The following is a 57,671-nucleotide window of genomic DNA, read 5'->3' on the forward strand; positions in this document are numbered from 1 at the left end:
CCATCGAGTTCCAGGCGTTGGAGCGGGCTTTGGAGGGAGGCTCGTGCACGGTGGGCTCGGTCAAGGGGAACGTCGGCCACCTCGACGCCGCCGCGGGCATGGCCGGCCTGCTCAAAACCGTCCTCGCCCTCCAACACGAAACACTCCCCGCCACACTCAACCACCACCAGCCCAACCCCGACATCAACCTCACCACCAGCCCCCTGCGCATACAAAACCAGACCACCCCCTGGCCCCGCACCCACCGCCCCCGCCGCGCCGGCATCAGCGCCTTCGGCTTCGGCGGAACCAACGCCCACCTCATCCTCGAAGAAGCACCCACCCCACCACCCCCCACACCCAGCCCCCGCCAAACCGAAACACTCATCCTCTCAGCCCGCACCCAACACGCCCTCGAACAAGCCACCGACCAACTCGCCCACCACCTGCAAACCCACCGCCCCCACCTCGCCGACACCGCCTACACCCTCGCCCACGGCAGACACGCCTTCCCCCACCGACGCATCGTCACCGGCACCGACCTCGACACCATCACCCACGCCCTCCACACCCGCGACCCCGCCCACCTCACCACCACCCACACCCCCCACGACACCCCCACCACCGTCTTCCTCTTCAGCGGCCAAGGCACCCAATACCCCGGAATGGCCCACGACCTCTACCACACACACAAAACATTCCGGGAAACCGTCGACGAATGCGCCACCCACCTCACCCCCCACCTCAACGCCGACATCCGAACAATCCTCTGGAACACCAACCACACCCCCCACCCCCTCACCCAAACCCAATACGCCCAACCCGCCCTCTTCACCATCGAATACGCCCTCGCCCGCCAATGGCAAAACTGGGGAATCCACCCCACCACCCTCATCGGACACAGCCTCGGCGAATGGGTCGCCGCCTGCCTCGCCGGCATATTCACCCTCCCCGACGCCCTCGCCCTCGTCACCCTCCGCGGCCGACTCATGCAAAACCAACCCCCCGGAACCATGCTCAACGTCATGACCGACCGCGCAACCATCGAAAAAAACCTCCCCCCACAACTCGCCCTCGCCGCCCATAACGGCCCACGCGACTGCGTCATCTCCGGACCCCACCACGCCATCCAAGAATTCACCCACCACGCCCAACAACACGGCTGGCCCACCCAAACCCTCACCACCGACCACGCCTTCCACTCCGCCCTCATGGACCCCATCCTCGACACCTTCGCCACCGCAATAGAACGCGTCGAACGCAACACCCCCCACACCACCATCATCTCCAACACCACCGGCCAACCCCTCACCCACCACCAAGCCCAAGACCCCCACTACTGGGCCCAACACATCCGCTCAACCGTCGAATTCACCACCTCCATCACCACAGCCAACCAACACCCCACCACCCACTACCTCGAAATCGGCCCCGGCCACACCCTCACCGCTCTCACCCGACGCATCCCCACCACCCACACCAAAAAACCCACCACCCACACCACCCTCCCCCACCCCCACAACCCCACCACCCCCACCCAACACATCCACAACACACTCCACCACCTCTGGCTCACCGGACACACCCCCAACTGGAACACCTACTACCAACACGAAAACCGCCACCGCATACCCCTCCCCACCCACCCCCTCAACCCCAAACACCACTGGCTCCACAAACCCACACCACAACAAACCCCCACCACCCATACCCTCACCCCACATCCTCTGCTGGAACAGCTTCTGGCCCAGTCGATGGGGCTGTGCATATTCAGTACCGAATTCTCTTCGGAACGGCACTGGGTGCTCTCGGAACACAGGTTCCTCGACGAAGCCATCGTCCCCGGAACGACGTATCTGGAGATGGGTCGCGCTGCTGCCGAACTTCTGCTGGAACGTTCCGCGACCGAAATCCGGGACGTCACCTTCCTCACGCCACTTCTGGTACAGGAAGGCGCCACCCGAACCGTACATACGACGGTGCGGGAAACGGGCGACGGACTCGTCGAGTTCACCGTCGCCAGCCTCGAATCCGCGCACAACGACTGGACCGTGCACGCGCGGGGAACGGTCAGCGTGCGGCCGCTTCCCCAGCCGCCGCGGGGGGATATCACCGTGCTGCGCGCACAGTGCGGTCTGGAGACAGTCGACGCCGGCCGGTTCCAGGCCGAGCACCGGGTGATGACCTTCGGCCGCCGTTGGCGGGACAGTCTCCGAACGGTCCATGTCGGGGTGCGCTGTGCCCTCGGTGAGCTGGCGCTTCCCGAGGAGCATTCCACCGAGTGCCAGGACTACGGTCTGCATCCAGCCCTGCTGGACCTGGCCACCGGATTCGGGGGTTTCGCCGCTCTGGACGACGCCGACGCCGGCCAGCGGTCCCATGCCGAGCGTGGATTCTTCCTGCCCGTCGCCTACGACGCGCTGCGCCTTCACTCCCCCCTGCCCGCGCACGGGACGAGCTTCATCCGGCTGCACGCGGACTACGAGGCCGGCGCCGAGGTCCGCAAGGCAGACATCGTCATCTACGACGAGAAGGGGGCCGCCGCCGTCGAGATCCGTGGATTCACCGTCAAGCGGGTCGGCGACGCCCGCCGTACGCTGGCCCGGCTGCGCCCCCACTCCCGCCACCACGCCATTCGCTGGGCCCCGGCGCCCCGCGGGCACCGGGAGCCGTTGTCCTGCCGCAGGATGCTGCTCCTGGGCGCGGCGGACAGCATGGCCGTGGCGCTGAGTGCCGCCCTGCGAGGGCGCGGGCACAGGGTCACGGAAGTCGCCCTTGCCGGTACCTGGGAGCGGCTGAGCGATGACCGGTACCGCGTACCGCCGACTGGCGAGGGCATGGCCCGTCTCCTGGACGCGCTCGGTGGCGTTCCGTTCGAGGACATCGTTCACGTCGCGGCGCCGACCGATGAGCGCATCCACACGGACACGGCGGAACTTGAGAGACAGCTGCTCCTAGGGGTCCACTGTCTGGCCGACCTGGTCCGACGTCTCTCGCAACGCGGACCGCTGCCCGCCCGGCTCAGCGTCGTCGCGCCGTCCGTCAACCGCGTCACGGGACGGGAGGACACGACGGACGCGGTGCACGCGACGCTGTTCGGCCTTGCCAAAGTGGTCGGGCTGGAGAACGAGGGCGTCGATGTGGGGTGCCTCGACATCGCGGCGGACACCAGTCCCGAGGCGGTGTGCGACGAGCTACTCGACAGCCGTCGTCCCGCCGCCCTCGCCCTCCGGGGCGGGGCGCGGTATGTACCGGAGCTGGTGCCCGTCGATGTCACACGGGAGCCACGGACATCACCCGTTCGTCCGGGCGAGGTGTGTCTCATCACGGGCGGGCTGGGCGGCCTCGGTCTGGCCGTGGCTAGGCATCTGAGCCGCACAGTGCCAAGCGTCCGCCTTGCCCTGGTAGGACGTATGGCAGTGCCGCCACGGGAGCAGTGGGACCGGGCGGCGGAGCGCGACGCCGGACTCCGGCGGCGGATCAAGGCACTGCGCGAGCTGACGGCTGCCGGGGCCGAGGTGCGCACCTATCGCGGCGACGTGACCGATGCGGCGCAGATGACGCGGACGGTCCGGCAGATCCGGACCGAGCTGGGTCCGATCGGCTGCGTCGTGCACGCCGCCGGCATCGCCGGGGACGGCTTCCTGTTCCGGAAGGACCCGGAGACCTTCCGGCTCACTCTGGCCCCGAAGGTCGTGGGCGCGCAGGTGCTGGACATCGTCACGCAGGACGCACCCCCGCGCCTGATGGTGAATTTCGGCTCGACGGTCTCCGTCTTCGGAGCTGCCGGGCAGAGCGATTACACGGCGGCCAACAGCTACCTGGACAGTTTCGCGGACACGCGAACGGCACGTGGCCGGCAGACGGTCACGATCAACTGGAGCGACTGGCTCGACGTGGGCATGGCCGCCGATCACGGTGTCCGGCACGACCAGGGCTTCTTTCGCTCCCTCTCCGTCGAGGACGCGGTGAGCAGCTTCGAGGAGATCCTGACCTCCTCGTGCACATCGGTGATCGTGGGTGAGGTGAACTACCCCAAGCTCGGCAGGGACGAGAGCCTCACCCGGCTGGTCCAGCGCGGTCCGCTCGTCCTGTCCGAGTCGATCCGGGAAGCCATCGACTCCGCCCGGCGACGCGCGCAGCCGAAGGAGACGGGCCCCACCGCGGTCCTTGACCGACGGCTACGGCTCCTGGGCAGGGAAGACGGCGCCTACAGCGCCGCGGAACAGGTACTGGCCGCCATATGGGCCGAGGAACTCGGCCTGACAGAGCTGAACGTGTACGACAGTTCCCTCGCGCTCGGCGTCGACTCGTTGATGGCACTGCGACTGGCGCAGAGGATCCAGAAGGTCACGGGCATCGCCCTGTCGATCGCCGACCTGTATCGCCACGACACGATCGCGGGGCTGGCACAGCGTCTCGACTCCGCCACCGCGTGACCCGACATCCGTTCCACGACGGCTCCCTGGAGAAAGGTGGTATCGCATGAACATCGGTACGGTGGGGGTGATCGGTGCGGGCACGATCGGCCGCGGCGTTGCCCAGTCCCTGGCCCACGCGGGCACGGGCGTCGTACTCGTCGACGTATCGCAAGCTCAACTGGACGACGCGCTCGACCAGGTGAGGCGGGACCTTCTGGTGCACAGCATGCTGTCCGGGCAGCCGCTGAAGGAGGATGTCGACACCGTCCTCGCGCGGATCCACCCGCATGTCGGACTGGCTCACCTGGCCGAGGTCGACTTCGTGGTCGAGAACGTCACCGAGAACTGGTCGGTGAAGCGCGAGGTGTACGAGGAGATCGACGAGATCTGCCGCCCCGGGGTGATCTTCGGTGTCAACACCTCGGCGGTTCCGATCACCCGAGTGGGCTCCGTGACCCGGCGTCCCACGGGGGTCATCGGGCTCCACTTCATGAACCCGGTTCCGCTGGTGGACACCGTGGAAGTCGTCCGGGGCCATTTCACCTCGGACGGCACGTTAGACGCCTCGCTCCGGCTGCTCACGGGACTCGGCAAGGAAGGCATCGTCGTCCAGGACGCCCCGGGCTTCGTGACCAACCGGGTGCTCATGCCGACCATCAACGAGGCGATCTTCTGCGTTCAGGACGGGGTCGCCTCAGCCGAGAGCGTCGACAAGATGTTCCGAGGCTGTTTCGGTCACAGAATGGGCCCGCTGGAGACCGCCGACCTCATCGGGCTCGACACGATCCTGAACTCGACCATCGTCCTCTACGAGAGCTTCCGGGACAGCAAGTACCGCCCCGCTCCGCTCCTCCAGCGGATGGTCGACGCCGGCCTGCTCGGCCGGAAGACAGGGCGCGGGTTCTTCACCTATTGATCGCACGGCCCAGCCCCGCTTCCACCTCGCCTCCGGGCCCAATCACATCCGTCACCACCCGAAGGGCACCAGCATGAAGCAGAACGACGCGCGAAGCCTCATCCGAGAATTCATCAGCCCTCATGTCAACGGCCATTCCCTGGCCGACGACGATGACTTCTTCGCCCTCGGCTATGTCAACTCACTCTTCGCCATGCAGCTCATGATGTTCCTGCAGAACGAGTTCAAGTTGGTCCTGACCCCTGCCGACATGCACTTCGACAACTTCCGGTCCGTGAACGGGCTGGTGCGTCTGGTCACCTCCAAAGCAACGGCCTGACGGCTCACCGCGTCGTCGGCCTTCCGTTTCCCCAGGGCTAGGAGCTTCCCGTCATGAACGAGACCCCGCGAGTACAGCAGCAGGCCGGCCTCGGGCGCGCTCGTGGCATTCGTGTCCCCGTCGGTCTGAACGCCCCGGTACCCGAAGCCCTCGCACCGGAGATCGAACGGCGTCTGCTCTTCGTGTCGCCGGAGATCACCGAGTACGACCTGATCGTGACCGACGGTGAGGTGCGCGGTGTGTCGCTGACCGTGGACACCCCTGTCCCTGACGATGTGCTGACCCAGAAGGTCAACCACATGGTGGACACGGACATTCGCACCCAGTGGGTGACCCCCGGCAAAACCGTCTGGGCGTCGCCGTACCGGCCAGGCGCGGAGGCCGGCGTGTTCGAGCGGCTGCTGGAGACGGGCGCGGTGAGCGTTGCCGGTGAGGGCCAGGTGGCCATCGGGGAACCGCTGCTGTCCCTCTTCGCCTACTTCGACCGCTCCGTACGGGAGATTCTGGCCAGGGACTTCACGGCGACGGAGTACCGGTACCCGACGCTCATCAGTACGCGGGCGCTGGAGACGTCGGGCTACATCACGTCGTTTCCGCACCATCTCATGCTGGTGAGCCGGCTCCACAACGACATCGACGTCTATCGCGCCTTCCAGGAGAAGTACACCGATGCCGGTGTCGACTCCACTGTTCTGGGCTACTGCGGCAATGTGGACTACTGTCTCCCGCCCACCATGTGCTACCACACGTTCCACCAGTTCCAGGGCAGGACCCTGGAGTCCGGCCGACTCCATGTCGTCACTTCCCGCGGCAAGTCCTTCCGTTTCGAGGCCGCCTACGCGGCCACCCTGGAGAGACTGTGGGACTTCACGATTCGGGAGGTCGTGTTCCTGGGCTCACGCGAGGACGTCCTCGACGCCCGGGGCCGGTTCATGCAGCAAGTCCTCGACTACGTCGACGGCCTCGGACTCAGTGGGTCGTGCGAGGTCGGCAACGATCCGTTCTTCTCGGGCGCGGACACCGGCGCACGCATCTGGTCGCAGCGCCTCATGGAACTCAAGTACGAGCTGCGGCTCCACGTCGGCGCCGACCGAAGCATCGCCGTGGCCTCGTTCAACTTCCACGACGATCTGTTCGGAAAGGCCTTCGGCATCAACCAGGGCGTCGACGGGCCGATCAGGAGTGGATGTGTCGGGTTCGGCCTGGAACGGCTCGTCTACGCCTTCCTGTGCCAGTACGGCGTGGATCCCGAGCGCTGGCCGGACGCCGTGCGTTCCGGCGTCGCGGCGTGAGCAGGCCTTGATATGAACGAGGCCGACTCCGCCGTCGTGCGCACGGTTTCCGAGGGACGGGCTCCCCGTACACCCGAGGAAGAAGTCCTCTGTGCCATCTTCTGCGACGTGCTCAAGGTGGACCGCGTCAGCATCGACGACTCGTTCTTCCAGCTCGGCGGCCACTCACTGCTCGCCGGAAGGCTGTCCGCACGTGTACGTGCGGTGCTGGACGTCGAGATACCGCTGCGCACCGTATTCGAGTCGCCGACCGTCGCGTCGCTCGCCGCGCATCTCGCGCACGCCGGCGGTCGTCGGCGCCCGCGCCTGCGCCGGATGGAGCGAGGGCCGGAGATCCCGCTGTCCCACACCCAACGGCGCCTGTGGTTCCTGAACCGGTTGCACGGTGCGGCGGCCACCTACAACATGCCCATCGCGTACCGGCTGCGCGGGCCGCTGAACGTCCGAGCCGTTGAGCGGGCGCTCGACGACCTGATACACCGGCACGAGAGTCTGCGCACGGCCTATCCGGACTGGGACGGCCGGCCCCAGCAGGTTGTGCTCGATCCCGACGAGGCTCCCGTCCCACTGCCGGTCGTCGCCGTCACCGAGGAAGAGTTACCGCGACGCCTGACGACCGCCGTTCGCTATCCCTTCGACCTCACCGCTGAGACGGCGCTGCGTGCGACGCTGTTCCGGCTGGCCGACGAGGTGCACGTCCTGCTGCTGGTCGTGCACCACATCGCCTGCGACGGCTGGTCGATGGCGCCACTGGTCCGGGACCTGGCGTGCGCCTACGAGGCACGGCGTCGTGGCAAAGCTCCCGCCTGGCGTGAACTACCCGTGCAGTACGTGGACTTCACCCTCTGGCAGCACAACGTACTGGGCGACCCTCGCGACGCGGACAGCCTCATCGGCCGTCAGGCCCGCTTCTGGCAAAAGGAACTGGCCAGCATGCCCCACCGGTTGCGGACCGACGTGACGGCGGAGCGCACGGACGTCCCCACGTACCGGGGCAGCACGGTCAGAGCCGGCATCGCGCCGGAAACGCATGGCGCTCTTCAGGAACTCGCCCGGGCGACGGGAGCCAGCGTCTTCATGACGGTGCACGCGGCGTTGGCAGCCATGCTCACCCTTCGAGGCGCGGGCACCGACATCGCCATCGGCACTCCGACGGCCGGGCGCGCGGACCCCGACCTGGACGATCTCGTGGGGTTCTTCGTCAACACGCTCGTGTTGCGGACAAACACCGACGGCGATCCGACGTTCCGGGAACTGCTGGGCCGGGTCCGCAGCACCGATCTCGCGGCTTTCGCGCACCAGGACGTGCCCTTCGATCACTTGGTGCAGCTGCTCAATCCTCCTCGATCCGCAACCTCGCATCCCCTCATCCAGGTCATGCTCGCCTTCCAGAGCAATGAGGAAGCCCGACTGAGCCTGGACGGGGTGGAGGTGCGACCGCAGCCGGTCGATGAAGGTGTCACGCGGTTCGATCTCCGGTTCGAGCTGTTCGAACGGACCACGGAAGACCAGCAGCCGGCCGGTATGGACGTGAGCCTCACCTTCGCCCGTGACCTGTACGGCAGCGAGGACGCGGAGCGGCTGCTGCGGGACTTCTTGGCCGTACTGGGTGCCGCCCGCGACCCGGACCGGCGGCTGAGCGAGTTGACCGGAGCGCGGCGTCCGGATTTCGTGGAGGGCGGTGCGGGGGAACGACGGAGCGCCGGCCCCGCGGTCGGTCCCCGCCGCCTCGGAGGAAGGCGGCCTCGGATCGCCTTCGTCTGCTCCCCTTACGGGCAGCAGTGGGTGGGGATGGGACGAACGCTTTTCCGCACAGAACCAGTGTTCCGCGCCGTCCTGGAGGAATGCGACAGCCTTCTCGCGCCCTATACCGGGTGGTCGCTCGTCCAAGAGATCTTCCTCGACGAGCCGGACGCCAGGAACGATGACGTCGGAGTCGTGCAGCCGATCGTCTTCGCCATCCAGGTCGGCATCGCCCGGTGGCTCGAGGCGGCTGGAGTGGTCCCCGGCGCGGTGGCCGGACACAGTGTCGGGGAGATCGCGGCCTGTGTCATCGCCGGCATCCTGGACCTGCCGCAGGCCGTGCGGCTGGTCCATCACTACAGCGATCAGCAGCGCCGTGTGGCGGGGCCGGGCGCCGGTATGGCGGCGATCGAACTCGGCACGGACGAGCTGGCACAGCTGCTGCGCGCCTACGAGGGCAAGGTGTCCGTCGCCGCGAAGAACGGACCGCGGATGACCGTGCTGGCCGGTGAGCGAACCGCCCTGGAAGCAGTCGTTGCCCGATGCCAGGCCCAAGATGTGCTGGCGGCCATGGTGCAGGTCGACCTCGCGGCACACAGCGCCGCCATCGACCCCATCGCGGCCGACCTGGAGAACGCCATCGGGACACTCAGGCCGAGGCCCGGCCGCATCATGATGGCTTCCTCCGTAACGGGTGACGTCCTGGACTGGCGTCAGGTCGATGCCCGCTATTTCGTGCGCAACCTCCGCTCCCCCGTTCTCCTCCTCGACGCCGCCGATTGTCTGCTGGCGGAGCATGACGTGCTGATCGAGATCAGCACCCACCCGGTCCTCGCCCCGGCCCTCCAGCAGAGCGTGGACGCGAGCGGCACCGGAGCGAGCGTGCTCACGACGATGCGCCGCGGCCAGGACGATCGTGCCGGTCTGCTCCAGACCCTCGCCGCCCTTGAAGAGAAATTTCCAGGTCAGTCCCCGACTCACTGAAAGGATGCAGAAGAATGCAACCTTCATTCGAAACAGAAGACTTCGCCGTGTTCGACGACTTCCTGCCCGTCGAGAGCCTCAGGCAGATTCAGACCTACTTCACGACCGAACCATTCACGTACGTCAAGAGTCAGCGCTCCCGGTCCTATGTGTTCCGGCACCTGGACGGCGACCCACTGGTGGGTACCTCGGTCTTCCACCACTATCCCGACCCGCCCAAAAACGCGAAAAAGTTTCCGTCGGGTAATTCTGTGGACCTGCTGGTGCATGAAATCGATCAGGCCGCCGAATTCCTGTCGCCGTGGACCGGGAAGCAGGGTGAGTCCTGGGACTTCTTCACGTGCACTCCCTACGTCTATCCCCTGGGCGCCGGACTCTCCTGGCACGACGATGTCAGAGGGGGCAAGAGCGCTTCGTACACCTTCTACGCCCATGCCGAGTGGTCGGCCTCGTGGGGTGCGGAGCTTCTAATAGAGAGCCGTGGTCGGCAGGGAGCCGCCGGCACCGCCGAGAGGAAAGCGGGAGGTTTCGGGAATTACATAACTCCCTTGCCGAACCGGCTGGTGGTCATCAAGGCGGGAACCCCGCACATGGTGAAGCGTGTGGAAATGAACGCCGGCGAACACGTCAGGGCCTCACTCACCGGATTCTTCTACACCAACACCGAGTGACGGCGACGGAGGTGGTGAGCGCGAGGTGAATGGCTTCGGACGCTACCCATCGGCCACGGGGTAGAATTCCAGGGCTATGCCGCCGAATGCGCTCGCCACCGTTTCCGCGTCGAGACGACGCCGTCCGGAGGCCGGATCGACGATCAGCACTTTCCGGCCCCGTACGCCTTCCAGCACCACGTAGTGGTCCGGGTTCCAGTGGAGAATGCTTCCTGGCGGCAGACGGGCCAGTCCCCTGGCAGAAACCCGTAGCCCGCGGCCCTGCAATCCCAGCTTCCGGCCCGTCTCCAGCAGCGCCCGAGCGGATACACCGGCCCCATCCACGTCCATCGCGTCACGGATTCGGTGAAGGCTCGCATCGATTCCGTGATATCTCAGGGTCATGTACAGGCAGGCGGGTCCGCAGTCCCATGTCTGCTCTTGCAGGCGAACAGGCACCCGATGCCCGCGCAGCCGGTCGATCAGTCCCCTCACAGCGATGAACTCTCCCGTTCCACCATCTCGATGGTGATGGATCGCGGCACGGCGAGGAACCGGTTCTCCCGTGCACCGCGGATCAGGTGATCCCGGATCGCCTCGACCGAGACGTCCTCCTGGGCCACGACATGCGCCCGGAGCATGTCCGTTGCGGCCTCGTACCTGCGCACCTCGACTTCGGCGCTGATCACTCCTTCGACGTCCCGGATCGCACGCTCCAGATCCCGCGTGCTCACGGCGAGGACGGCCCGCCCCTGCGGATCCGTGATGCGTGAGAGCCCCTGCCGCCTGCTCGCCCTCCCGTCGGCGAGCGCCTCCGCGACGGCAGCAGCACCGACCGGGAGCGCCGCTCCGAAAGCTGTCAGGAATCGACGCTGCACCGAGAACGGCATGACCTTCTCATCGGCGATGAACGAGTACGTCAGGCACTCGGGCCGGCTCGACACCTGGAAGTCCAGACCTGCGGGATCGAACCGGGCGCCCTCGGGCACACTGGCCTCGGACACCTCGATTCCCGCACCACGCCGTGTGGCGGCGCTGTGCTCCGTCTTCATGTAATTGATCGAGAGATCATCCACGAGGGATCTCCCCATCTCGCCTGCCTTGCGCTCCAGGGCCTCATGCAACTTCAGCGGATCCGCACGCCGACAGGCGCGGATCGACTGGAGGAGCTGCCTCTGCACATGCGGCAGGAGGTCCTCCGCGGCAGGCTGCCGATCGATGATGAGCGGGACACGCATCGCGAACATCCCAGCCATGTCCCGCTCGGAAGCCCCCCGCATGTCGACCACGACGGACACTTTGATCCGGTCGAGCGGTGAAAGCGCGAAAATACACGCTGCGAAAACCGTGAGAACCCACTGGAATTCTGTGCATGCCGCATCGGCGACCGCCTCGCGCAGCGCCGACAGCTCCTGCCCGGCCAGCCTCAACGGTTCATAGGTCACCTGGGCTTTTGCATCCGGCATCGGCTGCTCGCCATCACCCCAGAACTGAATGACCGGAGGTATGCTGGCCGCCCTGTTCGCCCAGTGTTGCTCAGCGCTTGCCTGCCGACCCGCTCTCCGCCCCGCGTGATTGGCTACGACTGCGAGATAGCGCTCGTCGGCTTGCTCGGCATCCCGCCGCTCCGCACGTGCCTCCCATATGTCACTCATGATGAGATTGCAGGCGGTCCCGTCCACGGCCAGGTGGGAAAATCCGGCGAGGAGAACATGACAGGCCGAGGAGTACCGCACCAGGAAAAACCTGAACGGGTAGTCCTGTGCCAAGTCCCACGAGCGGCCCATCTCGGTGCGCCACAGGCGCTGCACATACCGGTTGAACTGATCCGGCGATGCCGCCCTCACAGCCCTCGCGGTGACGAGTCGGTGCGCCGGCGGATGCGGGCGCAGAAACTGCCGCGGCACGCCGTCACGTACACTCATCCCGATCCGCAGGGCCGCGTTCCTCTGCACTGCGTAGTCGATCCCCGACAGGAGGGAATCCGGGTCCAGTTCCCCGGCTATTGTTTGTAGCCGCCAGACACCCGTGACCCACCCAGGGTTCTGTGACAGTGCCCGCCAATGGAGTTCCTGCCCAGCGGTCAACGGGCTGTACGCCGATACCCTCGCGTCACTCACTGCCGGTCCGTTCTCGTTGGGCAAGCCACGTGACAGCCGCCTGCCGGGCCATTTTGCGGCACATCCTCTCGGTATTTCTGTCCAAGCCCAGGAGGCGGTTGCAATGCATATGCAGGAGCGACTCCAGCACCACGTCGAGGGAAAGCTCATCGGGCCGCTGCGCGTGGTAGTGCCGCAAGGCCGCGGACCGCTGCCGGCGGGCCTCGGCGACCTCGCCCGACAGGGCGTCCAGCCTGGCCGCTCCGGGGCCCGATATCCAGCGGATCAGGTTCCGCAGTCCGTTCCGTTCCACGGGTGGTCCAGCAGGCGCGGAACCGCCCGCCAGCCATGACATGGCCTCGGTGAGGCTTCCCAGCAGGCCCTGCGCGATGTCGATCAGGTTGAGCGCCGCCCACGCGACCTGCTCACCGGGAGATGTGACGTGCCCCAACAAGCCCGCCACCAGGGCGCTGTCGGCTGCGAAGACCGACTCGGCGGCCTCCATGGCCGGCCCAGGCCCATATCGGCCGACCTCGGGACGGTACACGTCGAACGACACGGACGTGACCAGCCCGTCGTCACGCAGCCGCTCCGCCCACTGTCCGACCACTGCCGCGTGCACGCCGAACTGACCGGCGTCGGTTCTGATGCGTAGCCTCAGATGGTCCGTCTCGCCCGGGCTTCGGTAGCGAACGAACCACCACGGAGGAGAGGCGTCGAGCCGGCCCAGAAGCCGAGGCATCCGCTCGGCCAGGATGTGGGCGTGCCGTTCTCCGCGCGCGAAGATCTTCACGAACAGCCAGTGGGCCCCAGGAGCACCGGGCAGTTGTCCGTGCCGCCTGTCGAGCAGCACCGGCTGTGGCGCGATCATGGGCGTCGGCACCGGCTCGTCCCGGGTGAACAGCGGCAGGACGACCTCATGGGCGTAGCCTCCGATCCAGCCGAAGTCCTGTGGCCCCTCGGTCTCGGTCAGCACCGCCCGCGGGTGGGCGAGCAGATGATCACGAACGACAGCCGCGTGAGCGGGCTCGTCCAGGTTCAACCGCATCGTCCGGTCGCCGTGGCGCAGTTCCGTGGCGGCCGGGCATTTCCACCGGGACCGCCATTGAGTGAGGGCTCGGTGCCACTGCGCGGGATCCGCCCCCGCAGCCGGCAGGTCAGCAGGGGTCAGGTGCCAGCGCGCCGGTGACAGTACGCTGCGACCGTGGCGTACCCGGGGCAGGTACGGCAGGCGCGCGGCGTGCGGTCCCCAGTCGAATTCGCCCCACACCGTGTCGAACGCGCGAGGGAGTTCCACGAGGAAGCGTACGAGGGGCGGGAGCTGTGCCTCCAGTGCCAAGGCATGGAATACCTGGGGTTCAACCACCTGACGGCGCTTGACGCTCACCAGGAACAGCCGTTCGTACGACGCGAGCACGGCCAAGTCGTCGAGCGTGAGGACGTCGGCCCCGTCGGCCTGCTCGTCGCTCTCTTCGAGAGACATGTCCCGCTCGGGCACCGGCCGCCGCGCTTCGCACTGGCCGAGCGGGAGCACGAGGGGGAGGTACGCGGGCACGCGGCAGACGTTCTCCAGCTCCGTGTCAGCGGGGGGGCATGTCACCTGGACGGGTACGGCTCCCGCGGTGGTGGTCGGTACGGACCGGTACACCTGCGAAAGGCCCGCGCCTACGACGTTCGGGGCGAACCGCCCGGTGAGCACCCCGGCGGACCGTGCGGGAGCAACGGCCAGTGTGAACTCACCGTCGGCCAAGGCGCCGAGGTCGGTGGCACGGATCCGCGCGGACAGTTCCACATGCGGTGGATCGCAGGACTCCGCCGGCCTGTCACCGGCCAGTGCCTGGATGATTTCCTCGGTCAGGGCGATCTCGCGGCTGTCGTGGAGAGCCGCTGACCAAGCGAGGGCGAGCAACCTCTGGTCGCGTTCGTTCGCACGGTCGCCGGGGCCCGGACCGGGCCAAGTGCTGGTCCGGTATCCGGCGGGATATCCCAGTCCGGAATCCCGGTTGACGACGTCGCGCAACGGCACCAGCACGTCCGTGCCGTACCGCTCGCAGAAAGCGCTGTGGTATTCCCGCCAGTTCTCTGCGCCGGTGGGTCGACGGCTGAGGCGCGCCAGTGTGCTCGCGGCCTTCTCCAACTCCCGCACGACGGCAGGGGGCATCCGTACTCTCCGGTCGACAAACAGATCCACGGCCAGGGGTGAACGGCCTGCTGGGGAGATTCCTCGCATGCGGCGGCTGAGGGACTCGCGCCGGCGAAGCTGATCGTCGTGGCTGACGGCAGGCCGATTGTGCGCCGCCAGCTGCATGTGCACGGCCTCGATCTCGTGCAGCAGCGTTCTCGTGGTCTCGATCGCGGCTGCTCCGGCGGCGCGGAGCCGGTCGATTAGATACGTGAGCGGGTCGGGGACGGTGAGCGGTGCGTGAAGAGAGGAGACAAGAAATCCATGCCTCACGAGCCCCGAAAGAAGGAGTCTGATGTCCCGCTGTCCGGCATCAGGAAATTCTTCAGCCATCCGGCCGATGAGTTCCGAGAACAGCAGCGGGGCGGCGGCGGCGCTGCGCAATACGCGAACGGCACTGGTATGGCGCATCGTCACCCCGCCCGGACCGCGAGCCAGTTCCATGCGTTCGCCGCTACGCACGGCGAGGTCGCTGAAAACTACGTGCAGGCGTTCCAGGAGTTCGGGGCATGCCTCGAAACGGCTGATGACGTCGGCGAGCCAGGCAGCGTCGACCTTGGCGACGGAAAAGTGACCGGTCCCGTGGAGAACACTGGGCGTCGACCCGAATTCCAGCGGCGCGACTCCGGCGAAGAGACCGAAGGGAGTGGGACGTCCGGTAGCTCGTAGCACATAGCGCATGAGGGCCATGGCGGCGCGACGCACACGGCGCTCAGCGACGGGTGAACCGCCGAGGATCTGCTCTGTACGGGCAGCCAGAAGAGGGCTGGCCAGCTTGACGGCGTCGGCGACCCCGGGCACGGCCCATGCCTGCTCCATCCATGCCCGGCACCCGGTCACGTCGTCCGGAGACGGCCAAGGCCGAGGAACTTGGTCGGTCGCCAGCGCTGCCGATCGCAGCAACCCGCCCCCGGCGTGCCGATATGGCGGCATGATTTCCCACCACCCCCGAACAAGGCAAGGAATCGCGTGCACAGTGGGTGCCGACCGCGATTTCCTTCGGCCGACACCCACTGCCTTGCTCCGTCAAGCCGATTTTTCCGGGCTATCAGGTGGGCTTGGTACCCAGAACAACTGCTTCGGATCCACCCTCGGTGTCATCCAGCTCTTCATCGTCCAAAGAACGGATGTCCAGGTCCTCAAACTCCATGACTCACCCCCAATGGTTGATAAGTCTCGAACGAAGGAACCTCTCGATCTTCCCTGCCGTCACAGAAGATCGTCAATAGCGCCCTTCAACCGAATCAGGGACGAATTTCGGCCACGCCGCGGCTTCTCCTTGACCGGGTCCGAGCGCTCGACGCCTGGATGTCACAAAAGGTGTGCGTTTGGGGCGTGGTGACGCGCCTGCATCGCTCGTGACCAGCGATAACGGACGGCTCAACCGTCTCGGAGATAGGGGAATCCCCTCGACCGGCAACAGAAAAAGCATGACGCCCTCCACGCCTCTGACAAGCAGTTTCCTCCCGACGCAGGTTGCCTTTCGCCGTCGCGCTGAAGTCGCGTCATGCGGATCGATTGGTATGACCGTGAGCCATCTTGACTTTGATTGGAAGCGCCGGTAAGAACTAGCGGTCACTCATCAGCCTTCCCGTCGGCGCGATCGGCGGCCCCTCGGGGAGCACGGCACGGCCCGGATGCTGACGGTTTACGTCACTTCGAGAACGTTCAAGATCCCGAGGGCAACGCCATTCAGCAGCGAGTGGCCTCGACGCTGGTGTACTGTGCGGGAGCCTGACAACATCTACCGCGCCGAATTGCGCATGTGGCGCTGTGCTCACCGGCGGATCGCATCCAGGTCCCGGCCCGGAGCAGAGAACGTAATTCACCTGTTGCTCCACTGCGCTTCGAAGTGCCGCCACGGGGTCACGCGTTGCCGTCGAACAGCGGCTGACCTCACGCCGCATCGGCACCGGCATCGCCCGGTGGCATCCGCCGACCGTGAAGGAGTACGAGCTGCTCAGTCATCTGATACCGGGCCGGACGGCCGGAACCCGCCATCAGTGCGGCGTGACGCCGTACCAGGGGCTCTGCCGGCGGCAGTCCGAGGAGCACGGTACTCCCTGCCGGACCTGCTCGCGCGACGGCGCCCGCGGGTATGAGCTCGCCGGGGACCGGTTCCCCGAGCCGCCCAGACGCCCCGTCACCTACCAGGAGCTGAGCGCGTCCACCTCGGACGGCCGTCCGGCCGATGGCGGCGCCATACTCGTCGCCCGCCGGAGGGTCCGTATTCGCCGCTCCACGCGCCTCCTCCGGCCCGGCCGGGGCCCCGTGGGGGCTGCTACCGAACCGCGCCCCGCTGTCCGCGTTCCGCGGACCGGGCTTCCGGCGCACCGCTGTCACCGGCCGACCCGGCCGGCTGGCGCATCCGGCACGTCGAGGCGATCGCGGACCGGCTGACGCGGAATGCCGCGGTGCTGCTCGGCAGAACCCTGCCCCGTCGGCCGGACGACGCTGAGCCGCGCGGCACCGCGCGTTTCACCCGTGGATCCACATCCGGCAGAACCATGTCTGGAGGACACCGTTGTGACGTCGTCAAGTACATGCCTGCACCACCGGTTCGAAGAGGTGGTGCGCCAGGGCCCGGACCGGGTCGCGGTGACGGCCCCGGACGGCAGCTTGAGTTATGCCCAGCTGAACGCCCGCGCCGGCGAGCTGGCTGCGCGGCTGCGGACTCTCGGGGTCGGCCCCGACGTACCGGTCGTGCTGTTCGCGGACCGGTCCACGGAGTTGCTCATCGGCCTGCTGGGCATTCTCAAGGCCGACGGGGGCTATGTGCCGGTCGACCCGGACTACCCGGCGGAGCGCGTCGCCCTGCTGCTGAGGGAGAGCGGCGCCCGGGCCGTGGTCACGGCCGCCAAGACGGCGGACCTGCTGCCTCCCGTCGACTGTCCCGTGGTGGTGGCTGGGGCACCGGGCGACGAGAGCGACCGCGCCCCGGCCGCCGCGCCGGCCACCACCTCCTCCGGCGGCGGCGATCTCGCCTATGTCATCCATACCTCCGGCTCGACGGGTGTCCCCAAGGGCGTGGCGGTCGAGCACCGCAATGTGCTCCGGCTCTTCGAACAGACGGCCGGCACTTACGGCTTCGGACCCGACGACGTCTGGACGCTCTTTCACTCGGCGAGCTTCGACTTCTCCGTCTGGGAGATGTGGGGGGCACTGCTGCACGGCGGTCGGCTGGTCGTCGTGCCGTCCGAAGTGGCCCGCTCGCCCACGGAGTTCCGGGCTCTCCTGGCCGACGAGGGGGTGACCGTCCTCAACCAGACGCCGTCCGCGTTCCGTCAACTGGCCCTTGTGGACGAGGAGGAGGACGGCCTCGACAACCTGCGCCTGGTCGTGTTCGGGGGTGAGCGGCTGGACCCGGCGCTGCTGCGGCCGTGGTTCGCCCGGTACGGGCAGCGTGGGCCGCGTCTGGTCAACATGTACGGAATCACAGAGACGACCGTCCATGTCACCCACCACACGCTCACCGAGGCCGACCTGGAGCTGAACGCCAGCCCCATCGGCGTACCGCTGGACGACCTGATCGTCCGGCTGCTCGACTCCTCGGGCGCGCCGGTGCTCGACGGAGAGCCTGGTGAGGTCCATGTCTTCGGGCCCGGGGTGGCCCGCGGCTACGTCAACCGCCCGGACCTGACAGCAGAGCGCTTTCTGGAGATCAACGGCGAGCGCTGTTACCGCAGCGGCGACCTGGCCCTCCGGACAGCCGGCGGGGAGCTGCTGTATCTGGGCCGGATCGACGCGCAGCTGAAGGTGCGCGGCTTCCGCATCGAGCCGGGCGAGGTGGAAGCGGCCCTGGCCGTCCATCCGAAGGTGGCTCAGGCCGTCGTCGTGGCGGAGGACCATGGTGACGGCGATGCGCGGCTCACCGCCTATCTGCTCGCTGCGGGTGACGCTCCGCGCGGGTTCGGCCCCCGGGCCGCGGCCGCGCTCACGGAGGAGGTCGCAGAGCTGGCCCGCCGGACGCTCCCGGCGCATCTGCGGCCGTCCGCCTACCGGCTGGTGCCGTCTCTCCCCCTGACGCCGGAAGGCAAAACGGATCGCTCCGCGGTGGCCGCGCTCGCCCTGCCCTGGCACGCGCCCGCCGAAGAGCCGGACGACACGGCGCCACGCGTGCCGGAGCGGGTCGTGCGGGACATCGCCCAGGAGGTGCTGGGCCGCGAAGTGCCCGACTCCGACACTGACCTGTTCGACATAGGGGCCACCTCGCTGGCCTTCGTCCGCATCCTGCACGCCGTCAACCAGCACTTCGGCATCACCGTCAACGTCACCGACCTGGGGGGTGTCGCCAGCGTGCGGCAGCTCGCCATCTGTGTCGACTCCGCCACCACGCAGAGCATGGGAGCCTGAGCCTGATGACCACGGAACCGATCACGCCGGGCGCGGACCGCACGTTCGCGCTGAGCCCCGAGGAACTGGCCCGCTTCCGCGAGCAGGGCTTCCTCGGCCCGTTCAAGGTGTACGAGATCGAGGAGATGAAGGACGCCTGGCGCAAGGAGCGGTTGGCGCTGATGGACCGTTCGATGGCGGTCTACGGCGACGAGGCGGCCGAATCGGGGAACACTAACATCTCCAACTACGACCGCCACCTGGACTCCACGTTCCTCGCCGACCACATATGCCGGCAGGAGATCGTGGACCGGGTGCGCAGCGTCCTGGGCCCGGACGTGCTGAACTGGCGCACCGAGTTCTTCCCCAAGTACCCGGGCGACGAGGGCACCGACTGGCACCAGGCCGACACTTTCGCCAACGCCTCCGGCCAGCCGCAGATCCTGTGGCCGGGCGACGCGGTCCACTTCGGTGGCACGATCACCGTGTGGACAGCGTTCACCGAGGCCAACGAGGAGAACGGCTGCCTTCAGTTCATGCCGGGCACCCAGCAGTCGATGTTCTACGACGAGACCAAGCGGATGCACTACTTCCCCGAGCGGATCAACCGGGAGAGAAAGGGCGATGTCAAACGGGGCTTCTTCGGCTACGACTACCGCGAGCTCCAGATCGACCCGGAATGGAGCCCGGACGAGTCCAAGGCGGTGTCGATGGTGATGCGCCCGGGCGAGGCCATCATGTTCTGGTCGACACTGATGCACGCCTCGCACCCGCACAGCGGGAACACCGACGAGATGCGCCTGGGCTTCGCAGCCCGGTACGTACCCACCTCGGTGCGCGTCTACCCCGACACAGAGGAGATCGAGGAGTACGGCGGCCGGGTGAGTCTGGAGAAGTACGGTGCCGTACTCGTCGCCGGTGAGAACACCTACACCCACAACCGGCTCGTCACCCGTACCACCCGCGGCCACGCGTTCACCGTCCGGTGACCGGCACCGCCGAGCGCGAGCGGGAGTGAGCCGAGCGAGCTGATCGAAGTGGCGGCCGGCCCGTCCACGCGGGCCATGCCGATCCTCGTCCGCCCGATGCGGAACACCGTTGCGGTACCGGCGAGGGCTCCGCCTCCGCGGAGTTGATCCGCGTCGCGGGCGGCCGATGGGCGATCGAGGAATGCTTCCAGACGGTCCACACCCGTCGAGCCCATCCTGCACTGGTCGACCTGGCACCGCCGGCGACGACGCCAGGTCCGCACCAGCCACTACCCTTGGGTGTTGCGGGCATCAGGCCACGGACCCGGGGCCTCGGCGGGTGTGGCTGATCGTCAGCCGCTGGTCCTGTGTGCCGTGGCCAGCGGCTCGCTGTTGAGGCCTGTCGTGTCGTCCCGGACGAAGACGCCGAGCCTCGGACGGTTTCAGTTCGAACTCCACGCAACCGGCCGACGCAGCGGCTGGTAGCCGGCCGGTGCGCTGATCTCCATTCGCGCATTTCTGTGACTGGCCCGCCAGCGACATGCTAGTGACCTGAGTCAGAGATTCGGTGGCAGTAGGCGGCGGCTTTGTCGAGGATCTCGTCTGCTGTCTTGGTCCAGATGAACGGTCTGGGGTGCTCGTTCCAGTCGGCGAGCCAGGATCGGATGTCGCGTTCGAGGGCTTGGACGGAGCGGTGGACGCCGCGCTTGAGCTTCTTCTGCGTGAGTTCGGCGAACCACCGCTCGACCAGGTTCAGCCATGATGCGCTGGTGGGCGTGAAGTGCAGGTGGAACCGCGGCTGCGCCAGCAGCCAGATGTCCTGTCTGCGCCACCCGGCCGGTGCCCACCTCCACCAAGGAAGGCACCATCAGCATGACATTGGCGGCGGCACAGGACACAGCGGACCAGGAGGTGTTCGGCGGTCGACTCCCATGCCGACACCCTCCCCGTCGCGGTCATCAGCGGCAACGGCGGCCACCTGGCGGACGCCGAGTTCACCACCACCACCGCCGGATATGCCGCGGCCCTGGCCTTCCTGAACGCACACGGCCACGTGATCGCGATCGGCGTGGAAGGCACCTCCTCCTACGGAGCCGGCTTCACCCGCGTCGCGGTGTCACACGGGCAGCACGTCGTCGAGGTCAACCGGCCCGACCGGGCCGAACGCCGCCGCATCGGCAAGTCCGACCCCATCGACGCCTACGCCGCCGCCCGCGCGGCCCTGTCCGGACGCGCCTCCAGCGCCCCCAAGGACGACACCGTCGCCGGCATACGCGCCCTGCACAACGGCGCCCGTTCCGCGGTGAAGCCCCGCACCGCCGCCCTGAACCAGATCGGCAGCATCCTCATCACCGCTCCCGAGACCGACCGGGCGAAGTACGGCCACCTCAAAGGAACGGACCGCACCGACGCCCTGGCCCGGCTGCGGCCGGCCGGTGGCGCGGTCCACACCGCTGTCCTCACCGCGCTGAAAAGCCTTGCCCGACGGGTCAAGGAGCTGACCGCCGAGCACCAGGCCCTGGTCAAGGCCCTGGACAGCGTGGTGAGCGTCCACAACCCCGGCTTGCGAGCCGCCCGCTGCTCCCCTTGGGCCTGCCGCAGTGAGGGCCAGCCTGTGCAGGACGACTCCAGGCTGGCCTCGGGAGCCACATCAGGAGACGCTAGACTTTGCGACAGCAAACGGACGTGACTTGGTTGATCGCACCAAGTCCCTGGGGCGCGTGTTGCGCATCGGCCGTATAACGCGTGCCGTCGCTGTGCCCTGGCTTCGGGTGGCTCCCAAGAGGACAACCGAGTGCAAAGCCGCCCGCACCAGCGTTGTAACCCTCCTGTTCGGAAGCCCCGCCAGGCCGCACCCGCGGGGCTTCTCGTCGCACTCCGCTCGCACACCCCTATCACCGACTGCGTCGACTCCCCCGGACCAGAATGCCCTGACCTGGTAGTACGCGGTCGTCTTGGACTGGCTGGACGCCCACGGACGGTCTCTACAACCTGTGCCAGGTGGTGCCCAGTGAGGGACCCAGGATCAGGACCGGAGCGTCTTCTGGCCCGTCGAAGCGGTATTGCAGGGTGTTCGGGATGCGACTGTGCGGGTCTGACCAGGCGGAAGACCGCGCTCGGCCCGGCCGTGACGGACGGGCTCCGCCAGGCCCGACGCACCGGTGTGGGGACCCCACGCAGCGCGGCGGAGCACGCCTCACCACGGTGGGCGGGTGCGGGGCGTGGCGTCCCGGTGTCCGCCGGCCCGGCGCAACCCCGGCCGGTGCACGGCCGGGGTTCCCCGGGGGGTGAGCACCCCATCGCGCTCACCGTGGGTCAGGCGGGTCAGCGCTGCAGGGTGAGGACACCCGGCCGCCACGGCAGTTGGTCGTAGGGGCCGCTCGCGGTGGGGGACTTGCCCTGGTAGAGGAACTGCAGGTTGCAGGGGTCGATGGTCATGGTCTGGTCGGGGTTGTTGCGGACCAGGTCACCGTGGCTGATGTCGTTGGTCCAGGTGGCACCGCTGTTGGCCTTGCCCGCGAAGGGGTTGCTCTCGCCGGCCGCCTGCGGGGTCCACGAACCGCTCAGGCTGGACGCCGTGAACGAGCGGAAGTAGCGCTGCTCATTCGCACCCCGCGCCTCGACGATCATGAGGTACTGGTTCTGGCCCTGGACCTTGTAGACCTGCGGCGCCTCGAACAGGTTCTTCACCGTGTCGCTCATGACCGTCGTGTACGACGAGCCGAAGTTGCCCGGGAAGTTCCCGATCGGCATGCTCGCCCGGTAGATCTTGCCGTTGTCACCGGCGAAGAACAGGTACATGTTCTGGCCGTCGGCGATCAGGGTCTGGTCGATCGGGGCGGCGTCTGGGATGCCGCCGGTGAACAGCGGCTGCGGTGCGGACCAGCCGTTGGGGTTGGTGGGGTCGCTCGACGTGCGGTAGATGAAGGGCCACGCACCCCACTGGTACGCCAGCACCCAGATGTTCTTGGGCGCGAAGTAGAACAGCGTGGGCGCCACCGCGGACTGGCTCATCCCGGCCTGCCCGGCCGAGGCCATGTCCGACCAGTTGGTGAAGGGGCGGAACATCATCGAGCCGTACGACGATCCCGACACGTTCGACGCGTAGACCAGGTGCTTGCCGTTGTACGTCACGTTGGTGAAGTCCTTCAGCGCGACCCACCCGTTCGCCGGCTGCGCCAACGCACCCGTCGACGACCACCGGTACGTCGACGGAAGAGAACACGTGCCGCCTCCCGGCGGGGTCGCGGACAGGCCGGACCACTTCTGGTTGCTGCTGCCGGTGCACGTCCAGATCTCCACCGCCGTGCCGTTGGCCGTACCGGAGCCGGTGACGTCCAGGCACAGCCCGGACTCCACGCCGACGATCGTCCCGTCGGAGTTCACTCGCCACTGCTGGTTCGCGCCGCCGCTGCAGGACCAGATCTGTACCCGGGTGCCAGCCGCGGTGGCGTGGCCCGGAACATCCAGGCACTTGTTGCCGTACACGGTCAGCTGGTTGCCGTCCGTCAGCGTCCACTGCTGGTTGGTCCCGCCCGAGCAGTCCCAGATCTGCAGGTACGTGCCGTCGGTCTGGCCGGCGTTCGGCACATCGAGACACCGGCCGGAACCGACGCCGCGCAAGGCCCCGCTGGTGGCCGCCTGAGCCGGGCCGGCGACGAGCATCGCCGCCAACGCCACCAGGGCCGCGACCGCAGCGGTGAACACCACGGACACATGCCTGCGGCTGAAACTTCGTCTGCGCATGAGAACCTCGTCATCCTTGAGTGAGCGGTTTCACCGGGCTTCGGGCTGCTGCGACAGGCACCGGCCTGTCCGGCTTCAGGGCGTGGCCAGTTCGAACCGCGTGACGCGGACCGAGCCGCCGAGCGCCTGGGTGGCGTGGTTGAAGAGGGCGAACCGGTAGCCCATGAAGAACCGCCAGTCGTTGCCCAGGGAGAACTCGGGTCCGAGGCGGGTGAAGGTGGTGCCGTCGGTGCTGTAGGAGAACGTCCCCGGGCGTGCCGCGCCTGGGCGGATGTCCGCGCCGGCGCGCAGCCGGATACGGCTGCCGGCAACGGCCGCGCTCGCGAGCTCGTAGCCGGTGCCGGTGGTGTTCCAGTTGCCGTCCATGGTCAGCCCGCCGACCATCACGACCCGAGTGGCTCCCCCGTCGCGTTTGAGGCCGATCCAGGCGGAGGAGTCACGCAGCAGTGCGAGTCCGGCCCGGTCGCCGTCCCGCATCCCGGAGTGGTCGAGCTCGACCGTGGCGGTGGAGGAAGGGCCTTGGATGCGATGCGTGAGGGTGTTGCGGGCCCCGTACAGGTCGTCGGTGACCGTCGCGGTCCGCAGGGTCAGACCGCTGCCGGCCGACCACTTGGTGTCGTCCGGGTTGTGGTTCCACTCCCACCTCGGTGCGAGGGATGCGCCGTCGAAGGTGTCGACGCCGGTCATGGGGGTGACCTGGCGGGGCGGCGGGGGTACGGCCGGGCTGGGATACGACGTGCCCCAGGCGCCGTTCACCAGTTGCACGACGGGCCAGCCGTCCGCGGTCCAGGTGACCGGCGCCAGCGCGGGCACCCGGCCGCCGGGGTAGGCGTCGACGAAGGCCAGGTAGTACCAGGCGCCGCTCTGCGTCTGCACCAGCCCGCCCTGGTGCGGGACTCCACCACCGGGGACCGGCCCGCGCAGGTCGAGGAGCACCTGCCGCAGCGTGTACGGACCGAAGGGGCCACCGGACGATTTCAGAACGTACTGCCCGTTCGCGGGGCGGGTCAGGAAGATGTAGTACTTCCCGTTGATCTTGTAGAAGCGGGAGCCCTCCAGGGTGCCGACGCTCGACGGGGCCGTGAACACCGGCTGCGTGCGGATCTGGGTGCGGCCGTCGGGGGAGAGCTGGGCGACGCTGATCGTGGTGTTGCCGTACGCCACGTACAGGGTGTCGTCGCTGTCGACCAGCAGTCCCGCGTCGTAGTAGGGCGTGCTGATCGTCGTCAGCCGGTTCCACGGCCCCTCGACGGCCGTCGCGGTGTAGAGGTACGTCCGGGCGAAGTCGATCTGGCCCAGCCAGTAGAACGTCCTGTTGCTCGGACGGTAGGCCAGCGACGACGCCCAGATTCCCCGGACGTAGCCGCGGGCCCCGTTCAGGTCGTACTTGGCTCCGAAGTCCAGTACCGGCACCGAGTGGCCGGCGATCTCCCAGTGCACCAGGTCGTACGAGCGCAGGACGGGCGCACCCGGCGAGTAGTGCATGGTCGAGGCCGAGGCGTAGTAGGTGTCCGCGACGCGGATGACGTCGATGTCCGCGAAGTCCTGCCAGATCACCGGGTTCGTGTACGCCCCGGCGGCGGCGTGGGCCGGCCCCTGGGCGGGAGCGGCCGCGGCGCGGGAGGCGCCCGTCGGCGGCAGAACCGCGCCGACGGCGAGGCCGGTGGCGGCCGTCAGCGCGCGACGACGGGGAAAGGGTTGATGCGGCCATGACATATCCATGTACGGCGTACTCCCTGTCCGTCATATCGAACAAGCGTCGAGGTATCGAGCAATGTGGATGATAGGGAACCGCTGAACGGCGTCAATAGTTCACGCATGATTCGCCGTTCGCGTCGAAACATTCGCCCCTGGATGCAGCTCGTTGGCGCGAGAACGGGCCGGGTTCGCGGATGGTGTTGACACGGCGGGTCGCCTCCCTAGTATCCGGGGCACCACGATTTTCCGAATGGCGTCCGAAATTTCGGACCCTCTCCGGATGTCCCCGGGAAAAGGAGCCCCAGGTGCCCAGACGATCAGGCGGACGACTGCTCCGCCTCCTCGCGACCGCCGTGCTGACGGTCGCCGCGTCCGTGACGGCCTCCGCCCACTCCCCCGCCACGGCCGCGCCGGGCAGCCCGGCGCTCACCCCGCCGCTGGGGTGGAACAGCTGGAACAGCTTCGGGTGCGGGATCACCGAGGCCCAGGTGCGCCAGGCCGCCGACGCGATGGTGTCCTCGGGCATGCGGGACGCCGGCTACCGGTACGTCGTGGTCGACGACTGCTGGTTCGACCCGCAGCGCGACCCAGCGGGCAGCCTGCGGGCCGATCCGGCCAAGTTCCCGAGCGGGATGAAGGCGCTCGGGGACTACATCCACGGCAAGGGGCTGAAGTTCGGCATCTACCAGGTGCCGGGGGAACGCACCTGCGCGCAGGCCACGGGCGGCTACCCGGGGTCCACCGGCAGCAGAGGCCACGAGGCCCAGGACGCGAAGACGTTCGCCTCGTGGGGCGTCGACTACCTCAAGTACGACTGGTGTTCATCGAGCGGTACCCGTGACGAGCAGGTCGCACGGTTCACGCTCATGCGCGACGCCCTGCGCGCCACCGGGCGGCCCATCGTCTACAGCATCAACCCCAACAGCCTGCACGCCATCACCGGAGCCACCTACGACTGGGGCGCGGTCGCCGACCTGTGGCGGACGACCGAGGACCTGCTCGACGTCTGGCAGAACGGCAACACCAACAGCTATCCGATGGGCGTCGGCAACGTCCTGGACGTCACCGCGCCGCTCGCGGCGCAGTCCGGCCCTGGGCACTGGAACGACCCCGACATGCTGGTCGTCGGCCGCCCCGGCCTGTCACTGACCGAATCCCGCTCGCACTTCGCCCTGTGGGCGCTGCTGGGCGCCCCGCTCATGGCCGGCAACGACATCCGCACCATGTCCGCGGACGTGAGCGCGATCCTGCGCAATCCCCGTCTGCTGGCGGTGAACCAGGATGCGCTGGGCGCGGGCGGACGCCGGGTGCGCGACGACGGGAACACCGAGGTGTTCGCCAAGCCCCTGTCCGACGGCTCGGTCGCGGTGGGCCTGTTCAACCGGGGCGGCGGCACCGCGACGGTCACCACGACGGCCGCTCAAGTGGGCCTGTCCGGTGGGTCGTTCACCCTCACGGACCTGTGGTCCGGCGGCACGTCGAGCACGTCCGGGCAGATCTCCGCGAGCGTCCCCGCGCATGGCGTGGCCGTGTTCCGGGTGACCGGTGGCACCCCGCTGGCCGCCACCACCTCACGTCTGCGGGGCAGCGGGTCGGGCCGCTGCGCCGACGTGGACAACGCCTCCACCGCCGCCGGGGCCACCGCACTGCTCTGGGACTGCCACACGGCCGCCAACCAGCTGTGGACCACGTGGGCGGGCGGCGAGATCCGCGTCTACGGCGACAAGTGCCTGGACGCCTACGACCAGGGCACCACCAACGGCACCCGTGTCATCACCTGGCCCTGCAACGGCCAGGACAACCAGAAGTGGACCCTCGGCTCCGACGGGTCGATCCGCAACGTCCACGCCGGGCTCTGCCTCGACGCCGGCGGGGCCGGCACCGCCGACAGGACCCCGCTGGTCCTGTGGAGCTGCAACGGCCAGGCCGGCCAGAGGTGGACCCGCGCCTGACCGAGGCCCGCTTCACACCCGGCCGGTGCGCGCACGTGCGGGCGGCGACGTCCTGCGGCTCCCGTCCGGTGCCGTGCCGGCCGGTCCGGGCTTACCGCCCGGGCCGGCTCACGCGACCGGGCGTTCGAGGGCCGGCTCGGCGCTCTCGCCGAGGAAGCCGCCGGACTGGTGCTGCCACAGCCTGGCGTAAGCGCCGTCCGCCGCGAGCAGGTCCTCGTGGGTGCCCTGCTCGACCACGCGTCCGCGGTCGAGGACGACGAGGCGGTCCATGCCGGCGACGGTGCTCAGGCGGTGGGCGACCACGAGGGCCGTGCGTCCCTCCATCAACCGCCACAGGGCGTCCTGGACGAGGAGTTCGCTCTCCGAGTCCAGCGCGCTGGTCGCCTCGTCGAGCAGCAGGACCGGGGCGTCGCGCAGGATGGCCCGGGCGAGGGCGACGCGCTGGCGCTGGCCACCGGAGAGTTTGACTCCCCGCTCCCCCACCAGGGTGGCGAACCCGTCGGGGAGCTGGTCGGCGAACTCGGTGACGTGCGCGGCCTCGGCCGCCGCGTGGATCTCCTCGTCGGTGGCGCCGGGCCGGGCGAAGGCGATGTTGTCCCGCAGGCTGCGGTGGAACATGGCCGGTTCCTGCGGGACGTAGGCCATCAGTGAGCGCAGGTCGGCCTGGCGCAGCCGGCTGATGTCCTGGCCGCCGATCAGGATGCGTCCGCCGTCGATGTCCGACATCCGCAGCAGGAGCCGGGTGAGCGTGGTCTTGCCGCCGCCCGACCTGCCGACCAGTCCGATCCGGGCGCCCGCGGGCACGTCCAGGTCCAGTCCCTGGAAGATCGGCTTCGCACCGGCGTGGGCGAAGGTCACCGCCTCGAAGCGGATGCCCGTGTCCCGCGGCGCGAGCGGTTCGGGGGCCGCCGGGTCGAGCACGGTGGGCGGGTCCAGCAGCAGTTCCGTGAACTGCGCGGCCTCGGTCATCGAGCTTTCCAGACGCCGGTAGATCTGGTTGAACTCGAACATGATCTGGGTGGCGTTGGAGTAGTAGGTGAAGCTGACGACGATCTCCTCGACTCCCCGGCCCGGGCCGCCGAAGGCGATGGCGACCAGCAGTCCCAGCACGCTGGTCAGCACGGACATGGGGGCGACCAGGGTGTCGACGCGCAGGTTGCCGTAGTCCCACGACCTGAGCGTCAGGTGCCGGGAGTCCGCGACACGGCGGCGGTGTTCGTCGGCCTCCCGCCGCTCCGCCGCGAACGCCCGGATGGTCTCCATGTTCATGAGGCTGTCGGCGACGTGGCCGGAGACCCGGGCGATCGCCGCCTCACGCTCGTTGACGAGCCGCTGCCGGCGACGGATCAGGGGTGTCGCGGCCACCACGGTCAGCGCGATCATCACGAGGAGACCGACGACGAGCATCGGTTCGTAGCTCCACAGCACCACGGAACCGAACAGCAGCGGGACGAGACTGCCCACGATCCGGTACGTCACGGTGTCGACGAAGTCCTCGAAGCGCTTGCCGAAGCTGAGCACCCGTTTGGTCAGCGAGCCGGCGAAGTTGTCGTGGAAGAACGCCGCGTCCTTGGCCAGGAGTTCGTCCATGCCGCTGACGTACAGGTGTTCCATGCCCAAGGCGTCCACGCGGTTCAGGCAGTGCTGCCCGACCCGCCACACGGCCTCGGCGAGCAGCAGCGTCGCGCCGAAGCCCAGCACGTACGGCAGCGCCTCGGCGAGGGTGAGACCGCCGTCGCCCGCGGCCTGTCCCGCCAGTTTGGCGATCAGCAGGGGGGCGATGTAGCGGATGCCGATGTTGCCCACGGCCGGCAGCAGCAGCGCGGGGAGGGTCAGCCGCCGTAGCCGCACCAGTTCCCGGCCGTAGCGGCGCAGTGCCAGGACGACGGCGCTCCTGCCCGGCGCCGGACCCCGCGTCTGTGTTGTCCCCATCACACTCCCGGAGGTTCGGAGGTGGGCAGTCTCCCCTCTGTGGAGTTTCCCGGTCCAGGCATTTACCGCGGACCGGCGAGAACCGGACAGAACGCGGCGGGCGGCTCGTCGGCGCGCCCGGCGTTCCGGGCGTCAGGGGCGGGGCCGCAGGGGCGGCCGCTCGGCGGGCGGGCGGCCGGCGATGCCGGTCAGCAGTCGTGTGCAGACGTCCCGGAGCTTGAGGTTGGTCTCCTGGGACAGCCGGCGCAGCAGGTCGAACGCCTCTTCCGCGGTGCACTGCTGTTGCTGCATGACGCTCCCGATGGCCTGGTCGACGACGCTGCGGGACGCGAGCGCGGTCTGCAGGTCACGGGTGAACTCCTCGGCGTCGGCCAGCCGCTGGGCCAGCGCGATACCGCCGCCGGCCTGCGCGGCGATCAGGGCCAGCGTCCGCCGGTCGCCCTCCGAGAAGGCTCCGGGGTCGGCGGCGTAGAAGTTCAGCGCCCCGGCGGTGTGGGTGCGCGCCGGGATCGGCAGGGACAGCGAGGAGCGGATGCCCAGGCCGGCCGCGAAGCGCGGATAGGAGCCCCACCGGGTCTCCTCCAGGACGTCGGGCACGTGAACGACCTCGCCGGTGCGCAGGGCCTGCAGGCAGGGCCCGTCGTCCTGGCCGTACTGCTTCTCGTCCAGCTTGTCGGCCACTCCCCCGGTGCTCACCACGGTCAGCGGCCGCTGACGCCGTTGCAGTGTCACACCGCAGCCGTCCGCGCCCGTGGCACCGAGCGCATCGTCGATCAGGTGCTGGAGGAACTCGCGCAGGGAGGCGGTCTCCAGCAGCCAGTCGATCATGTCCAGTGCGTACTGACGACGGTCGAGTCGGTCCACCACTCGTCACCTCCCGCGGCATCCCTTCCAGTCGCCCGACTCCGCTTCGTGCTGGTACCCGGTCCCGCCGCCGGGACGCGCCGGAGCCCCCGGGACCTTTCCCGGGGGCTCCGGTGTGGCACGCGGTCAGCGGCACCGGTTACTGCCGGAGCCCGGGTACCGAGGGCTTCCCGGCCATCGCGTTTCCGGAGACCCCCAGCCTGCGCTTCACCCGCCGAGGGCCCGCGGGGCGCCGGCGGGGACGGCGGGCGGCGGCGCCACGCTGCTCCGTCATGAAGCCGGGTCCGGGCGGCACCAGGGCGCGCCCGGGGTGTCGTAGCGGCTGCGGTTCCAGCGGCCGGCGCGGCCGGCGGGGACCTGCGGGATCGCCGGCCGGCGCCCGGACCGCCGGGGCCGGCGGTCCGGGCGGGCGCGGCTACAGGCGCAGGTCGTGGATGCCGCCGTCGACGGCGAGGATCGTGCCGGTGGTGCCGGAGGCGTCGGTGGCCAGGAAGGCGATGGCCTCGCCGACCTCCTCGGGCCGGGCCAGCCGGCCCAGCGGGTGGCGGTCGTTCAGCGCGTCCCGCTCGGCCTGCGGGTCGGCGGCCGTGGCCAGCACCCGCCGGATCCAGGGGGTGTCGACGGCGCCGGGCGCGACGGCGTTGACCCGGATGCCCTCCCGGACGTGGTCGGCGGCCATGGCCAGGGTCAGCGAGTGGACCGCGCCCTTGGACGCGGAGTAGAGGACGCGCCGCCGTACCCCCATCGAGGCGAAGACGGAACAGGTGTTGACGATCGCGGCGGCCGGGGACGTCCGCAGGTACGGGAGCGCGGCACGGGCGAGGCGCACCATGCCGACGACGTTCACGTCCAGCACGCGCCGCCACTCGTCGTCGTCGTTGCCGGTGATGTCGCCCTGCGCGGCGATGCCCGCGTTGTTCACGACGATGTCGATGCGGCCGAAGCGGTCGGCGACCTCGGCGACGGCGGCGCGGACGGACGCGTCGTCGGAGACGTCGCAGGCGATGCCGAGGGCCGGTGCGGCGACCTCCCCGGGTCGCAGGTCCAGGGCGGCGACACGGACGCCCCGGGCGGTGAGCGCGGCCGCGGCGGCCGCGCCGATGCCGGACGCGCCGCCGCTCACCACGGCCACTAGGGGATCGGACGGGAGTGCTTCGCTGGTGACGGCCACGGCGGGCGCCTCCTTGACGGTGGGTGCGGACGGTGGGTGCGGTCGGTGGGAAGGGGGGCGGCGGGGCGGGGCGGTTACCGGGTCCGGCGCGGGGCGCCGCGCTCCAGCCGCTCCAGCAGGGGGTGCACCTCGGCGCCCGCGGCCCCCACGGCGCGCCGTGCCCACCAGGCCGCCGCCAGGTTGGACGTCAGCAACGTGGTGCGGCCGAACTCGCGGTCCAGTTCGGCCAGGGCGGCCAGGGTGCCCATGCCCGTGCCGGTGAACAGGATCGCCCCGTCGTCGGGCAGGCCGGCCTCGCGGATCCGGCCGAGGAGGGTCCTGGTCGTCACCCGGTAGGGGTCGAACTCGTGGTCCTGCTCCTTCGGGTCCACGACGGCCGGGGCGAGGACGACGCGGTCGACGGCGACACCGGCCTGCTCCCAGAAGGAGCGGGACGTCTCCGTGAGCCAGTCCCAGTAGGGGGAGACGAGGGTCAGGCGGGATATCCCGAGTTCCTCGCACACCGCGAGGATGGCCTGCGTCGTCGACTGCACGGGATAGCCGAACGCCTCGGACAGTTCGGCCACGAAGGCCCGGTCGCCGTCGGGTCCCAGCAGATAGTGGGAGGCGTTGCAGGCCACGACGGAGGCGTCCAGGCGCATGCCGCCGAAGGTGGCGAGCGTGTCCGCGAGCACGTCGTTGTACCGCAGCATCGTTTCCTTCACGCCCATTCCGGGAGTCAGCGGGAAACGCGTGGTGTACACATTCAGCTCGGTGCCGATCAGACGGTTGAACTCCGGTTCGGCGAGCGGGTTTTCCGGGGGTACGACGAGCCCGAGCCGGGGCAGCGGGAAAATGTCCATGGCGGCACGTTAGTTGCCGCTCCGGATACCGGCCGCGGCAATCCGGCGGACTTGACATTCCGCCAGCGCAAACTTGCAACTCCTTTCCGTCCTGACACTTCTTGACAATCCGCTACAGAGAATTGACGGGACCGCCTTTACTCATTCCGGCGGCGCGTTGGAAGGTGGTGAACCGCCCCACACCCCGTCGAACGGAGTCGATCCATGCCCAGCGCCACCCTCACCGGCGCCTGCCCCGAGTGCGAGACCGAACTGACCGTCCCGCCGGTCGTCCAGGGCGAGACGCTGTCCTGCCCCGAGTGCATGCTGACCCTCCGCGTGGAGGACGTCGCGGACGGCCGGCTGACCCTGGAGATGGTCGAGGTCCAGCTGCGCGACTGGGGGCAGTGACAGCATGTCCGATGCCCCGTCCATCCCCATGTCGGCGACCCTGGCCGCCGACGAGGCCCTGGACCGCAGGCGACGGGCCGGGGAACAGGTCCTGCCCATGGCCGGCGGGGAGATCGGCCTGCCCGTGCTCGACGCGCTGCGCCGGCGGCTCGCCGCCGCGGCGGACGAGAACGCGTACGGCCCCGTGGCCGGCAGCCGGGCGCTGCGCGCCGCCGCCGCCGGGTACTGGGACCGGCGCGGTCTCGCCACCGATCCCGGGCTCGTCGTGGCCGGCCCGGGCAGCAAACCGCTGCTGTTCGCGCTGCTGCTCGCGCTCGGCGGGGACGTGGTCGTACCCGTGCCCAGCTGGGTCAGCTACGCCGCACAGGCCCGGCTCGTGGGAGCCCGTCCCGTCCCCGTGCCGATCGCGCCGGGCGAGGGCGGGGTGCCCGACCCGGAGCGGCTGCGCGCGGCCGTCACCGCGGCGCGGGCGGCCGGCCGGGACCCCCGGTGCGTGGTGGTGACCCTGCCGGACAACCCGACCGGCGCCGTCGCCTCCCCCGCCACCGTGCGCCGGCTCGCGGCGGCGGCCCGGGAGCTGGACCTCGTCATCGTCTCCGACGAGATCTACTGCGACCTCGTCTACGACACCTCGGTGCCCGCCGAGTCCCCGGCCCGGCACGCCCCGGAACGCACCGTCGTCACCACCGGGCTCACCAAGAACCTGGCCGTCGGCGGCTGGCGCACCGGTGTGGCCCGGCTGCCCGGCAGCGACACCGGGCGTGCCCTGCACGGCCGTCTGGTGTCGGTCGCCAGCCAGATCTGGTCCAGTCCGCCGGCGCCGGTGCAGGCCGCCGCCGCGTACGCGTTCGGGGAGCCGCCGGAGGTCGTCGAGCGCGTGGCGGCCGGCCGCCGGCTGCACGAGAGGGTGGTCCGTGCGGTCGCCGGCCGGTTCACCGGCGCGGGCGCCCTGCTCGCCCCGGTCCGCGCGACCTGCTACCTGTACCCGGACTTCACACCGCTGCGGGACCATCTGGCCCGGGTCCACGACGTGCACGGCGGTGCGGACCTGGTCCGGTTCCTCGGTGAGCGGCACGGCATCGGGCTGCTGCCGGCCGGCGCCTTCGGCGAGGACGGCGACCCCTTGCGGATCCGGGCCGCCACCAGCCGCCTGTACGGCGAGGCCGACGAGCAGCGCACCGCCGCGCTCGCGGCGGCCGACCCGCTCGAACTGCCCTGGATCCGCAGGAACCTGGAGCAGATCGACGCCGCGCTGGCCGATCTCACCGGCGCCCGCACCGCGCGGGCCTGAGCCGTTCCCGCCCCGGAGGATCCTCCCCCGCCGGGCTCGACCCTCACATCTAAGGCGACCGTCATGACCAGCGCCGAGCCGTCCACCGGCACCGCCGCCCCCGTCCCCGCACCCGGCACCGCGTCGGCGGCCGGGCAGAAGCTGCCGATGGCGGCCCTGCTCGCGCTGGCCGTCGCGGTGTTCATCACCAGTCTCACCGAGACCCTGCCCGCCGGGCTGCTGCCCGGCATGAGTGCCAGCCTGCACACCAGCGAGTCGGCCACCGGCCAGACGGTGACCGTCTACGCGCTGGGCACGGTGCTCACGGCCATCCCGCTGTCCGCCGCGACCGCGGCGTGGAGCCGCAAGCGCCTGCTGCTGGCCGCCATGGCCGGCTTCGCCGCCGCCAACACCGTCACCGCCCTGTCGGTGAACTACCCGCTCACCCTGGCCGCCCGGTTCGTCGCCGGGGTCGCCGCCGGACTGGCCTGGGCCCTGCTGGCCGGCTACGCCCGCCGCATGGTGGCCCCGCACCAGGAGGGCCGCGCCCTCGCGATCGCCATGGCCGGCATCCCCGTCGCCCTGTCGGTGGGCGTGCCGGCCGGCACCTTCCTGGGGCAGGTGGTCTCCTGGCAGGCCGCCTTCCTCGCGATGACCGCCCTGACCGTGGTGCTGCTCGCGTGGATCACGGCCGTGGCACCCGACCGCCCCGGCCGGCCGGCCGGCGGCGGGATCCCGGTGCGCAGCACCCTGCGCGTGCCGGGTGTCGCCGCGGTGCTGACCGTCACCCTGGTCTTCGTCCTGGCCCACACCCTGCTGTACGCCTACATCGCCACCTACCTGGACCACATCGGCATGGGCGGCCGGACCGACGCGGCCCTGCTGGTCTTCGGCGTCGCGTGCCTGGCCGGCATCTGGGCCGTCGGCGCCCTCATCCACCGGCACCTGCGCGCGCTGACCGTCGCGAGCACCCTGCTGGTCGGTGCCGCCGTCGCGGTCATGGGCGCCTTCTCCGGCACCGACGCCCTGGTCTACGCCGCCGCCGCCCTGTGGGGACTGGGCTGGGGCGGGGTGCCGACCCTGCTGCAGACCGCCGGCGGCCAGGCCGGCGGGGAGGCCGCCGAGGCGGCCCAGGCCATGCTCGTGACCCTGTGGAACGTCGCGATGGCCGGCGGCGGCATCGCCGGCGGCCTCCTGCTCGACGCCGTCGGCGCCGACGCCCTCCCCTGGACGGTGCTGGTCCTCCTGGTGCCGGTCCTCGCCATCGTGCTCGCGGCCCGCTCCCACGGGTTCCCGGCCGCCCACCCATCCGCCCACTCCTGAGGAGACCCCGACAGCCATGTCCATCATCTTCGAGTGCGAATACCAGGGCCGGCGGTACGCGGGCCACGGCCTGCCCGTGCCCGGCGGCCCGCTCACCCTGTACCCGGTGGCCGACGGGCAGCTGGCCGCGGCCCTCGTCGCGGGCCGCGGCCCCGAGGACCTGGGCTCCGCCGTGGCCGGCGAGGACGGCCGCATCGAGGTCGATCCCGGCGACGCCGGCCTGCGGTTCCTCCCGCCGCTGCTGCCGACCGCCTCCGACAACGCCCTGATCAACGGGTTCATGGGCACGCACCGCTCCAAGTTCGACCGCGCCCCGGAACCGGACGAGGAGTTCACCCCGCCGAATTACTACATCAAGGGCTTCGGTTCCTGGCTGCGGCTGCCCGACGAGCCGCTGACCACCCCGGCCGACCCGGTCTGGCTGCTGGAGGAGCCCGAGGTCGTCCTCGTGTACGCCAACGACGACCAGGGAGTCCCGCACTACGCCGGCTACACCTTCGGCAACGACCTGAACGACATCGGCCTGCACCTGAAGAACCCGTGGGCGTGGACGCCGTACGCCAAGCTGTGCGAGACCTCGATCGCGCCGTGGCTGTTCCTCGGGACCCCGCCGGAGCAGGTCACCGGCAGTGTCACCATCGAACGTGACGGTGCCCCGGCCTGGCAGGGCGGCTTCTCGTGCGGCGCCGACTCCCTCTTCCAGCGGATCCCGGACATGACGGAGTACCTGTTCTCGCACCCGCTGCTGCGCCGGCCGGGCCTGGTCAACTACCTGTTCCTCGGCGCGGACAAGGCCACGTACCACGACGGGTTCCGGATCGAGGACGGCGACCGGATGGTCATCGACGTGTCCAGCCACGGGGTGGTGCTGGCGAACGAGGTCCGGTACGGGGCGGCGGCCCCGAAGTAGCCCAGCCGGACGCTCCGGACGCTCCGGGCCGGTCGGGTGCGGGATCGGAATGTTCCCGCACCCGGCCGGCCCGGGCCTTTTCCATGACGGACCGCGCACGCGTGCGCGGCTGACGGAGGGACAGCAACGATGGTCGACGCCCTGTCCGTTCTCGACCTGGTGGCGGTCGGGGAGGGCCACACCACGCGGGAGGCCCTGCGGACCTCGGCGCGGCTCGCCCGCCTGGCCGAGGCCCGCGGTTTTTGCCGCTACTGGGTCGCCGAACACCACTCGATGCCCGGCATCGCCAGCAGCAGCCCCGCGGTGATCCTGGCGTACCTCGCCGCGCAGACCACCCGGATCCGGCTCGGTTCGGGGGGCGTCATGCTGCCCAACCACGCCCCGCTGGTCATCGCCGAACAGTTCAACACCCTGGAGGCGATGGCCCCCGGCCGGGTGGACCTCGGGCTCGGGCGCGCCCCGGGCACCGACCAGTCGACGGCGCGGGCGCTGCGGCGCACCGGGGGTCCGGCGACGGGCGACTCCTTCCCCGCCGACGTGGCCGAACTGATCGGCTTCCTGCACGACGACTTCCCCGACGGGCACCCCTACCGCCGGGTGCACGCCGTGCCCGGCCCGGTGCAGGGGTCCTCCGGCGGGCGGCCCGCGGTGTGGCTCCTCGGTTCGTCCGGGTTCAGCGCGCAGCTGGCCGGCCGGCTGGGGCTGCCCTTCGCCTTCGCCCACCACTTCGCCGCCCGCAACACGATGCCCGCGCTGGAGCTGTACCGGCAGACGTTCCGGCCCTCCCCCGTGCTGGCCGAGCCCTACACCGTCGTGGGCGTCTTCACGTTCGCCGCGGCGACCGAGCGGCAGGCCCGGGACCAGGCCCTCACCGGTGCGCTGACCACGCTGCGGTTCCGCAGCGGGCGCCCGGGGCTCGTACCGACCCCCGAGGAGGCCCGGGCGCACGTGTTCACCGGGTACGAGCGGGAGGTCCTCGGCGGCTGGCTGGAGAACGCCGTGCACGGCACCCCGGACGCGGTGCGGGAGCAGCTGGAGGAGCTGCGCAACCGGACGGGCGCCGACGAACTCATGCTCGCCTCCAACGCGCACGGCCTGGAGGAGCGGCTGACGTCGCTGTCGCTGATCGCCGACAGTTACGGGCTCGGGCACGTGGGGCCCGGCCCGGTGTAGGACTTCCCGTGCACGCGACAGCGCGGCGGCACCGTCCCGGGGGGGGCGGTGCCGCCGCGCTGGTGCGCCGGGCGGGTCAGGTTCCGGCGAGGCGGCGCCGGAGTTCGGCCTTCTTGACCTTGCCGGTGAGGGTCTTGGGCAGTGCCTCGACCAGGTCCAGCCGGTCCGGGAGGAAGCGGGGGTCCTGGCCGCGGCCGAGCAGGTGCTCCCGGATCTCCCGGAGCGTGGGGCGGACCCCGCCGCCGCGGGGCACGAGGACGGCCACGATGGGGTCGTCCGGCCGGCCGGTGGGCCCGACCAGCGTCGCCTCCGCGATCTTCGGGTGGGCGGAGAGGATCGCCTCCAGCTCGGCCATGGGGACGACGATCCCGTCCCGCAGGATCGCGTCCTTGGCCCGGCCCAGCACCCGGATGCCGCCGCGGCCGTCCTCCCGCGCCACATCGCCGGTGTCGAACCAGCCGTCCGCGGACAGCTCGGCGTCGAAGGCGGCCTGGTTGCGGTGGTAGCCGAGGGCCTGGGAGGCGCCGCGCACCCGCAGCCGGCCCACCCGGGCGCGCTCGCCGGAACCGCCGCCGTCGATGCGGATCTCCATGGCGTCGATCGGCCGGCCGTGGCTGTGCGCGGACCAGTCCTGGTCGTAGTCGAGCCGGCTGATGGTGATCGGCCCGAACTCGGACATGCCCCACACCGAGTACGTGGTGGTGTCGAAGGTGTCGCGCAGCTCGTCCACCAGCTCCTGGAGCACCGGCTGGGCGCCGGTGACGGTGTGGCGCAGGCTGGAGACGTCGTGCCGGTCGGCGCGCTGGGCGGCCGCCACGCCGAAGAGCGTGGGCGGCGGGCCGTACAGCAGGGTGGCCCGGTAGCGCTCCGCCAGGTCCAGCAGGCTGGTGTGGTTCCGGCCGTCCTGGAAGGCGACCGTCCCGCCGAGCATCACGCCGGCGAGGACGCCCTGGGCGAAGCCGGAGTAGTGCACCAGCGGGGTGGTGACGACGGCCACCAGGTCGTCGCGGAGCAGGAAGGTGTCCACGTAGCCGCGCACACCCGAGTGGACGGTGTTCTGGCTGTGCACGACTCCCTTGGAGAAGCCCGTGGTGCCGGAGGTGAAGAGCACCACGAACGGCTCGTCGGGCCCGAGCGCGCGGCCCTCCAGGTCGCCCGTGCGGGCGTCCTCCCAGGGCACCGTGACGAAGTGGCCGTGGAAGTCGAGCGTGCCCTCGGGAGCGTGCCCGCCGACCACGACCACGTCCTCCAGCGGCAGTCCGGGGCGCAGCGCGGCGATGTCCCGGGCGAGCGGACGGCCGTCCCACTCGGCGACGGTGACGCACAGCCGGGCCTCGGTGAGTTCGAGGCGGTGGCGCAGTTCCTCGCCCTGGCACTCCGGCGCGATGGGGCAGATGACGGCGCCGACGGCCATGCAGGCGTACATCAGCGGCACCATCTCCCACCGGTTGGGCAGCTGGACCGCGACGACGTCCCCCCGCCGGACGTCGAGTTCGAGCAGAGCCCCGGCGAACCGGTCGGTCAGCAGGGCGAGTTCGGCGTAGTCGAGGGTGTCGGTACGCGCCTCGTCCAGGCGGCGGCCGGCGACGGCCAGCTTGCGCGGCCGGATCCGGGCCTGCCGGCGCAGGTCGTCGAGGAACGTCTCGTCCCGCCACCAGCCGCGCGACCGGTACGCGGCCGCCCGGTCCGCCGCCGGCGCCGCGGCCGGCACCGGCGGGGAGGCGGGGGGAAGGGTCGTCGTCATCGCAGTTCTCCACGTCGTACCGAGAGCAGCTCCGGCAGCGGGTCGCCGACGCGGGCGGCGGCGATCTCCAGCAGGGCCCGGGTGTTGTCCCGGACCCGGTCGCCGATCCAGTCGAAGACCCACGCCTTGCGCGCCTCGGCCGGCAGGTCGAAGGGGACGACCCGGGTGACGGCGAGGGCCGCCGCGCCGGCGCCGCCGATGTTGGCGATGACGCCCGGCACGAGGGTGGCGCCGGCCGCCCGCGCCTTCTCCCGCGCCTCGGCGTCGGAGGCGAGGTTGGCGCCCTCGACCACCAGTGCGGCGCGCAGCCGGTGCGCGTTCCCGGCGTTCAGCGCGTGCTTCTGCGCCGCGAGGACCAGCAGGTCGGCGTCGACGTCGAGCCAGGCGTCCGGTCCCTCGGAGAGGGTGACCTGCTGCGGCAGGCGGGAGCGGTCGATCAGCCCGAACTCGTCGGTGACGGCGACCAGGCCGGCCACCGGCAGCCGGTCGGCGCTGATGGTGCCTTGGGCGTCGGCGACACCGACGACGACGTGGCCGCGGTCCTCCAGGAACCGGGCGACCGCCCGGCCGACCGCGCCGAAGCCCTGTACGACGACCCGGGCGGGTCCGGTGCGGCCGCTCGCCTCCAGGGCGGTGACGGCGGCGACGCCGACGCCGTGCCCGGTGACGTCGATGAGCGGCTCGTAGTAGGTGCGCCAGTCGATCGGCATGTCCGGGGCGCCCAGCCGGTAGCGCGGGTCGTAGCCCGCCTCGTCGAAGAACACGGCCCGGTCGGCGGGGGTGACGCCCATGTCGATGCCGAGGTGGATGCCGCCGTGCAGCAGCGGCTTGACGGTACGGCCGAAGGTGCGGAAGGTCTCCTCGCGGTTCCCGCCGCCGGAGACGATGCCGCCCTTGGCGCCGCCGATGCGCAGCCCCGCGAGGGTGAACTTGTGGGTCATGTCGCGGGCGAGGCCGGCCACTTCCTCCCGGGTCACCGTGGGGGTCATCCGCACGCCGCCCATGGCGAGGCCGTCGACCAGCGTGTCGATCACGACCCAGCTCTTGACGGCGCCGCCGCTGCCGTTCACATGCACGACGAGCGCGGGATCCTGCGTGGTGTCGTCAGCAAGGCTCATGTGCCGAGTACTCCTGTTCGTTCATGAGGTGCGTTCACTGGTAGAGCTGGGCGAAGCCGCGCAGGATCTCCAGGCCGTCGCTGCGGAACTCCAGGTGGGCCTGCGAGCCGTAGATGCGGCCGTCGTCGGAGCGCAGGAACTCCACGGGCGCGTGCTCGGAGCGGCCGATGGAGCGGAAGCCCGCCGGGGCCTCCTGGAGGTAGAGGGTGTGCCGGTGGAAGACCGTCACGGTCGGCTTCACATGGGTGAAGAGCGGATCCTCCTTGTCGACCTGGGCCTCGTAGCCGCCGACCCGCTGCGGGCCCTCGGCCAGCCGGCCGCCGCCTGCGACGGCGAGGATCTGCATGCCGCCGCAGATCCCGAAGACCGGGACGCCGGCGTTCATGACGAGGTCGACGAGCGGCTTGTAGTACTCCTGGTCGAAGGCGCGCACCTTGGTGCCGCTCAGCACGATGGCCTGGTAGCGGCCGTCGAGCCGGGCGGGCACCGCGGCCGGTTCGACGGTGTCGGTGTCCGAGCCGAGCGCTTCGAAGCGCCCGCGGAGCTGCTTCAGGGAGAGTGTGCGGTTGTTGACGACCAGCACACGGGATTTCGCCACGGGGGTGCTCCTCAGGTTCGCGTGATGACGGTGCCGGTGCGGGCGGCGAGCAGGTCCGTGACGGGTGCGCTGCCGATGACGACGCGCTCCACTCCCCGGTCCAGGGCCTCGCCCGCGGCCCGGAGCTTCTTGCGCATGCCGCCGGTGGCGCCCTTGTCGCGGAACCCGGCCGCCGCCTCGGCGCTGATCTGGCGCACCGGCTCGCCGTCGATCAGCAGGTGGGCGACGTCGGTGACGAGGATCAGGTCGGTGGCGCCGGTGGCCCCGGCGATGGCGGCGGCGGCCCGGTCGGCGTCGGTGTTGACCTCCTGGCCCGCGACGTTGCGGGCCAGCGGGGTGACGAGGCAGGCGCGCCCCGGCTCCAGTTCGGTCAGCGGCGCCGGGTCCACCCCGGTGATCGGGCCGACCAGGTTCTCCAGTTCGACCAGCTGCTTGTCCTTCCACCACCAGCGTTCGCCCGGGCCGGCGCTGACCAGGCCGTCGCTGCCGAGCAGCCGTTCGGCGGCGATGCCGCGCCGTTCGAGGCGGCTGAGCACCTCCCGGCCCAGCTCGGCGCTGACGGTCTTGATGTCCTCGATGACCTCGGGCGTGGTCCAGCGGCTCTGGTTACCGTACCGGTCGCGCAGGATCGCCGAGGGCTCGCTGTAGCGGGGGCTGAGCTGCTTGAGCGGCTTGGACCAGCCGTGGACGAGGACCAGCGGCCGCTCCCGGCCGTGCTCGGCCAGGTCGTCCCACCAGCCGCCGTCGAGGCCGGCCAGGCAGCTGCCGCCGAGCTTCACCACGGTCGGGGGCGGGGTCGGGGTGTCGGTCATGCGGGCATCACCGGCTGCATGGTCAGGCCCGTGTCCTCGGGCAGGCGGAAGCGCTTGTTCACGGCCTGTACGGCCTGTCCGGCGGCGCCCTTGACCAGGTTGTCCAGGGCGGCGAGGACGACGATGCGGCCACCGTCCGGGTCGTGCAGGGCGGTGACGTCGCAGTAGTTGGAGCCGAGCACGGCCTGCGGGTCGGGCACCGGGATCAGCGTCTCGTTGTGCCGCCGCACCCGTACGAAGCCGTGCCCCTTGTAGAACCGCAGGTACGCGCGTTGCAGCTCCCGCTGGTCCACCGGCTCGTCGGTGTACACGTAGACACTGGCGAGCAGACCGCGCACGTGCGACACCCCGTACGCCGACATGGCGAGGGAGCCGACGCTGCCGGGCTTGCTGCGCAGCAGGAAGTCGCTGACCTCGGCGGCGTGCCGGTGGCCGGTGGGGGCGTACGGCGCGATGGCGCCGTTGCGCAGCGGGTGCAGGTCCGGCACGCGCAGTTGCAGGCCGCCGCCGCTGGAGCCGCTCTTGCCGTCGATCACGACGGTGCGCAGGTTCAGCCCGAGCCCCAGGGTCAGCGGGGCGAGCCCCAGGGTGATGGCGGTGGCGTAGCAGCCGGGCACCGAGATCAGCGGGGCGTCCACCAGCTGGTCGCCGACCAGCTCCGGCACGCCGTAGACGAAGCGGTCGGCCAGCTCGGTGGTCCGCTCGGCCTTCGGGTACCAGCGGTCGTGCAGCTCCGGGGTGCGGATGCGGAAGGCACCGCTCAGGTCGGTGACGCAGGGCACCCGGTCGGCGAGTTCCGCGGCGATGCGGGCGGAGACCGGGGCGGGCGTGGCGAGGAACACCACGTCGCACCGCTCGGCCACCCGGTCGGCCGTGACGGGCTCGACGGTCACGCCCAGGTCGAGACGGAGCCCGGGGTGCAGCTCGGCCGGCCGCCGGCCGGCGCTGGAGTTGCCGCCCAGGTAGGTCAGTTCGAGTTCGGGGTGCTGAGTGACCAGCCTGATGAGTTCTCCGCCGGCGAGCCCGGACGCGCCGACGATTCCCACACGGATCATTCGAGTGTCTCCTGGACGTGACGGACGACGACCGACGCGATGTCGACCCCGGTCGTCGATGCCACTCCCCGCCAGGCGGGGGCGTGGTTGACCTCGTTGACGAGATAGCCGGACGGGGTCCTGAACAGGTCGACCCCGTAGATGCCGGCGCCGAGCCGGTCCACGACACCGTCCACGATCTTCTGCACGTCGGGGTCGTGGGCGAGTGCCCGGCTCCGGTTGCCCAGGGCCGCGTTGCTGCGCCAGTCGGCGCCCGCGCTCTCGAACTCGGCGGCGGCGACGATCTCCCGGCCGACGACCAGGCAGCGGACCGACCCGCCGCCGAGGTACGGCTCCACCAGGCAGGCCTGCTCGAAGGCGTGGCCCAGGTCCTCGACGTAGTCGTACACGGACTGCGCCAGGTCGGCGTCGCGGACCAGGGTGACGCGTTTGCCCATGCCGCCGTAGACCGGCTTGAGCACGACCGGCACGCCCAGCTCCTCGACCGCCCGCCCGAAGTCCTTGCGGGACAGCACGAGCCTGAAGTCCGGTACCGCGACGCCCGCTTCGCGCAGGACGGCGCGCAGGACCAGCTTGTTCTCGCAGGAGTGGATCGCGGCGGCGGTGTTCAGGACACGGAAGCCGTCGGCCTCGGCGAGGGTGGCGATCAGTCCGCCGCGGGTGTAGCTGCGGCTGCGCACCATCAGCGCGTCGTAGTCCTTGACGGACAGGGCGTCGCGGTGACCGGCGCACAGGGACTCGTCGTTGACCCAGTCGATGCGCAGCCCGGATTCCCCGGCGGTCTCGATCAGCCGGCGTTCCTCCCAGCCGACCCGGTCCGCGACGACGGCGACTCGGTTGGCCATGTCACTGGCCCCAGTCGCGGAGCTGGACCTCGACCATCTCCAGGGTCAGCCGGCCGTCGGCGATGCCCTCGACGCGCAGCGTCAGCATGCACTCGGGGCAGGAGAGGGTCTCACCCTCGACCATCTCGGGCACGGTCAGGTCGGTCTCGCACTCGGGGCACGAACCGGTCAGGACAGCGGTGCTCATGGCGGAACTCCGATCGTGGTGACGGGGTTGGGGGAAGGACGGACGTGCGGAGCGCGGGCGGGTACGGCGCTCAGGCGGCCTGGAAGTCGACGGCGGCCTTGCGGACCGCCTCCTGGTCCAGGACCGGGGCGCCGCTGCGCTCCTGCCGCTCGACGAGCCAGGCGGTGAAGGCCTCGGCGTCGACGTCGACGCCCGAACCGGCGAGCGCCCACTTGACGAGGGCGGGCGTGAGCCGGGTGCGCACGCGCAGCTCCCGGGTGTTGCCGACGAGTTCGGCCGGCAGGGTCTCGTACGCCTCCGGGTGGCTGAGCTGGCCCGGCAGTTCGTAGGCGAAGGCGTGCGGCGTGGTCGGACCGGACTGGAAGGCGCTGCCGAGACCGGCGCCCCTGAGGGCCACCCGGGACAGCTCCGTGAGGTGGGTCAGGTCGAACCGGGTGTCGCCGTGGACGACGCGCAGCGAGGTGAGCAGCTCGGCCAGCGGGGCGTTGCCGCCGCGCTCGCCGATGCCGCCGACGGTCGCCGAGATCCACTGCGCGCCCGCGCGGACGGCGGCCAGGGAGTTGGCGACGGCCATGCCCAGCATGTTGTGCGAGTGGATCTCGATCTCGGAGCCGTCGATGGCGGTGAGGTCGGCGACGACCTCCTCCATCTGCCAGGGCGACAGGTACGCGACGGTCTCCGCGAGCCGGAACCGGTCGGCCCCGGCCTCGAAGCCGGCGGTGACGTAGGGGACGAGCCGCCCCTTGGGGGTGCGGGCGCCGTCCTCGCCGCTGAACGTGACGTGGAAGCCGCGCTCCTTGGCCTGCGAGATCGCCGAACGCGCCAGCACGTTGAGGAACTTGGCGCTGGGCGAGCCGAGCTTCAGCTTGGCGTGCTGCTCGGAGGTGGGGATGGAGTACATGATGTGCCGCACGCCCAGGCGTTCGGCCTCGTCCAGGGCCTTCCCCACCTGCTCGCGGTCGCGCACCACCACGAGCGTCATGCTGCGCTCGGGACCGATCGCCTCGTGCGTGGCGAGGACCAGGTCGGCGTCCTTGGATCCCGGGCCGGAGACCATGCCGACCTCGACCAGGTCGATACCGGTCTTCACCAGCAGTCCGGCGATGACGGTGGCGTCCTTCGGCCCGAATTCGACACCGCCCATGTGGGCGGAGTCGCGCAGGGTCGCGTCGGACAGACGGGGCAGCCGCGGAAGGCTTCCCTCGTTCGCTGATTCAGCCATTGCGTTCCCTCCTTTTCCAGAGCCTGCTTCCTTTTCGACACCGAACATGCTGCGCGACCCCGTGCAAAGAAGCGCTGCGCGCACTGTCAGAGCTCTGTCAAGGGCTGTCAGGGAATGTCACGCCGGGCAAGAAGTGCGCGTGATTCCTCCGGCTCCGACAATTCCGGGAACCGCCGCACGGAACCGGAATGCGGAAAAGCCCCCGCCGGCCGGGCCGGCGGGGGCTTGGGTGCGGGGCCGTCGCGGCGGACGGGCCCGGGTCAGGTGGTGTAGCCGCCGTCGACGGCGAGGGAGGTGCCGGTGATGTAGCGGCCGGCCGGTCCCGCCAGGTAGGCCACCGCGGCGGCGATGTCCTCCACCTCGCCGTACCGGCCGAGGGCGGTGAGGGAGGCCTGCCACTCGGCGGAGTCGCCGTCGGCCGGGTTCATGTCGGTGTCGATGGGGCCCGGGTCCACGAGCGTGGCGGTGATCCCGCGCGGCCCCAGCTCCCGGGCCAGCCCCTTGGTCAGACCGACGAGGGCGGCCTTGGCCGTCGCCTGGAGGACGAAGTTCCCCGCGGGGACACGGCCGTTGAAGCAGGAGCCGATGCTGATGATCCGGCCGCCGTCGCCCATGTGCCGGGCGGCGGCCTGCGCGGCCAGGAACACCGACCGGACGTCGGCGGCGAGCACCTTGTCCAGGTACTCGGGGGTCACCTCGTCCAGCGGGCCGTAGGCGAGGAAGCCCGCGTTGTTCACCAGGATGTCGATACCGCCCAGTTCGCGGACGGTCTGCTCCACGGCCTCGGCGGCGTCGTCCGGGCGGGTCAGGTCGGCCCGGACGACCGCGGCCCGGCCGCCGTCCGCCTCGATCGCCTTGGCGACCTCGCGGGCCTGGTCCTCCGCCTGGACGTAGGTCACCGCGACCGCCGCTCCCGCGTCGGCCAGCCGCCTCGCCACCGCCGCGCCGATACCGCGGCTGCCGCCGGTCACCAACGCCACTTTGCCGGTCAGGTCACTCATCGATCGTTCCTCCGTAGCCGGTTCGCTGTTCGCCGTGCCGCTACGCTAAAAGCTGACACCGGTGTGAGATTCAAGTCCCTTCGGGACACAGGGGGTCGGACCATGCGGATCGGTGAACTGGCCAGGCGCAGCGGAGTGAGCGAGCGGTCGCTGCGCTACTACGAGGCACAGGGCCTGCTCCAGGCGGAGCGGACCCCCGGCGGCCACCGGGACTACGGCGACTGGGCCGTCGACCGGGTCATTCGCATCCAGGCGCTGTACGCCGCGGGCCTGAACAGCAAGAAGATCGCCCAGCTGCTGCCGTGCATGCGGGACGGCGACGGCGCACCGAGCGAGAGCGCGACGCCCCGGCTCGTCGACGAACTCAGCGCCGAGCGCGACCGGCTGGACCGGATGATCGCCGACCTGGTCCGCTCCCGGGACGTCCTGGACGGCATCATCAGCACCGCCTCGACGGGCCTGGGCGCGGCCGCCCTCTCCGGCGGCGGCTGAGCCTTCCCCGGCGCGGCTCAGGCGGCCCGGTCCGCCAGTCCGGCCAGGGTGGTGCGGGCGTGGCGCTCCGCCTCGGCGGGGCTCAGGCCCGTCCCGCGCTCGAACGCCTCGGTGAAGGCGCGCCGGCCCAGGACGGCGCGGGCCGCCGCGGTGACACGGTCGACGTCGCCGCGTTCGGCGGGCGGCAGGGGCGCGCCGACGCTGCGGCGCGCGGCGTGGGCGGCGCCCAGGAGCAGGGCCGCACAGGTGGCGCCGGGCCGGTCGCCGCCCAGCGCGGCCGTGCCGGCGAGCCCCTCCAGGCAGAGGGCGAGGGCGCGCGGCTCGTCCAGGGAGCGGGCGGTCGTGAGGCTGCGCAGGTGGTGGGCGGCGGACCGGGCTGCGTCGCCGCGGAGTTCGGCGAGGAAACCGAGTTCGGCGTGGAGCAGGTGGTCGCCGGCCGGTGAGGAGACGTCGGCGTGGGCGTCGCGGATGCGCAGCAGGTGCGCCTCGGCCGCGTCGATGTCGCCGGAGCGGCGGGCGCCGAGGGCCAGACCCATGTCGGCGTGGATCTCGCCGTACTTGTAGCCCTGCTCGACGGCGATGCGGCGGGCCTGCTCGTGCAGTGCGCGGGCGCGGTCGAAGTCGCGGGCGAGCAGCGCGAGACGGCCGAGCCCGGAGAGGCGGGCCGACACCTCGGCCTCCAGGCTCAGCTCCCGGGCGATCTGGAGTCCTTCGTGCTGCCGGTGCGCCGCCTGCTCGTACTCGCCCTTGATCTCGGCGAGCGCGGCGAGCGGTGAGACGGTCTGCAGCTCGCCCCACCGGTCGCCCAGGCCGCGGAAGAGGGCGCGGCTGCGCTGTCCGTCGCGGGCCAGGCCGTCCAGGTCGCCGCGGACCAGGGCGAGCGCCGCCCGCAGGCCGAGCGCGGCGGCGATCCCCCACTGCTCGTCGGCGGCCTCGAAGTGGATCAGCGCGCGGGTGTTCAGGGCGCGGCTGCCGTCCAGGTCGCCGACGCTGAACCGGCCGTAGGCGTTGAGCCACAGCGCCCGGGCGCGGCGCACCGGGTCGGGTACGGCGTCGGCGTGGCAGGTCACCGTGCGCTCCCCGGTCAGCAGGCCGAAAGCGCAGTGCAGCAGGGCGAGTTCGGGGTCACAGCGGCCTGCGGTGGCGGTGAGGACGGCGGCCAGGCCGCGGCGGGCCTCGGTGAGGCGGCCACGCAGCAGCCACCACCAGGACAGGGCGGTGGCGAGCCGTACGGCTTCCCCGCTGTGCCCCGCCGCGGCGCGGCGCACCGCCTCGTCCAGGGCGGCGCGCAGGTTGCACGCCTCGGTGTCCAGGCGGGTCAGCCAGTCCCGTTGCCGCGGACCGCGCAGCCGCTGCTCGGCGTGTTCGGCGAGGGCGAGGTAGTGCCGCAGGTGGCGTCGGCGGGCCGCGGGCTCGTCGGCGCTCTCGCGCAGCCGCTCGTTGGCGTAGGCGGCGACCGACTCCAGCAGGCGGTAACGGGGCCCGGCCGGGCCGGCCGTGACGACGACGAGGGACTTCTCGACCAGCCGGGTGACGAGGTCCAGCACCGCCCCACGGGCCACGCCCTCGCCCGCGCACACCGCCTCCGCCGCGTCGAGGCCGCAGCCGTCGCGGTGCACGGCGAGCCGGCTCAGCACGAGGCGTTCGGGCGTGCTCAGCAGCTCCCAGCTCCAGTCGATCACCGCGCGCAGGGTCTGCTGGCGGGCGGGCGCGCCCCGCTGTCCGGAGGTCAGTACCCGGAACCGGTCGCCGAGGCGGGCGGCCAGCTCCCGTACGCCGAGGGCGCGGACCCGGGTCGCCGCGAGCTCCAGGGCGAGCGGGATGCCGTCCAGGCGGCGGCAGATCTCAGCCACGGCTGCGTGGTCGGCCGCGGCGGCCTCGCCGGTGCCGAGCCGGAAGCCCGGCGCGCAGTCGGCGGCCCGCTCGGCGAACAGGCGTACGGCGTCCGGGGTGGGCAGCGGTTCCACCAGGAACACCGCCTCGCCGGCCAGGGCGAGGGGTTCCTGGCTGGTGGTGAGGACGCGCAGCCGGGGGGCGCTGCGCAGGAGCAGCGCGACCAGCTCGGCGGCGGCCGCGACGACATGCTCGCAGTTGTCCAGCACGAGGAGGGTACGGCGGTCGCGCAGGGCCGCGCTCAGCCGGTGCACGGGGGAGGTGGCGCCGGCGCCGGTGACGGGCGGGGCAGCGGGGGCGTCGTCCCGGATGCCGAGGGTCGCGGCGACGAGGTCGGCGAGGTCGTCGGGGGTGGCGCCGCGGACCCCGGCGAACTCGACGAACCAGGCCCCGTCGGGCAGCCCGGCACCCCCACCCGCGGTCTCCCGCGCGGCAGCCACCGCCAGCCGCGTCTTCCCCACCCCGCCGGGCCCGGTGAGAGTCACCAGCCGCTGCTTGTCGAGAAGTCGGCAAACCCGCCCGAGGCTCTCCTCCCGCCCGATGAGCGCGGTGAGCGGAACGGGCAGGTCACCGGGAACGGGAGCACCCTCCGAAGCCCCCGCGGCACCGGCCGGAAGCTCTACGGCACCGGCCGCAACCACTGCAGTGGCGGGCTGAGTTGTCGCCGGGCCGGACGCATCCCTCGCAGCACCGGGCGGAGTCACCGCGAGACCGGGTCCAACCCCCGCAGCATCGGCCGAAGTCACCGCGCCGCTAGCCGCAACCCCCGCAGCGCCGACCGGAGTTACCGCAAGACCGGGCGCAACCGCCTCAACACTGGGCGGAACCACGGCGGGGCCCCCCGGAACCACCGCAGCACCGGCCGCAACCCCCGCGGCATCGGCCGAAGTCACCGCGCCGCCGGCCACAACGCCCGCAGCGCCCAGCGGAGTTACCGCAAGACCGGGCGCAACCGCCGCAGCACCGGGCGGAGTCACCGGGAAGCCGGAGGGAGTCACCGGGAAGCCGGGCGGAGTCACCGGGAAGCCGGGCGGAGTCACCGCGGCACCAGCCGGTGCCGGGGCTGTCGGCAGCAGGGCCGGGTCCTGGCGGAGCATCGCCCGGTGCAGTGCGCTCACCGCGGGGCCGGGGCACGCGCCCAGCTCGTCGGCGAGGCGGGTGCGCAGGTCCTCGTACGACGCGAGCGCCTCGCCCTGGTGGCCGGCCCGGTACAGCGCCTGCATCTGCACCACCCGCAGCCGCTCCCGCAGCGGGTGCTCGGCCACCAGCGCGGCCAGTTCCCCGGCGAGCAGCAGGTGGTCCCCCGCCGCCAGGCGGGCCTCGGCCCGTTCCTCCAGCACGGCCAGCCGCTGTTCCGCCAGGCACTCGCGGGCCGCCCGGGCGAACTCCTCGTCGGCGAAGTCCGCGTAGGCCGGTCCGCGCCACAGTCCGAGCGCGTCGGTGAGCAGGGCCGCCCGCGCCCGCGGGTCGGTGACGGAGCGGGCCTGGGCGACGAGGCGGCCGAACCGTGCGACGTCCACGTCGTCGGCCGGGTCGAGCCGCAGCCGGTAGCCCGGGGGCTGCCGTACCAGCCGCTCGCGGCCGAGCACCCGGCGCAGCTGGGAGACCTTGGCCTGGAGCGCGCCCGCCGGGTTGCCGGGGAGGTGGTCGCCCCACAGGTCGTGGATGAGCCGGTCGGCGGAGACGGGGCCGCCCTCGTGCGCGAGCAGATCCGCGAGCAGCGCCCGCACCTTGGTCTCGGCGACCCGGACCGGCTCCCCTTCGTCGTCCCACACCGCGAGTGGTCCGAGCACCCCTAACCGCATGTGCGCCACCGTACCCGTTCCGTGAACGCGCCAGGCGGGCCCGGCCCCGGATCGTCCGGTTCCGGCCCCCGTTCCGGAAGCTTTTCCGAAGCTTTCCCGAAGGGGCCGCCCGCACAGTCGTCCTCCCCGGGTGGCCGGCCGGCCACCCGGCGTGCCCACGGCGGCGCGGCGGGGCCCCCTCCCCCCGTGGCGTCCGGGCATCGCCCCAGCACGATACGGAGTACACACCCCCATGAGCGCCTCACCCGAGACCGCCGCCGCCTCCGGCGCCGCGCCGCCCGCCGGACGGGAGGACACGGAGCCGCCGCGGCGACTGCCGATGGCCGCCCTGCTCGCCCTGGCCACCGCGGTGTTCATCACCAGCCTGACCGAGACGCTGCCCGCGGGCCTGCTCCCCGGCATGAGCCACGACCTGCGGGTGGGCGAGTCCGCGACCGGGCAGACGGTCACGATCTACGCGATCGGCACCGCGCTCACCGCGATCCCGCTGACGGCGGCCACCGCGGGCTGGCGGCGCAAGCGGCTGCTGCTGACCGCCGTGGCGGGCTTCGCGGTGGCCAACACGGTCACGGCCGTGTCGTCCGTGTACGGCCTGACGATGGTGGCCCGTTTCCTCGCCGGTGTCGCCGCGGGCCTGGCGTGGGCCCTGCTCGCCGGCTACGCGCGGCGGATGGCGCCGGTGGCGCTGCAGGGCCGGGCGATCGCCGTCGCCATGGCGGGCATCCCGGTGGCGCTCTCCCTCGGCGTGCCCGCGGGGACCTTCCTCGGCCAGGCCCTCGGCTGGCGCACGGCGTTCCTGGCGATGACGGCGCTCACGGTGGTGCTGCTGCTGTGGATCACCGCCGCCGTGCCCGACCGCCCGGGCCAGGAGCGCGGCGAACGCCCGCGCATGCTGCGGGCGCTGGGGGTTCCGGGCGTGCGTCCGGTGCTCTTCGTGACGCTCGTCTTCGTGCTGGCGCACACGGTCCTGTACGCCTACATCGCGACCTTCCTGGACGGGCTGGGCATGGGCGGACGGACCGACCTGGTGCTGCTCGCCTTCGGTGTCGCCTCGCTGCTCGGCATCTGGATCGTGGGCGCCCGCATCCAGCACCGGCTGCGCTCGCTGACGATCGCCAGCACCCTGCTGGTGGCGGCCGCCGCCGCGCTGCTCGCGGCGCTGAGCGACGGCGGGGCCCCGGTGTACGTCGCCGCCGCGCTGTGGGGGCTGGGCTGGGGCGGGCTGCCGACCCTGCTGCAGACCGCCGTCGGCGACGCGGGCGGCGAACAGGCCGACGCGGCCCAGGCGATGCTCGTCACGCTGTGGAACGTGGCCATGGCCGGCGGCGGTGTGCTGGGCGGGATCCTGCTGGACACGGCAGGCAGCGCTTCCTTCCCCTGGACGGTGCTGCTGCTCCTGCTGCCGGTGCTCGCCGTCGTGCTCGCCGCCCGCGGTCACGGCTTCCCGGCGCGGCGCCCCGGGGACTGACTTTCCCCAAAGAAAAGCAAACTGTCGCTCATTCAACGAATGACTCGGCGCGCGCGCAATGTGATGTTCATACGCGAGTGACATTCCGCGGCTTTCTTTCGGACCTTCTTCGCCGGCGGCCGCGAGCGCCGGCCACCGGATCCCCCGGTGCCGCCTGACCAGCGCGGACAGTGTCCGTGACAGGACCCCGACCGGGGTGCGGGGGCTTTCCGGAGCCCCTCGCCCCGTTTCCGCCCCCGCCCCCAAAGGGGCCTGTTCACGCTGGTCAGCGACCGAAATGGCAAAGTGACGGCACGAGGCGTGAAATCGGCGATGCAGCCGGTAGCTTTGTCCCTCGAACGGCTGCCCGTACATCGTCACTGTGGGGCGACACGACTGCGAGGGGGCGTAGTTAAACATGTCGTCATCGGGAGTGCGCGTCGCGGCAGGGGAGCGCGAGCGCATACAGACATTCGTCGAAAGCGTATTCAATCCACTTCACCGCGCGGAACAACGCCGCTGGGCCCGGGTGTACTTGTCGGGACTGATCCACACACCCGGCAAGAAGACCCCACGGCGGATGGCCGAGGCCGGCTTATTGCCCGCCGGAGCGGCACACGGCCTGCACCAGTTCATCAACAGCAGCACATGGGCCTGGGAACCGGTGCGCCGCGCACTCGGCCGGACCGTCGCGGCATGCCGCCCGGCGTACGCCTGGACGGTCGCCGACCTCCTCATCCCGAAGCAGGGTGAGCACTCGGTGGGCGTGCACCGCCGCCTGGACCAGGCGACCGGACGCGTCATCAACTGCCAGCGCGGCGTCGGCCTGTTCCTGTCGGCCGGCGCCCGCTGCTACCCCGTCGACTGGAGCCTCGTCCTCGACGGGGCGTGGGACTGGGACGACCTTCGCCGGCGCCGTGCGCGCATACCGGAGGCGGAGACCGGGCGCCCCGTGGGGGCGTTCGTGCTCGGCTTCGCCGCCGAAGTCACCGCCGCGCGACCGCGGTTGCCCAAGGTGCCCTGGGTGCTCAACCTCACCCAGCGGTGCGACGACGCGAGCGGGGTCATGGCCGGCCTCGCCCGCCGCGGACTGGACTTCGTGTGCGAGGTCGATCCCGGACAGATCGTGCTCGTCGGCCGCCCCGCACCGCGGGTGACCGCTGTCGGAGACCTGATGGAGGAGCCGCACGCCCGGCAGCCGCACGTCCTCATGCGCCCGTCGGAACACGGTGGACCGAAGCCGGTGCGGGTGAACGTGTACACCGGAACGGTACGGCTGTCCCAGCGCGGGGCCGCCAAGGACGGCGTCTCACGGACGTACCACGTCCTGGAGCAGCCCTCCGCCGACAGCGGTCAGCCCGCCCGGTACTGGATCACCAGCATGATGGACCGGGGCGTGGAGGAGGTCCTGGCGCTGGCCCGGAGCCAAGCCGTCGCCCGCGCCACCGTGGACACCCTGGGGGAACGTTTCGGCGTGCTCGACTTCGAGGGCCGTTCCTTCCCCGGCTGGCACCACCACATGACCATGGTCTCGGCGGCGTACGCCTACCAGCAGCTGTCCGGCGCTCCCGGCGCCGCCCCCGCGCCGGCCGCAGGGCCGTCCGCGGAACGCGCCGAAGCCGCGGGCTGCTGCGCGGGCGCCGGAGCGAAAGGCCTGGGCGCGTGAAGAAAGTGCTGGTCGTGGAGCCGGACGCCGCCACGGCAGAGACGACGGCGGGCGATCTGCGCCGGCAGGGCTACGCCGCCCACACCCTCGACAGGGGGGCGCGGATCCTGCGGTCGTACCACGACGCCGACCTGGTGCTGCTCTCCCTGGACCTGCCCGACATCGACGGACTGGAGGTGTGCCGCACGCTGCGGGCGGAGAGCGACATCCCGCTGATCGCCTGCACGCACCGCGACAACGAACTGGAACGGGTGCTCGCGCTCAAGGCGGGAGCGGACGACTGTGTGCTGCGGACGTGGAGTCCGCGGGAGATCGGCGCGCGCATCGAGGCGGTGCTGCGGCGCACCCGGCCGCACGCGAGCGGCGCGGACAGCATCTCCCTGCGGCCGTTGCACATCGATCCGCGGACGCGGGAGGTACGGCTGCGCGACCGCGTGGTCGACGTGACCGCCACGGAGTTCGAGCTGCTCTACACGCTGGCCGCACGGCCGGACTCCGTCGTCTCCCGCAAGGAGCTGATGGCCAAGGTCTGGGGCAGCAACTGGGTGCGCACCAGCCGCACCATCGACACGCACGTGAGCAGCCTGCGGGCGAAACTCGGCTCCAGCCGCTGGATCATCACGGTGCGCGGGGTCGGCTACCGCATGGGACACGTCGGGCAGGTGCCCGGGACGTCCGCGGGCTGAACCCGTCCGGACCGCCGTTCGGGGGCCCGGGCACGCGCGGCGCCGGACACCGCGCGTGCCGGGGACCCGTCCTGTCCCCGTCCTCCTTTCCGTCCTCCCGCCGCGAAGAATCGTGACGCCTGCGCGCCTCAGAAGGAGCATCTTGCCGAAGCAGATCCATCTCGCCGCCCAGTTGCCGGGCATCCACAACGTCACCGTATGGTCGGACCCGCGCTCCCGGAGCCAGATCGCCATCAGCTCATTCGTGGACCTCGCACGGACCGCGGAGCGCGGCAGGTTCGACTTCTTCTTCCTCGCCGAGGGGCTGCGGCTGCGCGAACACAAGGGCAGCCTCTACGAACTGGACGTGGCGGGCCGGCCGGACAACCTGACGATGCTGAGCGCCCTGGCCGCCGTCACCACCCGTCTCGGGGTCGCCGCCACCGTCAACGCCACGTTCAACGAGCCGTACGAGGTGGCGCGCCGGCTCGCGACCCTGGACCACCTGAGCGGCGGGCGGGCCGGCTGGAACGTGGTGACCAGTTTCGACGCCTTCACCGGGGAGAACTTCCGCCGCGGCGGCTTCCTCGCCGAGGCCGACCGCTACACGCGCGCCGCCGAGTTCCTGGCCACGGCGCGTGAACTGTGGGACAGCTGGGCCGACGGGGACGTACGCGCCGACGCGGCGGCCGGGCGGTTCGTGCACCCCGGGGCCGGTGAGTTCGCCCACCACGGCGAACACTTCGACATCTCGGGGCGGTTCACCACCCCGCGCGCCCCGCAGGGCCACCCGGTGATCATCCAGGCCGGGGAGTCCGGCCCGGGCCGCGAGTTCGCGGCCTCGGACGCCGAGGTCGTCTTCAGCAAGTACAACCGCCTGGACGAGGCCCGCGCCTTCTACCGGGACGTCAAGGGCCGGCTCGCCCGGTACGGCCGCTCCCCGGACGACCTGCGGATCATGCCCACCGCGACCGTCGTCGTCGCCGACACCGACGCGGAGGCCGCGGCGTACGCCGACGAGATCACCCGGGCCCAGGTGAGCCCGCAGACCGCCCTCGCCCACCTGGAGGCCGTCTGGGGCCGCGACCTGTCCGCGTACGACCCGGACGGGCCGCTGCCCGACGTCGACCCGGAACCCGAGTCGCTGGTGCTGAAGGGGCATTCGGTGTTCCGCAGCGGCCGGGCCGAGACCGCCCGGCGCTGGCGCGCCCTGGCCGCGGAACGCGGGCTGAGCATCCGCGAGCTCGTGATCGAGGTGCACGGCGGACAGACCTTCGTCGGCAGCCCGCACACCGTCGCCGACGCCCTCGACCACTTCGTGCAGAGCGACGGCGCCGACGGGTTCGTCTTCGCCACGCACCTGACGCCCGGCGGCCTGGACGACTTCGTGGACCGGGTGGTGCCCCTGCTGCAGGAGAAAGGCGTCCACCGCCCGGACTACACCGGCACGACCCTGCGGCACCATCTCGGCCTCGCCCCGCGCCCGCACGCCGGGCGCCCGTCCGGGAACGCACAGGAGGCATCGTGAACGACAGCCCGCTCCACCTCGCCGTCGCCCTCGACGGCGCCGGCTGGCACCCCGCGGCCTGGCGGTCCGAGGACGCCCGCCCCGGCGCCCTGTTCACCGCCGCGTACTGGGCGGACCTGGTCGCGGAGGCCGAACACGGCCTGCTCGACCTCGTCACCTTCGAGGACGCCCTCGGCCCGCAGTCGGCCGCGCCGCACCGCCCCGACGACCGGACCGACCAGGTCCGCGGCAGGCTCGACGCCGTCCTGCTCGCCTCCCACCTGGCCCTGCGCACCACGCACATCGGCCTGGTCCCCACGGTCAACGTCACCCACACCGAGCCGTTCCACGTCGCCGTCGGCATCGCCACCCTCGACCACGTCAGCGAGGGCCGGGCCGGCTGGCGCCCGCAGATCGCCTCCCGCGCCGCCGACGCCGCCCACTTCGGCCGCCGCACCACCCCGCAGCTCACCGACGACGACGTGCGCGACCCCGAGCTGATCGCCGCACGGCTGCGCCCGCTGTTCGCCGAGGCCACCGACGTGGTGGAGGTGGCACGGCGGCTGTGGGACAGCTGGGAGGACGACGCGGAGATACGGGACACGGCCACGGGCCGCTTCCTCGACCGCGGCAAGCTGCACCACATCGACTTCGAGGGCCCGCACTTCAGCGTGCGGGGTCCCTCGATCACCCCGCGCCCGCCGCAGGGCCAGCCGGTCGTGGCGAGCCTCGCGCACGCCTCCACGCCGTACGAGTTCGCGGCGCGCGGCTGCGACGTCGTCTTCGTCACCCCCCGCGACCGTACGGGTGCCAAGGCGATCCTCGCGCAGGTGGACGAGGCCGTCGACCGGGTCGGCAGGGACCTGCGGGACCGGCCGCTGCGCCGGTTCGCGGACCTGGTCGTCTTCCTCAACGACGAGCCCGGCGCCGCCGCCCGCCGCAAGGAGCGTCTGGACGCGCTGGACGGCACCGAGTACACCTCGGACGCCGCCGTCTTCACCGGAACCCCCGGCGAACTGGCCGGCCTGCTGCTCGACTGGCGCGCCGCCGGGCTCGACGGCTTCCGCCTGCGCCCCGGCGCGCTGCCGCACGACCTCACCGCGATCACCCGGCGGCTGGTGCCGGAACTGCGGCACCGCGACGCGTTCCGCCGCGCGTACGGCACCGGGACCCTGCGGTCCCGGCTGGGCCTGCCGGTTCCCCGCAACCGGTACGCGCAGGACGGCTGACCCGGCCGTCAGAGGCAGTCCTCCGGTATGCCGAGCCCGGTCAGCGCGCCCACCGGGTCGAGGTCCGGGGTGCCGCGGGGCCACCAGTCGTCCTGGCCGGGCTCCGACTCGTAGGCGTACCACAGGCCGTCGCGGCCCAGGCGCAGCTGGACGTGGCCGCGCGGGTGGGTGAGACGGTTGCGCCAGGGGCGGAAGGCCGGCAGGTCGGCCGCGAGCAGCAGCGGGCGGGCCCGGTCGAAACGGCCGGCCGGCGGGTCCCACGGCTCTTCCAGGACCTCCAGCCCCGCCAGGCTGCCCTGCCGCCAGGCCGCGACGGCACGCGCCAGCTCGGCCGGGGTGCGGCCGGCGGCGCCGGCGAGCGTGGCGTACAGCGTGCGGGTGGCCGCGGTCAGCCCGGAGCCGGGGCGGGCCGCGGCCAGCCGTACCGCGTCCTGCCACAGCGTCAGCTCGCCGACCGGGTCACGGCCGGTGCCGAGCAGGGCGTGGGCGCGGGCGGCGGCGTCGGTCGCCAGCTGGTCCAGCGCGAAGGGGTCCGGGCCGCCGGGCGCCGACGGGTAGACCGGGGGCTGCCCGGGGTGCGGGGGCACCGGCATCGGCGGGGGCAGCGGGGGGCGTTCGCGCTCGGCGAGGGCGTCGGTGGCCCGGATGCCGGGCAGGGTCTCCGGCTGCCGTTCCCGGGCGGCGCGGGCCGCGCGGGCGGCGCTGCGCCGGGACAGCGCGTCGAGCAGCTCCTTCTCGCCCCGGCCGCGCAGCAGGAGCAGCACGAACGGGTCGGCGTCGAGGAGACGGGCCGTCTGGTAGCAGAGCGCGGCGGCGTGCTTGCAGGGGTGTCCGGAGTCGGGGCAGCTGCAACGGGGGGCGAGGTCGCCGGGGCCGGGCAGCAGGGGCACCCCGCAGTCGGCGAGCGAGTGGGGCAGCTCCTTGTCGAGCAGCGCCGCGATGTGGCCCGGCCGGTCGGCCGCGGCGTCCAGGAACCGCTCCCAGTCCTCGTCCTCCAGCGTCCGCACGCGCACCTGCACCCGGTAGGGCCGGGGCCTGCTGCCGCGCACGTACGCCAGCACCAGCCCCGGTGTGACGGTGATCGCGTCCACGTGCCCCTGGTCCGCGTACCCCCGGCCCCGCACCAGCCGCCCGGCGTCCAGCGCGCCCCGCTCCAACGCCTCCACCCAGGCGTTCCCCCACCAGGTCCCGGCGAACGGGCCGTCTCCCGCGGCATCCGCGCGGGGCG

40 protein-coding genes and 2 pseudogenes (1 of these 42 running past the window's edge) are annotated in these 57,671 nt (G+C 71.2%); 21 read left to right on the forward strand and 21 right to left on the reverse strand.

Annotated features, from left to right (window positions below):
• The first annotated feature begins 2 nt into the window (after window positions 1–2).
• The 6 genes from IG05_RS0138040 (at window position 3) to IG05_RS0138070 (ending at window position 10,325) form a co-directional block, all read left to right on the forward strand.
• The gene (locus IG05_RS0138040; RefSeq protein ID WP_267883339.1) at window positions 3–4,418 is read left to right on the forward strand and encodes a type I polyketide synthase; all 4,416 of its coding nucleotides are present in this window, start codon (window positions 3–5) and stop codon (window positions 4,416–4,418) included.
• Between the two features lie 46 nt (window positions 4,419–4,464).
• Window positions 4,465–5,316 carry a 3-hydroxyacyl-CoA dehydrogenase family protein gene (locus tag IG05_RS0138045; RefSeq protein ID WP_030348691.1) on the forward strand — a complete coding sequence of 284 codons (852 nt, stop codon included), beginning with the start codon at window positions 4,465–4,467 and terminating at the stop codon, window positions 5,314–5,316.
• A 73-nt stretch (window positions 5,317–5,389) separates the two neighbouring features.
• Entirely contained in the window at window positions 5,390–5,635 is a 246-nt protein-coding gene (locus IG05_RS0138050; RefSeq protein ID WP_030348692.1) for an acyl carrier protein, read from the forward strand.
• A 53-nt stretch (window positions 5,636–5,688) separates the two neighbouring features.
• Complete coding sequence (locus IG05_RS43975; protein ID WP_051790687.1) at window positions 5,689–6,927, forward strand: hypothetical protein; 1,239 nt, start codon at window positions 5,689–5,691, stop codon at window positions 6,925–6,927.
• 12 nt (window positions 6,928–6,939) lie between these two features.
• The gene (locus IG05_RS43980) at window positions 6,940–9,654 is read left to right on the forward strand and encodes a condensation domain-containing protein (RefSeq protein ID WP_030348694.1); all 2,715 of its coding nucleotides are present in this window, start codon (window positions 6,940–6,942) and stop codon (window positions 9,652–9,654) included.
• Between the two features lie 47 nt (window positions 9,655–9,701).
• Window positions 9,702–10,325, forward strand: coding sequence for a 2OG-Fe(II) oxygenase (locus IG05_RS0138070; RefSeq protein ID WP_158839105.1), 624 nt, complete (start codon window positions 9,702–9,704; stop codon window positions 10,323–10,325).
• Window positions 10,326–10,367: 42 nt separating this feature from the next.
• On the opposite strand, the gene IG05_RS48110 is transcribed toward IG05_RS0138070, so the two are convergent.
• Genes IG05_RS48110 through IG05_RS0138080 form a run of 3 tightly spaced genes read right to left on the reverse strand, consistent with a single transcriptional unit; the run spans window position 10,368 to window position 15,404 of the window.
• Window positions 10,368–10,799: a cysteine peptidase family C39 domain-containing protein gene (locus IG05_RS48110; RefSeq protein WP_158839107.1), complete on the reverse strand. Its 432-nt coding sequence runs from the start codon at window positions 10,797–10,799 to the stop codon at window positions 10,368–10,370.
• On the reverse strand, window positions 10,796–12,424 hold the full coding sequence (locus tag IG05_RS0138075; RefSeq protein ID WP_158839109.1) for a condensation domain-containing protein: 1,629 nt from the start codon (window positions 12,422–12,424) through the stop codon (window positions 10,796–10,798). The genes IG05_RS48110 and IG05_RS0138075 overlap by 4 nt, the downstream gene beginning before the upstream one ends.
• Window positions 12,417–15,404, reverse strand: coding sequence for a lantibiotic dehydratase (locus IG05_RS0138080; RefSeq protein WP_051790689.1), 2,988 nt, complete (start codon window positions 15,402–15,404; stop codon window positions 12,417–12,419). Before IG05_RS0138080 ends, IG05_RS0138075 begins: the two co-directional genes overlap by 8 nt.
• Before the next feature lie 1,707 nt (window positions 15,405–17,111).
• Here IG05_RS0138080 and IG05_RS0138085 point away from each other — a divergent pair.
• Both IG05_RS0138085 and IG05_RS0138090 read left to right on the forward strand, forming a co-directional pair.
• A complete protein-coding gene (locus IG05_RS0138085; RefSeq protein WP_234336196.1) occupies window positions 17,112–18,938 on the forward strand; it encodes an amino acid adenylation domain-containing protein in 1,827 nt (608 codons plus the stop codon).
• Between the two features lie 5 nt (window positions 18,939–18,943).
• Entirely contained in the window at window positions 18,944–19,906 is a 963-nt protein-coding gene (locus IG05_RS0138090) for a chlorinating enzyme (RefSeq protein WP_030348699.1), read from the forward strand.
• Between the two features lie 523 nt (window positions 19,907–20,429).
• Here IG05_RS0138090 and IG05_RS46110 read toward each other — a convergent pair.
• Window positions 20,430–20,699: pseudogene (locus tag IG05_RS46110) on the reverse strand (IS630 family transposase); the annotation flags it as partial.
• A gap of 120 nt (window positions 20,700–20,819) precedes the next feature.
• Here IG05_RS46110 and IG05_RS42840 point away from each other — a divergent pair.
• Window positions 20,820–21,575: pseudogene (locus tag IG05_RS42840) on the forward strand (IS110 family transposase); the annotation flags it as partial.
• A 635-nt stretch (window positions 21,576–22,210) separates the two neighbouring features.
• Here the strand turns inward: IG05_RS42840 and IG05_RS0138100 are convergent.
• Both IG05_RS0138100 and IG05_RS0138105 read right to left on the reverse strand, forming a co-directional pair.
• Window positions 22,211–23,632: a non-reducing end alpha-L-arabinofuranosidase family hydrolase gene (locus IG05_RS0138100; RefSeq protein WP_030348701.1), complete on the reverse strand. Its 1,422-nt coding sequence runs from the start codon at window positions 23,630–23,632 to the stop codon at window positions 22,211–22,213.
• 75 nt (window positions 23,633–23,707) lie between these two features.
• Window positions 23,708–25,354: a glycoside hydrolase 43 family protein gene (locus IG05_RS0138105; protein ID WP_030348702.1), complete on the reverse strand. Its 1,647-nt coding sequence runs from the start codon at window positions 25,352–25,354 to the stop codon at window positions 23,708–23,710.
• A 281-nt stretch (window positions 25,355–25,635) separates the two neighbouring features.
• Between IG05_RS0138105 and IG05_RS0138110 the strand changes: the two genes are divergently transcribed.
• Window positions 25,636–27,282, forward strand: coding sequence for a glycoside hydrolase family 27 protein (locus IG05_RS0138110; RefSeq protein WP_030348703.1), 1,647 nt, complete (start codon window positions 25,636–25,638; stop codon window positions 27,280–27,282).
• 108 nt (window positions 27,283–27,390) lie between these two features.
• On the opposite strand, the gene IG05_RS42845 is transcribed toward IG05_RS0138110, so the two are convergent.
• The 4 genes from IG05_RS42845 to IG05_RS0138130 form a co-directional block, all read right to left on the reverse strand.
• Window positions 27,391–29,214, reverse strand: a complete 1,824-nt coding sequence (locus IG05_RS42845; RefSeq protein WP_051790693.1) for an ABC transporter ATP-binding protein — start codon at window positions 29,212–29,214, stop codon at window positions 27,391–27,393.
• A 132-nt stretch (window positions 29,215–29,346) separates the two neighbouring features.
• Entirely contained in the window at window positions 29,347–30,042 is a 696-nt protein-coding gene (locus tag IG05_RS0138120; protein WP_030348704.1) for a GAF and ANTAR domain-containing protein, read from the reverse strand.
• 451 nt (window positions 30,043–30,493) lie between these two features.
• The gene (locus IG05_RS0138125) at window positions 30,494–31,249 is read right to left on the reverse strand and encodes an SDR family NAD(P)-dependent oxidoreductase (RefSeq protein ID WP_037815540.1); all 756 of its coding nucleotides are present in this window, start codon (window positions 31,247–31,249) and stop codon (window positions 30,494–30,496) included.
• Window positions 31,250–31,323: 74 nt separating this feature from the next.
• The gene (locus IG05_RS0138130) at window positions 31,324–32,091 is read right to left on the reverse strand and encodes an arylmalonate decarboxylase (protein WP_030348706.1); all 768 of its coding nucleotides are present in this window, start codon (window positions 32,089–32,091) and stop codon (window positions 31,324–31,326) included.
• Between the two features lie 204 nt (window positions 32,092–32,295).
• Between IG05_RS0138130 and IG05_RS0138135 the strand changes: the two genes are divergently transcribed.
• The 5 genes from IG05_RS0138135 (at window position 32,296) to IG05_RS0138155 (ending at window position 37,157) form a co-directional block, all read left to right on the forward strand.
• A complete protein-coding gene (locus IG05_RS0138135; RefSeq protein WP_030348707.1) occupies window positions 32,296–32,481 on the forward strand; it encodes a hypothetical protein in 186 nt (61 codons plus the stop codon).
• A 4-nt stretch (window positions 32,482–32,485) separates the two neighbouring features.
• Window positions 32,486–33,772: an aminotransferase class I/II-fold pyridoxal phosphate-dependent enzyme gene (locus tag IG05_RS0138140; protein ID WP_030348708.1), complete on the forward strand. Its 1,287-nt coding sequence runs from the start codon at window positions 32,486–32,488 to the stop codon at window positions 33,770–33,772.
• A 63-nt stretch (window positions 33,773–33,835) separates the two neighbouring features.
• Window positions 33,836–35,074 (forward strand): MFS transporter, encoded by a 1,239-nt coding sequence (locus IG05_RS0138145; protein WP_030348709.1) that lies wholly within the window; start codon window positions 33,836–33,838, stop codon window positions 35,072–35,074.
• A 16-nt stretch (window positions 35,075–35,090) separates the two neighbouring features.
• Window positions 35,091–35,984, forward strand: coding sequence for a hypothetical protein (locus IG05_RS0138150; RefSeq protein ID WP_030348710.1), 894 nt, complete (start codon window positions 35,091–35,093; stop codon window positions 35,982–35,984).
• Between the two features lie 129 nt (window positions 35,985–36,113).
• Window positions 36,114–37,157, forward strand: coding sequence for an LLM class flavin-dependent oxidoreductase (locus tag IG05_RS0138155; RefSeq protein ID WP_051790695.1), 1,044 nt, complete (start codon window positions 36,114–36,116; stop codon window positions 37,155–37,157).
• Between the two features lie 76 nt (window positions 37,158–37,233).
• Here the strand turns inward: IG05_RS0138155 and IG05_RS0138160 are convergent, their stop codons facing one another.
• From IG05_RS0138160 to IG05_RS0138200, 9 genes are all read right to left on the reverse strand, one after another.
• Entirely contained in the window at window positions 37,234–38,901 is a 1,668-nt protein-coding gene (locus IG05_RS0138160) for an AMP-binding protein (protein WP_030348712.1), read from the reverse strand.
• Window positions 38,898–40,019, reverse strand: coding sequence for a Glu/Leu/Phe/Val dehydrogenase dimerization domain-containing protein (locus IG05_RS0138165; RefSeq protein WP_051790698.1), 1,122 nt, complete (start codon window positions 40,017–40,019; stop codon window positions 38,898–38,900). Before IG05_RS0138165 ends, IG05_RS0138160 begins: the two co-directional genes overlap by 4 nt.
• Before the next feature lie 34 nt (window positions 40,020–40,053).
• A complete protein-coding gene (locus IG05_RS0138170; protein ID WP_030348714.1) occupies window positions 40,054–40,617 on the reverse strand; it encodes a type 1 glutamine amidotransferase in 564 nt (187 codons plus the stop codon).
• Window positions 40,618–40,628: 11 nt separating this feature from the next.
• Window positions 40,629–41,429: an acetylglutamate kinase gene (locus IG05_RS0138175; RefSeq protein WP_030348715.1), complete on the reverse strand. Its 801-nt coding sequence runs from the start codon at window positions 41,427–41,429 to the stop codon at window positions 40,629–40,631.
• A complete protein-coding gene (argC, locus tag IG05_RS0138180) occupies window positions 41,426–42,484 on the reverse strand; it encodes an N-acetyl-gamma-glutamyl-phosphate reductase (RefSeq protein WP_030348716.1) in 1,059 nt (352 codons plus the stop codon). The genes IG05_RS0138175 and argC overlap by 4 nt, the downstream gene beginning before the upstream one ends.
• Entirely contained in the window at window positions 42,481–43,329 is an 849-nt protein-coding gene (locus tag IG05_RS0138185; RefSeq protein ID WP_030348717.1) for an ATP-grasp domain-containing protein, read from the reverse strand. Before IG05_RS0138185 ends, argC begins: the two co-directional genes overlap by 4 nt.
• A gap of 1 nt (window position 43,330) precedes the next feature.
• Complete coding sequence (locus tag IG05_RS0138190) at window positions 43,331–43,516, reverse strand: hypothetical protein (protein ID WP_030348718.1); 186 nt, start codon at window positions 43,514–43,516, stop codon at window positions 43,331–43,333.
• A 70-nt stretch (window positions 43,517–43,586) separates the two neighbouring features.
• Window positions 43,587–44,738 (reverse strand): isopropylmalate synthase, encoded by a 1,152-nt coding sequence (locus IG05_RS0138195; RefSeq protein ID WP_030348719.1) that lies wholly within the window; start codon window positions 44,736–44,738, stop codon window positions 43,587–43,589.
• A gap of 260 nt (window positions 44,739–44,998) precedes the next feature.
• The gene (locus tag IG05_RS0138200; protein ID WP_030348720.1) at window positions 44,999–45,739 is read right to left on the reverse strand and encodes an SDR family NAD(P)-dependent oxidoreductase; all 741 of its coding nucleotides are present in this window, start codon (window positions 45,737–45,739) and stop codon (window positions 44,999–45,001) included.
• A 102-nt stretch (window positions 45,740–45,841) separates the two neighbouring features.
• On the opposite strand from IG05_RS0138200, the gene IG05_RS0138205 reads away from it, so the two are divergent.
• Window positions 45,842–46,231 carry a MerR family transcriptional regulator gene (locus IG05_RS0138205; RefSeq protein ID WP_030348721.1) on the forward strand — a complete coding sequence of 130 codons (390 nt, stop codon included), beginning with the start codon at window positions 45,842–45,844 and terminating at the stop codon, window positions 46,229–46,231.
• A 17-nt stretch (window positions 46,232–46,248) separates the two neighbouring features.
• Here IG05_RS0138205 and IG05_RS0138210 read toward each other — a convergent pair whose 3' ends face one another.
• Window positions 46,249–49,929 carry an AfsR/SARP family transcriptional regulator gene (locus tag IG05_RS0138210; RefSeq protein WP_063760127.1) on the reverse strand — a complete coding sequence of 1,227 codons (3,681 nt, stop codon included), beginning with the start codon at window positions 49,927–49,929 and terminating at the stop codon, window positions 46,249–46,251.
• A 232-nt stretch (window positions 49,930–50,161) separates the two neighbouring features.
• On the opposite strand from IG05_RS0138210, the gene IG05_RS0138215 reads away from it, so the two are divergent.
• The 5 genes from IG05_RS0138215 to IG05_RS0138235 all read left to right on the forward strand — a co-directional run bounded on the left by IG05_RS0138215 (window position 50,162) and on the right by IG05_RS0138235 (window position 56,443).
• A complete protein-coding gene (locus IG05_RS0138215; protein ID WP_030348723.1) occupies window positions 50,162–51,397 on the forward strand; it encodes an MFS transporter in 1,236 nt (411 codons plus the stop codon).
• A gap of 397 nt (window positions 51,398–51,794) precedes the next feature.
• Window positions 51,795–53,042: a transposase gene (locus IG05_RS0138220; RefSeq protein ID WP_078894802.1), complete on the forward strand. Its 1,248-nt coding sequence runs from the start codon at window positions 51,795–51,797 to the stop codon at window positions 53,040–53,042.
• Window positions 53,039–53,728: a response regulator transcription factor gene (locus IG05_RS0138225; RefSeq protein ID WP_030348725.1), complete on the forward strand. Its 690-nt coding sequence runs from the start codon at window positions 53,039–53,041 to the stop codon at window positions 53,726–53,728. Before IG05_RS0138220 ends, IG05_RS0138225 begins: the two co-directional genes overlap by 4 nt.
• 142 nt (window positions 53,729–53,870) lie before the next feature.
• Window positions 53,871–55,235, forward strand: a complete 1,365-nt coding sequence (locus IG05_RS0138230) for an NtaA/DmoA family FMN-dependent monooxygenase (protein ID WP_030348726.1) — start codon at window positions 53,871–53,873, stop codon at window positions 55,233–55,235.
• Window positions 55,232–56,443 carry an LLM class flavin-dependent oxidoreductase gene (locus tag IG05_RS0138235; protein WP_030348727.1) on the forward strand — a complete coding sequence of 404 codons (1,212 nt, stop codon included), beginning with the start codon at window positions 55,232–55,234 and terminating at the stop codon, window positions 56,441–56,443. Before IG05_RS0138230 ends, IG05_RS0138235 begins: the two co-directional genes overlap by 4 nt.
• 8 nt (window positions 56,444–56,451) lie before the next feature.
• Here the strand turns inward: IG05_RS0138235 and IG05_RS0138240 are convergent, their stop codons facing one another.
• Window positions 56,452–57,671 carry the 3' portion of an SWIM zinc finger family protein gene (locus IG05_RS0138240; protein ID WP_234336198.1) on the reverse strand. 622 nt of this gene lie beyond the right edge of the window, so the window shows 1,220 of its 1,842 coding nt (coding positions 623–1,842); its start codon lies beyond the right edge, outside the window; it ends in the stop codon at window positions 56,452–56,454.

It is taken from the genome of Streptomyces sp. NRRL S-1022 (genome assembly GCF_000720135.1).
Lineage (GTDB): Bacteria > Actinomycetota > Actinomycetes > Streptomycetales > Streptomycetaceae > Streptomyces.

Bases quoted from the DNA above. Each gene is read 5' to 3' on its own strand.
- IG05_RS0138045 (WP_030348691.1), top strand. From the start codon at position 4,465: ATGAACATCGGTACGGTGGGGGTGATCGGTGCGGGCACGATCGGCCGC.
- IG05_RS0138050 (WP_030348692.1), top strand. From the start codon at position 5,390: ATGAAGCAGAACGACGCGCGAAGCCTCATCCGAGAATTCATCAGCCCT.
- IG05_RS43975 (WP_051790687.1), top strand. From the start codon at position 5,689: ATGAACGAGACCCCGCGAGTACAGCAGCAGGCCGGCCTCGGGCGCGCT.
- IG05_RS43980 (WP_030348694.1), top strand. From the start codon at position 6,940: ATGAACGAGGCCGACTCCGCCGTCGTGCGCACGGTTTCCGAGGGACGG.
- IG05_RS0138080 (WP_051790689.1), bottom strand. From the start codon at position 15,404: ATGGAGCAGGCATGGGCCGTGCCCGGGGTCGCCGACGCCGTCAAGCTG.
- IG05_RS0138090 (WP_030348699.1), top strand. From the start codon at position 18,944: ATGACCACGGAACCGATCACGCCGGGCGCGGACCGCACGTTCGCGCTG.
- IG05_RS0138100 (WP_030348701.1), bottom strand. From the start codon at position 23,632: ATGCGCAGACGAAGTTTCAGCCGCAGGCATGTGTCCGTGGTGTTCACC.
- IG05_RS0138105 (WP_030348702.1), bottom strand. From the start codon at position 25,354: ATGGATATGTCATGGCCGCATCAACCCTTTCCCCGTCGTCGCGCGCTG.
- IG05_RS42845 (WP_051790693.1), bottom strand. From the start codon at position 29,214: ATGGGGACAACACAGACGCGGGGTCCGGCGCCGGGCAGGAGCGCCGTC.
- IG05_RS0138120 (WP_030348704.1), bottom strand. From the start codon at position 30,042: ATGATCGACTGGCTGCTGGAGACCGCCTCCCTGCGCGAGTTCCTCCAG.
- IG05_RS0138130 (WP_030348706.1), bottom strand. From the start codon at position 32,091: ATGGACATTTTCCCGCTGCCCCGGCTCGGGCTCGTCGTACCCCCGGAA.
- IG05_RS0138135 (WP_030348707.1), top strand. From the start codon at position 32,296: ATGCCCAGCGCCACCCTCACCGGCGCCTGCCCCGAGTGCGAGACCGAA.
- IG05_RS0138140 (WP_030348708.1), top strand. From the start codon at position 32,486: ATGTCCGATGCCCCGTCCATCCCCATGTCGGCGACCCTGGCCGCCGAC.
- IG05_RS0138145 (WP_030348709.1), top strand. From the start codon at position 33,836: ATGACCAGCGCCGAGCCGTCCACCGGCACCGCCGCCCCCGTCCCCGCA.
- IG05_RS0138150 (WP_030348710.1), top strand. From the start codon at position 35,091: ATGTCCATCATCTTCGAGTGCGAATACCAGGGCCGGCGGTACGCGGGC.
- IG05_RS0138155 (WP_051790695.1), top strand. From the start codon at position 36,114: ATGGTCGACGCCCTGTCCGTTCTCGACCTGGTGGCGGTCGGGGAGGGC.
- IG05_RS0138160 (WP_030348712.1), bottom strand. From the start codon at position 38,901: ATGACGACGACCCTTCCCCCCGCCTCCCCGCCGGTGCCGGCCGCGGCG.
- IG05_RS0138165 (WP_051790698.1), bottom strand. From the start codon at position 40,019: ATGAGCCTTGCTGACGACACCACGCAGGATCCCGCGCTCGTCGTGCAT.
- IG05_RS0138175 (WP_030348715.1), bottom strand. From the start codon at position 41,429: ATGACCGACACCCCGACCCCGCCCCCGACCGTGGTGAAGCTCGGCGGC.
- argC (WP_030348716.1), bottom strand. From the start codon at position 42,484: ATGATCCGTGTGGGAATCGTCGGCGCGTCCGGGCTCGCCGGCGGAGAA.
- IG05_RS0138185 (WP_030348717.1), bottom strand. From the start codon at position 43,329: ATGGCCAACCGAGTCGCCGTCGTCGCGGACCGGGTCGGCTGGGAGGAA.
- IG05_RS0138190 (WP_030348718.1), bottom strand. From the start codon at position 43,516: ATGAGCACCGCTGTCCTGACCGGTTCGTGCCCCGAGTGCGAGACCGAC.
- IG05_RS0138195 (WP_030348719.1), bottom strand. From the start codon at position 44,738: ATGGCTGAATCAGCGAACGAGGGAAGCCTTCCGCGGCTGCCCCGTCTG.
- IG05_RS0138200 (WP_030348720.1), bottom strand. From the start codon at position 45,739: ATGAGTGACCTGACCGGCAAAGTGGCGTTGGTGACCGGCGGCAGCCGC.
- IG05_RS0138205 (WP_030348721.1), top strand. From the start codon at position 45,842: ATGCGGATCGGTGAACTGGCCAGGCGCAGCGGAGTGAGCGAGCGGTCG.
- IG05_RS0138210 (WP_063760127.1), bottom strand. From the start codon at position 49,929: ATGCGGTTAGGGGTGCTCGGACCACTCGCGGTGTGGGACGACGAAGGG.
- IG05_RS0138215 (WP_030348723.1), top strand. From the start codon at position 50,162: ATGAGCGCCTCACCCGAGACCGCCGCCGCCTCCGGCGCCGCGCCGCCC.
- IG05_RS0138220 (WP_078894802.1), top strand. From the start codon at position 51,795: ATGTCGTCATCGGGAGTGCGCGTCGCGGCAGGGGAGCGCGAGCGCATA.